This is a genomic window from Arthrobacter sp. RIT-PI-e (assembly GCF_001187915.1).
In the GTDB taxonomy this organism is placed as follows: domain Bacteria; phylum Actinomycetota; class Actinomycetes; order Actinomycetales; family Micrococcaceae; genus Arthrobacter_D.
This window is the reverse complement of sequence record NZ_LGIU01000033.1, coordinates 1-56,710: the sequence shown is the minus strand read 5'-3', so window position 1 is coordinate 56,710 and position 56,710 is coordinate 1. Positions and strand designations below refer to the sequence as shown.

The following is a 56,710-nucleotide window of genomic DNA, read 5'->3' as shown; positions in this document are numbered from 1 at the left end:
CTGCAGCGCGACGCCGTGGGAGCGGATGCGGCAGAGGTGCTGGACACGTTCGTCTACTACACCGGCGTCCAGAACGGTGACTGGAGCTACGGTGCGGCGGCCGGGCTCATCAAGGGTCTGGTGAGCCTGGCCCTGATCCTCGTCGCCAACAAGATCGCCCACATCTTCGGCGAGAGCGGGGTCTACTCCAAATGAGCATCATCGACAAGGTCCAGGCGTCCAAGAACACGACCGCCACCTTCCGGAAGCAGCGCACCGGAGCGGAGCGTCCCGCGTGGGAGGAGGAGCCGAGTGCCCTGGGCCGGGCGGGCAAGGTCATCATCCTCGTCATGGTGGTCCTCGCCGTCCTCGGCCCGCTGTACACGATCGTCCTCACGAGCATCTCCTCCCAGGCCACCATCACGCGGGCAGGGGGCCTGGTCCTGATCCCGGGGGAGATCTCCTTCGCGGCGTACCAGCAGATCCTCGACGGCGGGGTGGTCACCCGGGCGGTGCTGGTCAGCGTCGGCGTGACCGCGACGGGCACGTTCATCAGCATGGTCGTCTCCATCCTGTGCGCGTACGGGCTGTCCAGGCCCGGATCGTTCGCGCACACGCCCATCCTGTTCACGCTGCTCATCACCATGTTCTTCAGCGCGGGCATCATCCCCGCCTACCTGCTCGTGTCCGGTCTGGGCCTGATCAACTCCTACTGGGCGCTGATCCTGCCCGGGGCCGTCTCGGTGTTCAACATCATCATCCTCCGGGGCTTCTTCATGGGGATCGACAAGGGCATCCTGGAGAGCGCGAGGATCGACGGGGCGAGCGAGTGGCGCACCCTGTCCCAGATCGTCCTGCCCATGTCCAAGGCGGTCACGGCGGTCATCGCCCTGTTCTACGGGGTGGGGTACTGGAACGCGTTCTTCAACGCCGTCCTCTACATCAACGACAGCGCGAAGAACCCGCTCCAGGTGGTCCTGAGGTCCTACGTGCTCCAGGGGGTCTCGGTCCCCGGCCAGGTGGACGTCGGAACCGGGGCAGCGGCCGGGCCGGCACTCCAGATGGCGGTGATCGTGCTCGCCACGATCCCGATCCTCCTCGTGTACCCCTTCGTGCAGAAGCACTTCACGAAGGGCGTGATGATCGGTGCGGTCAAGGGATGATCAGGCTGTCCCCGGACCTGCGTTCACCCCTGCGGCGCCGCAACGCACGTGGTCTCACCCTCCGTCAGCACGGGGGCGATGAGCCGGAGCTCGGCGGGCTTGGCGAGATCCATCCGGTCCATCACCATCTCCACCGCGGCGCGGCCGACCTCCATGGCAGGAATGGCGATCACGGTCCAGGGCCGGACGGCGGACCCCGCGACCTCCAGGGGGGCGATGGTGACCACGGAGACGTCCTCCGGGAGGGACCTGCCGTGCTGCGAGAGGTTCTCGCCGAGGATGGGCAGCAGGCCCTCGTTGTGCACGATCAGTGCGGTCACGGCCTCGTGCTCGGAGAAGATCGAATCGAGTGCCTGGACGAGACTCCGGGAGTTGGCCTCGCAGGCCACCGAGATCGGGCTGATCCCGTGGCTGCTGCACGTCTCCAGGAACCCGTTCAGTGCACGGTCCGCGTACGTGGCATGGCGTTGCAGCGATGCCGGAGGGGACCCGAGGAACGCGATGCGGCGGTGACCGAGCGCGGCGAGGTGCTGGACGGCGAGCCGGGCCGCACCCGCGAAGTCGAAGTCCACGCAGCTGAGACCCCGTGGATCATCGGGCATCCCGATGAGCACGGCGGGCTTGTCCCGCGCCGCGAGCACCTCGACACGGGGATCGTTCGCCTCGATGTCCATCATCACGAGGCCGTCCACCATGGACTGGGAGGTGACCCGGCTGATCCCCCCCGCATCGTCCTGGGTGAGGAGCAGCACGTCCTTGTCGAACGTGCGGGCAGTGGTGACCACGGCCGTCACGAACTGCATCACCACACCGACGTTGACATCGGCACGTAGCGGGACCACGAGTCCGAGGACGTCGGAGCGGCTCGAGGCCAGGGCCCTGGCACTGGATCGCGGACTGTAGCGCAGACGCTGCATCGCCGACTCGACGACCTCGCGGGTCTCCTTCGAGATCGGGCGGTTCCCGCTCATCACGTAGGACACCGTGCTCGTCGAGACACCGGCTTCCCTGGCCACGTCGATGATCGTAGCGGCCGTCGAAGTCTTCCGATTCTTCATATCCACCACCTAACCAAGGATCCGCATGCACCTCCGAAGCCCCGGGCTGGGCGACGTCACCGAGCGAACCGGACTGCTCTTCGGAGCAGACTACAACCCCGAGCAGTGGCCGGAGGAGACCTGGCCCGAGGACATCCGGTCCATGCAGCGCGCCGGCATCAACATCGTGACCCTCGGGGTCTTCAGCTGGGCGCACCTGCAACCCTCCGAGGACGAGTGGGACTTCGGGTGGCTGGACCGGATCCTCACCCTCCCCCACGAGGCCGGTATCAGCGTCTGCCTCGCGACGCCCACCGCCTCCCCCCCGCCGTGGCTGGGACACCTGTACCCGGACACCCTCCCCGTCGACGCGGCGGGAACCACCCTCTGGTACGGATCACGCAACCAGTTCTCGCCGTCGTCCGCGGTGTACCGACGCGCCGCCCGGCGGATCACGACGGCGCTCGCGGAGCGCTACGGCGAGCACCCCGCGGTGATGATGTGGCACGTGGGGAACGAACTGGGACAGATCAGCTACGACGACGAGACCGCCGCCTGCTTCCGCACCTGGCTGACCGATCGTCACGGGTCGATCGAGGCCCTCAACACGGCGTGGGGCACCACGTTCTGGAGCCAGGGGTACGGCAGGTGGGAGGAGATCCTCCCGCCGAGGACGGCTCCCTACCTGCACAACCCCAGCCACGTCCTGAACTTCAGGCGCTTCGTCTCCGACTCGTTGCTCGAGCTCTTCGTCGCCGAGCGGGACATCATCCGGCGCCACGCCCCCGGGGTGCCGGTGACGACGAACCTCATGGGCTTCTTCCGGGGCGCGGACTACTTCGACTTCGCGGAGGAGACCGACCTGATCGGCAACAACTGGTACACCGATCCCGCGGACACGAGGACCTGGGAGTTCGGTGCCCTGACGCACGACCTCTGCCGAGGGCTGGCGCGGGGCAACCCCTGGCTGCTCATGGAATCCGCGACGTCCGCCGTGAACTGGCGCCCGCACAACAGCGCCAGGGACCCCGGGTCGCTGCTGGTGGACTCGATGTCCGCCCTCGCACGCGGTGCGGACGGGATCTGCTTCTTCCAGTTCCGGCAGTCCGCCTTCGGTGCCGAACGCTTCCACTCCGCGGTCCTCCCCCTGGCGGGGGAGGACACCCGGGTGTTCCGCGAGGTCGCGGATCTCGGTGCTCGTCTGCAGGAGCTGCGGTTCCTCGCGGGCACACCCGCATCCTCGCGCATCGCCGTCCTGTTCGACTGGGACAGCTGGTGGGCCGCCGAGTCGCCCGACCTCCCCAGTGACAGGGTGGGTGTGCTGGAGCAGCTGCAGGCGTACCACCGGGCCCTGTCCGGGCGCGGCCTGTCCGTGGAGGTCGTCCACCCCGGCACACCCCTCGATCGCTTCGACCTGGTCCTCGCGCCGAGCCTGTTCCTCCTGAGGAGCGAGCACGCCGCGGTACTGACCGCCTGGGGGCACGCCGGGGGGACGGCGGTCGTCGGGCCGTTCAGCGCGGTGGCGGACGAGCATGCGCACCTGCGCCAGGGCCGGTTCCCCTCGGTGCTGGCGGAGCTGCTGGGTGCCACCGGTGAGGAGTGGCGTCCGCTCCCCGCGGCGGTCGGGCTGGTCGTCCGGGGCCCCCCCCCCGGCCGCCGCCCCCCGCCGCTCCCGGAGCACCCGGTCGGTACGAGGCCTCCCTCTGGTCCGAGGACCTGCGCCTGCACGGCGGGACCTCCTCGGCCGTGGTCGTCTTCGCCGAGGGCCCCCTCGCCGGGCAACCGGCCGTGGTGCGCAACACCCACGGCACGGGCACGGCCTGGTACCTCGGGTGCGACGCACCTGCCGCGCTGCTGGGCCGGATCATCGGCACCGCGGTGTCGGAGGCCGGCCTGACCTCGCCGGTCGTGGGTGAGCTGCCCGACGACGTCGAGCTCGCCACCCGCGCCGGCCACCACTTCCTGCTCAACCACGGCGCGGAACCGCGCGTGGTGCGGCTCGCCGAGCAGACCGTCGATCTGTTCCACGGCGTGCTGCACGGCACCCGGATAGAACTGCGCCCCTTCGACGCCCTGGTCCTGAAGAGCGGCACCGACCACACCGAGAACGGAAACCCCCATCCATGAAATTCACCGACGGATACTGGCTGTACCGCGAGGGCTTCTCCGCCCTCCACCCCCGCGACGTCTCGGACGTGGTGGTCGAGGACGGGCGGATGACCGTCTACGCACCCACCAAGCGCATCGTCTCCCGCGGCGACGCCCTGAACCTCCCGCAGCTGACCATCACCTTCGACACCCCGATGCAGGACGTCATCGGTGTCACGATCGAGCACTTCCAGGGCGGGCTGGACAGCGGTCCGCACTTCGAGGTCGACCGGGCAGCCGTCGATCCCGTCGTCGAGCGCGGTGAGGGCACCGTCAGCATCACCTCCGGGGGACTGACCGCGCGCGTCAGCACCTCGGGCCCCTGGGGTGTCGACTTCCTCGGGAACGGTGAACTCCTGACCAGCTCCACCCCGCGCAGCGTGGGTGTCATCACGGACGACGCCGGGCGCACCTTCGTGCACGAGCAGCTGAGCCTCGGCGTGGGGACCAACGTGTACGGTCTCGGTGAACGCTTCGGCACGTTCGTGAAGAACGGGCAGTCGGTGGACATCTGGAACGAGGACGGCGGCACCTCCAGTGACCTCGCCTACAAGAACATCCCGTTCTTCATCACGAACGACGGCTACGGGGTGTTCGTGAACCATCCGGAGAAGGTGTCCTTCGAGGTGGGGTCCGAGGTGGTGTCCCGGAACCAGTTCAGCGTCGAGGGCCAGAAGCTGCAGTACTTCCTCATCCACGGCCCCTCGCCGAAGGACATCATCCGCCGCTACACGGAGCTGACGGGGAGGCCGTCACGGATCCCGGCGTGGTCCTACGGACTCTGGCTCTCCACCTCCTTCACCACGGACTACGACGAGGAGACCGTGAACTCCTTCATCGACGGCATGGAGGAGCGGAAGCTGCCGCTCTCGGTGTTCCACTTCGACTGCCACTGGATGAGGTCCTTCCACTGGAGCGACTTCGTCTGGGACCCCGCGACCTTCCCGGACCCGGAGGGTATGCTCTCGCGGCTCCACGACCGCGGGCTCAAGGTGTGTGCCTGGATCAACCCCTACATCGCGCAGCGCTCGCACCTGTTCCGCGAGGGCCTGGAGCAGGGTTTCCTGGTCAAGCGTGCGGACGGCTCCGTCTGGCAGTGGGACATGTGGCAGGCCGGCATGGGCCTGGTCGACTTCACCAACCCCGAGGCCGTGCTCTGGTACCAGGAGAAGCTGCGGGGGCTCCTGGCCCAGGGGGTCGACTCCTTCAAGACGGACTTCGGGGAGCGGATCCCCACCGACGTCGTCTGGCACGACGGCTCCGATCCGGTGAGGATGCACAACTACTACTCGCAGCTGTACAACAGGACGGTGTTCGACCTGCTGACCAAGGAGCTGGGGGAGGGGCAGGCGGTGGTCTTCGCCCGGTCCGCCACCGCGGGTGGACAGACCATGCCGGTGCACTGGGGCGGTGACTGCGAGTCGACGTTCTCCGCGATGGCCGAGTCGCTGCGCGGTGGTCTGTCCCTGGCCGCGTCGGGTTTCTCGTTCTGGAGCCACGACATCGGCGGATTCGAGGGCACGCCCGAACCGGACATCTTCAAACGCTGGATCGCCTTCGGGCTGCTGTCCTCGCACTCACGGCTGCACGGCTCCAACTCCTACCGTGTCCCCTGGCTCGTGGACGAGGAGTCCGTGGACGTCCTGCGCCACTTCACCGAGCTGAAGATGCGACTCATGCCCTACCTGCAGACGGCGGCCGAGGAGGCCTACGCGGAGGGCACCCCGCTCATGCGTCCCCTCTTCATGGAGTTCCCGGACGATCCGGGCTGTGCACACCTCGACCGCCAGTACATGCTGGGTCCGGATCTCCTCGTGGCGCCCGTCCTGGAATCCTCGGGCGCGGTCTCCTTCTACCTGCCGGAAGGGACCTGGACGCACCTCGAGACGGGCGAGCGCCTGGCCGGCCCGCGCTGGCACCGGAAGGTGTACTCGGTGATGCAGGCCGCCACCTGGGTCCGGGAGGGTGCCGTACTGCCGATCGGGACCGTGTCGGATCGTCCCTCCTACGACTGGGCGCAGGAGATGCGGTTCCACGCCTTCGAGGCCGCCGACGGCGTCCGTCGCGTCACGGTTCCCTCGCCGGACGGGCCCGGGACCACCTTCGACCTGACCATCCGGGACGGTGAGGTCTCCGCCGTCGTGGTCGGAACCACCCACGACACGGACAGCACACCATGATCTCGCCCGCATCGCGTGAAGGAGTTCGACCATGAGGCCCGAAGGCTGGCACCTCGTCATCATCATCGTCCTCGCCCTCGTGCTGTTCGGGGCGCCCAGACTGCCCGGTATCGCCCGGAGCGTCGGCCAGTCCCTACGGATCTTCAGGTCCGAGGTCCGACAGCTGAAGGAGGAGGGCGATCCCGGCCACGTCGCAGCGGATCCCGGCCGGGCGACGGTGATCGATGAACCGGTCCCGTCGGGACCTCTCTCCCCGGACGGGACACCGTCCCGGCGTCCCGTCGGGCCCACGCCCCAGTAGCATCGGGAGGATGAAGCCCTTCCTCCTCCTGGCCACGCGCGCCGAGAACTACGCAGCGGACGCCGAGTACCTCAGTTTCCTGCGCTTCGGCGGGTTGGAGGAGGAGCAGCTGCGCCGGGTGCGGCTCGAGGAGGGGCCGGTGCCGGAGCTGGATCTGCGCGACTACTCGGGCATCTTCCTCGGCGGCAGCCCGTTCACCTCCTCCGATCCCCAGGAGCTCAAGAGCGAGGTGCAGGTCCGGGTGGAGCAGGACCTGGGTGCCCTCCTCGATCGGGTGGTGGGGGAGGACCTCCCGTTCTTCGGGGCCTGCTACGGCGTGGGGACCCTCGGTCGGCACCAGGGGGCGGTGATCGATGCCACCTACGCCGAACCGATCAGTGCCGTGGAGGTGACCGTGACCGACGCCGGCGCGGCCGACCCGCTGCTGGCCGGCCTCCCGGCGTCGTTCGCGGCCTACGTGGGGCACAAGGAGGCCTGCGCCACGCTGCCCGGTACGGCGGTGCTGCTGGCGTCGTCGGCCACGTGCCCCGTCCAGATGTTCCGGGTGCGTGAGAACGTCTATGCCACCCAGTTCCACCCCGAGCTCGACGTCGATGCGCTGGTGGGACGGATCCGCACGTACCGCCACGCCGGCTACTTCCCGCCCGAGCAGGCGGAGGAGTACCTGGCGCGGGCACGGGAGTACGTGGTGGACCAGCCCGCCGCGATCCTCCGGAACTTCGTCACCCGGTACGCGCGGGACTGAGGTCTGCCCGGCACCGGCCCGTTCGGGGCCGTACGGCGCGGGCGTGGCTCAGAGGAGGGGGCGGAGGGGCACGAGGACGGTCTCGGCGAAGCGGGCGGCGGGGTGGCGTCGTCCCCATTCCTCGGCGTCCACCTCCACGCAGTTGTCCCTGTCGATCGCGAAGATCTTCTCCATGTCCGCGGCGAACCCCCTGTCCTGGACCTCGAGGTTGGTCTCGTAGTTGAAGGCCAGGCTCAGCCGGTCGATGTTCGCGGTGCCCACGATGGACCAGCGTCCGTCGATGGTGGCGGTCTTGGCGGGGGTCATCGCGTTGCGGAAGCGCAGGGTCTTGATGTTCTCCTGGAGCAGCGAGGAGTAGAGGCCGCGGGAGGGCCGGTCCGTGATGATGTGGTTCGATTCCTCGGGCACGATGATCTGCACGTCCACGCCCCGCCGCGAGGCCTCGATCAGGCCGGTGAGGATTCTCCGGTCGGGGATGAAGTAGGCGGTGGTGAGGTAGATGTGGTGCTGGGCGCGGCTGATCGCGTCCAGGTACACGCTGCGGATGGGGTACACCAGGTCTGCGGGGATGTTGTTCACGGCCAGGATCCGCGAGTCCCAGTGCACCTTGTTCTCGGGTGAGAGCGTGGGCTGGCGCGCGGCGAGGTGGTTCCACACCTGGGCGAAGGAATGGCCGAGCTCGAAGGCGGCCGGACCGACGAGCCGCACATGGGTGTCCCGCCACTCGGTGGCGTAGAGCGAACCGATGTTGTAGCCCCCGATGAAACCGGTCTCGTTGTCGACCAGCAGGATCTTGCGGTGGGTCAACCCCGTGGCGCTGACGAAGCCGAACTGCAGGGACGGCCCCAGGGCCGGGAAGCGGAAGACGTGGACGTCGGGGTGGAAGGTGTAGAACGACGGCGGCACCACCAGGTTCCCGAAGTGGTCGTAGATGACGTAGACGTCCACACCGCGTTCGGCGGCGTCGTTGAGGGCGTCGCGGAACGCGGTACCCACCTCGTCGTCCTTCCACAGGTACGTCTCGAGGAAGATCCGGTTCTCCGCCTTGCGGATCGCGTCGAGCATGTCCTCGAAGAGGTCCTCGCCGTAGGTGTAGGTGGTCGTGGACGTGTCCCCGACCTCCGTCCCGAAGGTCCCGGGCCGCGGGAAGCCCGATCGCGCGGACCGCCTCTTCTTCTTGACCAGGTCCGTGGTGATCAGGGCCGCGATCACGGCCCCCTGGACGGCGAGCCCGGCGGCAACCGTGCGAAGGGCCACCCGGCGCAGGGTGGGAAGAGAGACGATGGTGGAGATGGCGGTCATGGACACAGCGTAGCCGGGGCCGCACCCGGACCGACCCACCGGTGTCGGTGCGGAGCGGTACGGTCGGGGAACAGGTTCAGCGGGGTGAGCAGAAGAGGTGGCAGCCATCGGATCCAGCACGAGCACCAGAGCACCGCACCGCGCCGTCCCCGTGCTGCCCGCCCCCGGCGAGAACCGTCATCACCAGGTGCTGATCATCGGTGGCGGCAATGCCGGGGTGTCCCTGGCCGGGCGTCTGCAGCGGTACGGCATCAAGGACGTCGCGATCGTCGAGCCGCGGGGACGTCACCTCTACCAGCCCCTCTTCTCGCACATCGCGGGTGGGACGGCGGACGCCTTCGAGGCGGTGCGCCTGCAGTCCGCCGTGACACCGAGGGGAACCACCTGGATCCAGGACCGGGCCGAGGCCGTCAGCACGGACACCCGCACGGTGTCCCTGGCCTCGGGCTCGTCGGTGGGCTACGACCACCTGGTGGTCTGCCCCGGGATCCAGAACGACTGGACCTCCGTACCCGGTTTGAAGGAGGCCATGGACGGTCCCCACGGCGGCTCGAACTACGACTACGAACTGGCGCCGAAGGCATGGAGGCTCTTCCGCGACCTCACGCACGGCACCGTGGTGTTCACCCAGCCCCCGGGTCCGGCGTCCTGTGCCGGGGCCGCGCAGAAACCCATGTACCTGGCCTGCGACCACTGGCGCCGGCAGGGGGTGCTGCAGGACATCCGGGTGGTGCTCGTGGTCCCCACCCCCACCATCTTCGGCATGGACCTCATCGACGAGGAACTCGGCCGGAAGATCGAGGAGTACGGCATCGAGGTCCGCTACAGCACCGAGCTCGCCTCCGTGGACCCGGACGCGCGGACGGTCCGGCTCGAGCACACCCCCACCGGCGCTGTGGAGGAGCTCGGGTACAGCGTCCTGCACGCCGTACCACCCCAGTCGGCCCCCGACTGGTTGAAGACCACCGATCTCCCGGCGCCCGGTAATCCGGGAGGTTTCGTCGAGGTGGACCCGCTCCTGCTCCGCCACCCCCGGTTCCCGGAGATCTGGTCGCTCGGGGACGCGGCGTCCACGCTCAACTCGAAGTCGGGGGCGGCGCTGCGCCCGCAGGCCAAGGTGCTCGCCAAGAACCTCAGGGCCGTCATCAAGGGGCGGACGCCTACCGCCCGGTACAACTCCTACTCGGCGTGCCCGTTCGTGGTCAGCCGCAGCACGGTGGTGTTCTCGGAGTTCGACGACAGGTACTCGCCCATGCCCACCGTCCCCGGCTGGGACGGGCTCGCGCGTGAGCGCCGGCTGACCTTCGTCATCGAGCGGATCGTGCTGCCGAAGGTGTACTGGAACCTGATCCTCAAGGGGCGTGCCTGAGGCAGGCTTCACCGGCAGTTCACGCGTCGTTGACTGCCCGGTCGGGTGGGCCCTGTTCACTGGAGCGGGGAACGCTCCCGGCTCCCGCACCGTACGCCCCGAGAGGATCTGCCATGACCTTCCACGCCGGCCGCTTCGTCCACAGTGCCATCGCCGTCGCCGGGCTCTCGCTCCTCACGGTTCCCGCCTCCACCGCACCGGGGCGGAGGGCCGACCCGGAACCCTCCCGGCCGGGCGGGCCGGTGCTCGTGGGCCACCGCGGTGCAGCGGGGACGGCACCCGAGAACACGACGGCGGGCTTCCGGGACGCGCTCGCGGCCGGCGCGGAATTCTTCGAGATCGACGTCCAGCTGAGCGCCGACGGAGTGCCGTTCGTCTTCCACGACGACGTCCCCGCCCGCACCACGGACGTGGCGGAGGTCTTCCCCGATCGCGCCGATGATCCGATCACCTCCTTCACGTGGGCGGAACTGCAGCAGCTCGACGCCGGATCCTCCTTCGACGCCCGCTTCACCGGCGAACGCATACCGCACCTCGACGACGTCGCCGACGCCGCCGGGAACGGCATCGGCGTGTACATCGAGGGGAAGTCACCCGTGACCTCCCCCGGGATCGGCGACCTCCTGGCGGAGCAGCTCCGTACGGATCCGCGCTGGCAGCGGCTCGTGGCGGCGGGCAGGGTGCAGGTCATCTGCTTCGACGAGGAGTTCACCCGCGCGTTCGCGGCACTGGCCCCCGAGATCCCGCTGCAGCAGCTGACGTTCCTGGTCCCGACGCCGGACATCCTCGCCTCCTGGGCCGGTCACGTGGACTCCGTGGGCGCGTTCCACCGCGCGCTGACGCAGCAGGACGTGGATGCCGTCCATGCCGCCGGTCTGACGATGAGCGTGTACACGGCCAACTCGCCGGCGGCGGTCCGCCGGGTGGTGGAGCTCGGGGTGGACGCCGTCACCACGGACTTCCCGATCCAGAACGCCCTCGGGCTGCAGGGTGGCCCGGTGCCCGCGGTGCAGGAGCGCGAGATCAGTGGTGTCACCCCCGCGCCCGCGGCTGACGCCGGGTCGCCCGAGGAGGCCGCCGCCGCGGAGTGCGTGACCCTGCGGAACGTCTCGGAGGTCCCCCGCGATCTCGGCGGGTACTTCCTGCGGACCTCGCTCACCGCCGTCCTGACGATCGGGGAGGGGCAGGTGCTCCGCCCGGGGGCGGAGCTCCGGGTCCACACCGGCCGTGGGCCGGACTCCGCCGCGGACTGCTACAGCGGGCTCGACGCTCCCGTTCTCTCCCGCGCAGGCGGGTCGATCGCGCTGTGGTCGCCGCAGCTGCGTCTGCTGGACGTCTTTGCCGGCTAGCGTCGTCGGTTGCTGCCGGCCGGCGCGGTCCGTGCTCAGCCCAGGAGGTCCTGGTAGTCGGGGTGGTCGCCGATGAAGGCCGCCACGAACCGGCACTGCGGCACCACCGTGAGCTGCTGCTCGCGCGCCTCGTCCAGGGCGTGCCGGACGAGCGCCGTGCCTACTCCCCGGCCCTCGGACTCGTGGTCCACCACGGTGTGCGTGAACACGATGGTGTCGCCGGAGCGTTCGTACTCGGCCACCCCCACCGCCTGTCCGTCCACGGTGGCGGTGTACCGGCTGCCCGCGGTGTCGTCGGTGATCCGGATCCCGCTGTTCTCGCTGTCCTCGGTGCTCATGCTGCCACCCTGGCACTCGGGTGGAAGCCGGGTCAACGGCCGAGGGGTGGTCGCTCGTCCGGTCAGCCGTCCGACGCCGCCAGCCGTCCCGGTGGCCGCTGCCGAGGACGCCGCCGGCCAGCTCCGCGGGCAGCCCCGTGCCCGGCCCCTGCGCTGCCCCCCGACCCAGCCGGCCGGGGGCGGGGGCCGCCCGGCGCCGGCGGGCCCGCCGAGCCAGACCGAGGGGCCGGTGGTGCCGGCGCCGTCCACCCGGAGGGCGACGGCGCCCACGGCACCTCGCGCGCACTGCTGCAGGCAGGGTGCGGAGATGAGGACGCCGCCCGTGGAGCGCGAGACGGCGGCGCCGAGGCCGCCGTCCCCGCCCCGGCGCGTCAGCGCTGCGCAACGGTGCCCGGTGCACAGTGCCACGACGACCCCGCTCGGGCCCCGGGTCCCGCTGCCGGTCATCGGATCAGCCCTGGCGAGCTTTGATGCGCGGGTTCTTCTTGTTGATGACGAAGGTCCTGCCGCGGCGGCGGACCACCTGCGATCCCGGGATCTTCTTCAGTGCCCGGAGTGAGTTGCGTACTTTCATGGTGGTGCTCCTTCAGTGGTGGGATGCGGGGCGTCGGAACGTGGCGGGTGAGGTGCGTAGCTCGTCGTCGGTGAGGGCGCAGGCGTCGAGCAGGCGGGCGATGTCGGAGTCGTCCATATCGTCGCCGGTGAGCGCGATGTGGGTGCCTCGGTACCCTTCGCCGTGGGCGGTGCCGGCGCCCCAGGTGCCGCCGTCGCCCAGGGCGATCCGTGGCCCCGCGCCGTGCAGCGCCACGCGCGTGTCCAGGATCCCGGCGATCCAGACGCTGCCGCGTACGTAGCAGCACCCCTGGGCGATGGTGCCGAGGGCGGTCCGGAAGCGGTCGGGGTGCAGCGGGCGGTCGATGCGGTGCTCGATGGTCCGGAACGGCGTCGACGCCGTGGGTCGCACGGTCACCGTACCGGGGGAACTGCGCTCGCGGGCGGCCGCGTGGTCGTGGTGTCCGAGGGCAGGCGCGGCTGCGGACCCCGGGACGACGGGAGAGATCCGGGTGTGCGGTGCCAGTTCCCCGATCAGGGCGATCCCGCGGTCGGAGAGTGCCGGATCGCCGGGCAGGAGCTCACTGGTGGTGGTGAGCACGGTGTCGGAGAAGAGGAACTCGCCGATCAGGAATTCGCCGGGCGTAAGGGAGTCTCCGGGGACGGCGGTGTACCCGGAAGCGAACAGGGTGTGGTGGTCCCACAGCTGATCCTCGACGTCCTCCGCGCAGACCGACAACGCCACGGTGTCCACCACGAACGTCTCGGGGGCGATGGTGAACAGGCCGTCGACGGCGTTCTCGGCGGTGGTGCCCGGTGGGAGCCCCACGATGGCGTGGGTGGCGCCGGCGGCGGCCAGCCGCAGCAGGGTGGGGCCCAGCTCGAAGCGGACGGTGCAGCTCAGGCAACCGTGCTCCAGGACGCTCGATCCGCGTTCGGTCAGCTCGGAGTCGATGTGGACACGGCGGGTCACCAGGCCGTCGTCGAGCAGATCGTGCAGCACTACGGGAGTCCCGGGGCGGTGAGCGGAGAGCTCGAGGACGGCACTGTTGCGACTGAGCGCGTCGAGGGAGGTGACGATCACGAGGTGCATCCCAGGAGTATATGAGAATCATTCTCAAAATGAAAACCAGGGCGCATGACGTTCTGTGACGCCGGCGGATGGACGCGTCGCGGCAGCGGAACCTAGGCTCGGTCCCGGAATCACGAGCTCCGACGTCAAACCCTGGTTGGTCGGACGGCAACCCTCTCGCTGTAGCGGGGTGCCCCAGGTGATGATTCGGCCACGCACCGACGGTGCGGGCAAGTACGGCGCTTCCTCCAGGGCGGTGCCCCGAGGAGAGGATCCCCATGACCACCGCACCCCGCCGTATCCGGTTCAACGCGTTCGACATGAACTGCGTGGGACACCAGTCGCCCGGTCTCTGGCGTCATCCCGAGGACCGGTCCGAGCGGTACACGGATCTGCGCTACTGGGCAGATCTCGCGCGGACCCTGGAGCGGGGACTGTTCGACGGCCTGTTCATCGCGGACGTCCTCGGCACCTACGACGTCTACGGCGGCTCCAACGAGGCCACCCTCCGGCAGGGCACGCAGACCCCGGTCAACGACCCGTTCCTGCTGGTCTCGGCCATGGCGCTGGTGACCGAGCACCTCGGCTTCGGCGTCACGGCCGGTACGGCCTACGAGCACCCCTACCCGTTCGCGCGGCGGCTCTCCACCCTGGACCACCTCACGAACGGGCGCGTGGGCTGGAACGTGGTGACCGGCTACCTGCCCTCCGCCGCCCGGAACATGGGCAGCGCGGACCAGCTGGAGCACGATGCCCGCTACGACCACGCGGACGAGTACCTCGAGGTGCTCTACAAGCTGCTCGAGGGCTCCTGGGAGGACGACGCCGTCGTCCGGGACCGCGGGACCGGGGTGTTCACCGACCCGGCGAAGGTCCACGACATCGAGCACAGCGGCACGTATTTCACGGTGCCCGGCATCCATCTCAGCGAGCCGTCCCCGCAGCGCACGCCGGTGATCTTCCAGGCGGGTGCCGCCCCCCGCGGCGTGGCCCTCGCCGCCGGCAACGCCGAGGCGGGGTTCGTCGGGGCGCCCACGAAGGAGATCCTGAAGGACGTGGTCACACGGATCCGCGACGCCGTCGAGGCCGAGGGCCGCGACCGGTACTCGGTGCGCATCTATACGCTGCTGACCGTCATCACGGACGAGACCGAGGAGAAGGCCCGCGCCAAGCACGAGGACTACCAGCGGTACGTCAGCTACGAGGGCGCACTGGTGCTGGTGTCCGGCTGGTTCGGGGTGGACCTCTCCGCGTACGGCCCGGACGAGCCGCTCGGCAACGTGGAGTCCAACGCCATCCACTCGGCGGTGGCCAACTTCCAGAAGGTGAACGACGACGGCGAGCCCTGGACCGTGCGCGACATCGCCGAGTGGGCGGGTATCGGCGGTCTCGGCCCGCGGATCGTGGGTTCCGGTGCGCAGGTGGCCGACGAGCTCCAGGCCTGGGTCCAGGAGACCGACGTGGACGGCTTCAACCTCGCCTACGCGATCACGCCCGGCTCCTTCGAGGACGTCATCACGCACGTGGTCCCGGAACTGCAGCGGCGTGGCGCCTACCCGACCGTGTACGCGGAGGGGACGCTGCGGCAGAAACTGTTCGGCCGAGGCGACCGGCTGCCCGAGGAGCACCGCGGCGCGCACTACCGGCTCCAGGCCGTCCGGCCCTGAGACGAAGGTGTGACCCGTATCCCGGAATAGGGGTGCGCTCGCGGCTGAACCGGCGCGAACCGGTGGCGGGGGCCGGAGGTGAGGACTAGCGTCGGGGACAGGGCGTTCACCCGACGGAAGTCAACGAGAAGGAGTTCCCATGTCACGCGTAGCCATCATCGGTGGGCACGGAAAAGTAGCGCTGCACCTCACGAGGATCCTCACCGGCCAGGGCCACCACGTCAGCTCGATCTTCCGCAACGCCGACCACGCGGCCGACGTGGAGCAGGCCGGTGCCACCCCCGTGGTCGCCGACGTGTCCGACCTCTCGGTGGAGGACATGGCGGACGTGTTCCGCGGGCACGACGCCGTGGTGTGGTCCGCCGGGTCCGGCGGCAGCAGCCCCGAGGCCACCTACGCCGTGGACCGGGACGCCGCGATCCGCTCCATGGATGCCGCCGAGCAGGCCTCCGTGGGACGCTACGTCATGGTGTCCTACCTCGGTGCGGGCAAGGACCACGGGGTGCCCGAGGACAACGGCTTCTTCCACTACGCGGAGTCCAAGGCCGCGGCCGACGAGCACCTGCGCAACTCGAAGCTCGCCTGGACCATCCTCGGCCCCGGTTCGCTCACCACGGATCCCGGTACCGGGAAGATCGAGGTGTCGGACGAGCCGCAGCAGGACTCCGTGTCCCGTGAGGACGTGGCCCACGTGGCCGCCGTCGTGCTCGCCGATCTCGGCACCGTGGACAGGACCATCCAGTTCAACACCGGGGACACCCCGATCGCCGAGGCGATCGACGCCTCCCTGTAGTACACCCGGCACCACGGAAGGCGGCGCCCCCGCACCGGGGGCGCCGCCTTCTCCGTGCCGGGAGCCCTAGCCGATCGGCTCGGGCATGGGGACGACGTCGTACCGCACCTCGATCGAGAGGTCCGTGGTGGGATCGGCGATCTCGGCGCGCCAGGCCGGAGCGAACTGGTCCACGCCGTGGATCATGGCCACGGTGCCGGAGATCAGCACCGTCCCCGGCTCGTGCAGGCCCATCTCCTTCAGCACGTCCAGCCAGTAGTCGGGCGAGAGCAGTGCGCCGAGCGTGCTGTCCTGGATGAGCTGCTCCCCGGCGTCGGCCTGCACCCACCCCCGCAGTGTGATCTCGTCGAGGTGGTCGCGGACGTCCTCCAGCCGCCAGGCCTGCCGTCCCAGCACGTCGGGACTCGCGTTCTTGCTCCAGGCCACACCGTGGACCTCGAGGGCGCGGTCGGTGTGGTCGCACGCCACGGTGAGCAGGACGCCCTGCTCCGTGATGACGAGGGCCCATTCGGCCTCGCCCGAGGTCCGGCCGTGCTGGACGCTGACCTCGCCGGTCTGCTGCGCCAGGTAGGGCGAGACGGGGTAGAGCGCGGGGGTGGTGGACGGACCGGGGACACCGAGCTCTGCGAGCTCGGCGATGTGGGCCTGGACCTCGTCCTGCTCGCGGCCCGCGTAACCGGCATTGAGCAGTCGGATCACCTGCACGTCCTGTGATGAGCCATCGGGCAGGTCGAAAGTGAGGTTCGTCATGGTTCGTCCTTCTGTCGGGGCGAGGTTTTACATTCCGGAAACCGAAGTGGTCGCCAATCTACAATATGTATGCGTAATGTATACATCTAACGCCACTGTGGCGCGAATCACCTCTCGAGATCGGAGCTCACGATGGCGCACAGCCCGGGAACAGCAGGGACTCCTGCACCCCCCAGCGATACACCGGTCCGTCCTCCGGGCCTCTACAAGGCCTTCGCCGCCAGCCTCACCGGCACCGCACTCGAGTGGTACGACTTCGCCGTCTACTCCGTCGCCGCGGCGGTGATCTTCCCGATCATCTTCTTCCCGGCATCGGACCCGCTGACCGGCACCATCCTGGCGTTCTCCACCTACGCCGTCGGGTACCTCTCCCGCCCCGTCGGCGGGATCGTCTTCGGCCGGCTCGGGGACAGGATCGGCCGCAAGAAGATCCTCGTCATCACCCTGATGATCATCGGGGTCGCGACGGTGCTGATCGGTCTGCTCCCGGGCTACGCCACGATCGGCATCGCAGCGCCGATCATCCTCGTGGTCCTGCGCTTCGCCCAGGGCGTGGGCGTGGGCGGCGAGTGGGGAGGGGCCGTGCTGCTCTCCAGTGAGTACGGCGATCCCCAGAAGCGCGGCTTCTGGGCCTCGGCGGCCCAGGTGGGACCGCCGGCCGGCAACCTCCTCGCCAACGGCGCGCTCGCCGTCCTCACCGTGGTCCTCTCCGAGGACCAGTTCCTCGACTTCGGCTGGCGCATCGCCTTCCTGGCCTCCGCACTGCTCGTGGGCTTCGGTCTCTGGATCCGGCTGAAGCTGGAGGACACCCCGATCTTCAAGGCCATCGAGGCGCACGGCGACCGCCCGGAAGCGCCCATCAAGGAGATCCTCGCCACCGAGCTGCGCCCCTTGATCGCGGCCATCCTCTCGCGGGTGGGACCGGACGTGCTGTACGCGCTGTTCACGGTGTTCACCCTCACCTACGGCATCCAGGTACTGGGCTTCGAGCGCAGCGAGGTGCTCACCGCCGTGCTGATCGGCTCGGGGTTCCAGCTCTTCCTCATCCCGCTCGCCGGGGCGGTCTCGGACCGCATCAACCGGCGGCTCGTCTACGGGATCGCGGCGGTGTGCGGTGGCCTGTGGTCGTTCGTCTTCTTCGCCCTGCTCGACGGCGACAACCAGTTCCTGCTCATCCTCGGCATCGTGCTGGGGCTCGCCTGCCACTCGTTCATGTACGGACCGCAGGCCGCGTTCATCGTGGAGCAGTTCTCGCCGCGGCTGCGTGCCACCGGGAGTTCCCTGGCCTACACCTTCGCGGGGGTGATCGGCGGGGCGATCGCACCGCTGATGTTCACCGTGCTGCTGAGCAACTTCGACAGCTGGGTCCCCGTGGCCGTCTACGTCGCGGTGGCCGCCGTGGTGACCCTGATCGGCCTCTCCCTGGGGCGCGATCCGCACGCCACGGAGGACGACGACTACCGGCTGCTGCTCGAGGGTACGAAGGCCTGAGCCGTAGGTCCTGCTCCGCACCCGGGGAGCCGCGTCCGTACGCGGGCGTCAGGTGCGGAGCAGGATGTCCCGGGTCACGGCCAGGTGCTCGTGGATGGCGGCGTCGGCGTCACCGTCCGCCAGGGCGTCGATGATGCGTTGGTGCTCGGCGCACACCTGCTCACGCCGCCCCTCCACCTTGATCAGGGCCTCGACCCCCACCAGCACCTGGCGGACCTGCAGCTTCCGGTACGTCTGGGACATCAGCTCGTTCCGGGCGGCGTCCACCAGTTCCTGGTGGAAGAGGGCATCCAGCCGGATGAACTCCTTGACCGCGGAACCCGTGAGGGGATCGGGCAGCGCGGCCTGCTGGGCGAGGATGTGCTGCATCCCGGCCAGCGGGGGCTGGCCGGCCGCGATGCTGGCCCTCGCCGCGTGGCTCTCGATCACCCCGCGCAGATCCATCAGCTCCGAGATCTGCCTGGCCGACACCACGGGTATGTACGCTCCTCGCTGAGGGATCAGCTCCACCAGCCCGTCGGCCACCAGCAGCAGGAACGCCTCCCGGATCGGTGTGCGCGACACCCCGATCCGCTCGGCGAGTGCCTGCTCGTTCAGGAACCGCCCCTGCATCGACGCGTCCGTCAGCACGTTCTCGCGCAGATAGGCGTACGCCTTCTCGCGGCCGGAGAGTGCGGCGCCCGCTGTTTTTCCCATACTTCAGGTATACAACGAAAAAGGAGTGACCCCATGCGCGTCGCCATCGCACAACTGACCAGCGGTTCCGAGCCCGAGACGAATCTGCGTGCGGTCGAGGAACTGACCCGACGGGCGGCCGGGGGAGGTGCCGACGTCGTCGTGTTCCCGGAGGCGAGCATGTGCGCGTTCGGCAACGACCTCGGGGCCGTCGTCGAACCGCTGGACGGCCCGTGGGCCACCCGCGTCCGCGAGGTCGCCGGGGACCTCGGGATCGTCGTCGTCGTCGGGATGTTCACGCCGGGCAGTGGAGGGCGCGTGAAGAACACGCTGCTGGTCACCGGGCCCGGGGTGGACACGAGCTATGACAAGGTCCACCTGTTCGACGCTTTCGGCTACCGCGAATCGGACGGCGTGGAACCCGGCACGCAGCCGGTCACCTTCGAGGTGGACGGAGTGGGGATCGGCCTGGCCACCTGCTACGACATCCGCTTCCCCGCCCTGTTCGCCGCGAACGCGGCCCGGGGTGCGCAGCTCAACATCGTCTGCGCCTCCTGGGGCGCGGGGGAGGGCAAGATCGACCAGTGGTCGCTCCTGGCGCGGGCCCGGGCACTGGACAGCACCACCTTCCTCCTCGCCTGCGGTCAGGCGGACCCGGCGAGCAGCGGCATCCCCGCCGGAGGAACGGCACCCACGGGCGTGGGGCACAGCACCGTCGTCTCACCGCTCGGGCGCGTTCTCCTCGAACTCGGCCCGGAGCCGGCACTCGAGTTCGTGGAGATCGACCCGCGGGAGGTTGCCTCCGCCCGCTGCACACTGCCGGTGCTGGCCAACGCCAGGACCTTCTAGACGGCCCGGCCGGGCTCGGTCGCCGTCCCCACGGCGGTGCCCGAGCGCCATGCGAACTCCGGCACCGTCCCGTTGACCTCCCAGTCGCCCACGATCCGCGACTTGTAGATCACGGGGTTGTGGGAGGAGATGGTGCGGGCGTTCCGCCAGTGCCGGTCCAGCTGCAGGCCCCGCCGGGTGGAGGAGGCGCCGACCGCATCGAAGAGCAGGGACGCGGCGCGCTGCACCTGCTCCGTCACCACGATCTGCGCCTGCGAGGAGGCGAACTCCACGGCCACCGCGGCCTCGGCCGCCCCGGCCTCCGGTAGTGCGAGATGCGCCTCGTACGCCTCCTGCACCAGCTCGGCCACCCGCAGCGCAGCGGCCTCGGCGGAGAAGGCGAGCGCCGAGACCTCTCCCACCACCTGCTGCACCTGGACGTCGTCGGCCGGTCTGCTCCTGTTCGCGTGGCTGAAGGTGCGTGTGCGCCCGCGGACTTCGGCGGCCACGTCCCGGACGGCGGCGCGGGCTATGCCGGCGAGCGTCGCCACGTGGATCAGCTGGTACACGCCGGTGGTGTACGCGGGGCGGTCCGCCTTGACGAGGACGTCGGCCACCGGCACGGCGACGTCCCGGAACACCGTGGTGCCGCTGGCGGCGAGGCGCTGCCCGAACCCGTCCCAGTCGTCGACCACCTCGACGCCGGGGGCGTCCCGGCGCACGATGGCCAGTAGGTCCACGCCGTCCTCGGTGCGCGCGCCGGTCTGGATCCAGTCGGCGTAGAGGCTGCCCGTGGTGTAGTACTTGGTGCCGTTCACCCGGTAGTCCGCGCCGTCGCGCGTGATGGTGGTGCCCACGGAGCCGACCGTCCCCGGTCCGGTCTCCGTCCACGCGTTGCCCAGCACGCCGCCGGCGGCCACGCGGCCCAGCCACTCGGCGTCGTCCGCGTGGAGGCGGTCCTCCACGAAGGCCACGTGGCAGCGCAGGGCCTGCGCCAAGTTGGACTCCGCCGCGGCGAGCTCCACGAACAGGCGGAAGAACACCGGGGCGCTGACCCCGCCGCCGCCGTACTCCCGGGGGACGCGGAGGGCCGTGAACCCGGAGTCGGCCAGCTGCCGGACCGCGCGGTGCAGCAGCACCCGGTCGCTCTCGCGCTCCGCGGCGCCGGCGGGGATGTCCTCCAACAGGGGCCGGAAGCGCGCGGCGAGCTCGGTGTAGCTGGGGGCGGGCAGGGTCTCGACGGTCATGACGTAGGTCCTTCCGAGAGTCGGCGGGGGTGCGCGGAGCGGTTCATACGGTGGACTCCTGCCGGGAGAACGCCCCGCGGTACGCGGCACCGGGGTGGGTGTCCGGCAGGAGCGGGCCGGCGCCGGGGAAGAGCCGCTCGCGCAGGGTCCGCTCGGTGTAGGAGCGGCGGTAGCGTCCGCGCCGCTGCAGCTCGGGGACGAGGAGCTCGACGACGTCGGTGAAGGTCTCCGGCGAGGTGAACTGCACGATGTTGAAGCCGTCGAGGTCCGTGGCGTCCACGATCTCCTCGATGCGGTCGGCCACCTGCTCCGGCGTCCCGGCGACGAAGAACTCGCTGTTGCGCGGATCGGAGAGGGTGTCGATGATCTCGTGGGCCTTCTTGCGATTCGGTCCGCGGGTGAACTCGGCCTCCATGGACTCGGAGTGGTCCCGGCCCACGTACTGGAGGTACTCGTCCGTCTCCGCCGAGCGCAGATCGATCCCGGAGCTGCCCCCGAAGTGCACCAGGTGCCCCTCGACGTCGCGCAGCCGCACCACCTCCTGAACCTTGCGGGCCACCTCGGCCTCGGTCTCACCGAGCACCAGGTTCAGCCCTGCCAGGACCCGCACGGCATGCCGACCGCGGCCTGCGGCCTCGGTGCGCTCGCGGAGATCAGCGACGTCGGCGGCCACCTGTGCCACGGTCTGCGAGCGCACGAACACCGCTTCGGCGTGCTGCGCCGCGAAGTCCTTGCCGCGGCCCGAGGACCCGGCCTGGTAGATCACCGGGGTGCGCTGCAGGGACGGCTCGGACAGGTGCGGACCGTTTACGGTGAAGAACCGGCCGCGGTGCCCGATCTCGTGGACGCCGGACGCCTCCGTGTACACGCCGCGTCCGGCGTCGCGGACCACGGCGCCGGCGTCCCAGGAGCCCTCCCACAGCTTGTAGGAGACCTCGAGGAACTCCTCGGCGATGTCGTAGCGGTCGTCGTGCCGGACGTGCTCGCCGAGCCCGAAGTTCCGGGCGGCGTCGGGCAGGTACCCGGTGACCACGTTCCACGCGATCCGGCCCTTGGTGAGGTGGTCCAGGGTGCTGAGCCGGCGGGCGTTGCCGAAGGGAGGCTCGTAGGTGGTGGAGAACGTGACGGCGAACCCGAGGTGCTCGGTCACCGCGGCCATCGCCGGGACCAGGAGGTAGGGATCGTTGTTGGGCACCTGCAGACCGCGTTCGACGGCGTGGTCCCGGCTGCCGCCGTAGGTGTCGTAGGTGCCCACCACGTCGGCGAGGAAGACGGCGTCGAACAGGCCGCGCTCCAGGAGCTTCGCGGTGTCCGTCCAGTACTCGAGGTCCGTGTACTCGGTGCGCCGGTTCTGCGGGTGCCGCCACAGGCCGTGGTTGATGTGGCTCACGGTGTTCATCTCGAACCCGTTGAAGTGGATCTGCCTGCTCATGCTGCTCCTTCACTGGTGTGAGCGGTGCGGGTGCTGCCGGCCGCGGAGCTCGTGCGGACCGGCATCGCGGGCACGGCGTCGAGCAGGGCCCGGGTGTAGGCGGTGGTGGGGGCGACGAACAGGGTGGAGGCGTCGCCGGACTCCACCACGCGGCCGTCCTTGAGCACCAGGACGTGATCCGCCACGTGGTGGATCACGCCGAGGTCGTGGCTGATGAACAGGTAGCTCAGGTGCAGCTGCTCCTGCAGGTCCGCCAGGAGGTCCAGCACCTGCGCCTGGATGGAGACGTCCAGGGCGGAGACCGGCTCGTCCAGCAGCAGCACGCGCGGCTGCAGTGCCAGGGCGCGGGCGATGGCCACGCGCTGGCGCTGCCCGCCGGAGAGGGTCAGCGGACGGCGGTGGATCAGGTCGAGCGGGAGCCCCACCTGCCCCAGCAGCTCCGCCGCGCGGTCCTCCCGCTCGTGCGGGCTGCCCACGGCGCCGGCGTCGAGGGCGTCGGTGAGGACCCGCTGGACACTGAAGCGCGGGTCGAAGCTGCTCAGCGGGTCCTGGTTGACGAGCTGGATGTCCGGGCGGTGCGGCCGGCGGACGGCCTCGGTGACGATCCCGGGACCGTCCGGGTGACCCATCCACGACAGGCCGCCGAGCGTGACGGTCCCGGCGTCGGGCTCGGTCAGGCCGAGAGCGATGCGCGCGGTGGTGGACTTCCCCGACCCGGATTCCCCGACGATGCCGAGGGTGGTGCCCGGCTGCAGGGTGAAGGAGACGTGGTCCACCACGGTGCGGCGTGCACCGTCCGGTGCCGGGTACGTCTTGACGAGGGTCCGTGCCTCGAGCGCGGGGGCCTCGGCGGCGAACGCCGAGGTGCGCGAGGGCGCCGTGCCCACGGCGACGCGGGGTACGGAGGAGAGCCGCGTGCCCCTGCCCGCGGCGGAGGGCACGGCGTCGATGAGCTGGCGTGTGTACGCGTGCTGCGGGTTCCCCAGCACCTCGGCGGCGCGGCCGGACTCCACGATCCGCCCGTGCTGCATCACGGCGATCTCGTCGGCGAGGCGGCTCACCACGGCGAGGTCGTGGGAGATGAGGATCAGCCCGCGGCCCTGCTCCTTGAGACCTGCGAGCAGGTCGAGGATCTGCGCCTGCACGGTGGCGTCCAGGGCCGTGGTCGGTTCGTCGGCGATCACGAGCCGCGGATCCAGCACCGTGGCCTGGGCGATCAGCGCGCGCTGGCGCAGGCCCCCGGAGAGCTCGTTCGAGCGCTGCCGGGCACGCACCTCGGGGTCGGGGATCCCGGCGTCGCGCAGGGCCGCGTGGATGCGTTCCTGCCGCTCGGCGCGCCGCACACCGTGGGCGCGCAGGGCCTCGTCGATCTCCTGACCCACCGTCCTCAAGGGGTCGAGGGAGACGAGCGCGTCCTGCAGCACGTAGCCGATGTCCTTGCCGCGCAGCGCCCGCCACCGCCGCTCGGAGAGCCGGGTGGCGTCCTGCCCCAGCACGTCGAGGCGGTCCGCGGTCACCCGGGCGTTGGGGGCGTTGAGCCCCACGAGGGTGCGGGCCGTGACGGTCTTGCCGGAGCCCGATTCACCCACGAGGGCCAGGGCCTGCCCCGGTGCCAGGGCCAGGGAGAGGTCGCGGACCACGTGCACGGGGCCGCGGGGGGTGGAGAAGGAGACGTTCAGGTTGTCGATGGTGAGCAGCGGGTGCTGCACAGGCGTTGTCATGGATCAGACCTCTGCTTCGAGTCGGCGCTGCAGGTGGTGGCCCACCACCGTGGTGGTGAGGGCGGCGAGGGTGATGAAGATGCCGGGGAACGCCGCGATCCACCAGGCCACCTGGAGGTAGTTGCGGCCATCGGCGAGCATGGCACCCCACTCGGCGGCCGGCGGCTGGGCGCCCAGTCCGAGGAAGCTCAAGGACGACGCCCAGACGATCGCCTGCCCGATCCCGAGGGTCACCAGGACGAACAGCGGGCGGGCCACGTTGGGGACGATCGTGTGCCAGAGGATGTGGGACCGGGACCGGCCGAGCGACAGGGCTGTCTCCACGTAGGGTGCCGCCACCACCTGCAGGGTCTGGGTCCGGAGCATCCGGGCGTACCCGGGTGCGGTGCCCACCCCGACGGCGAGGGCCGCGGTGACCACGCCGGTGCCGGACACGGCGATCACGATCAGCGCGAGCAGCAGCCCGGGGAACGCGAAGAGGATCTCCACGAAACGGCAGATCGCCGAGTCCACCCACTTCCCGGAGATCCCGGCGGTGATCCCCAGCAGGCCGCCGAGGAGCAGGCCGATCGCGGTGGCGGCGAGCCCGAGGAGCAGGGACTGGCCCGTCCCGGCGATCACGCGGGAGAAGACGTCACGGCCGTTCTGGTCCGTACCGAACGGGTGACCGGCGCCGGGGGCCGCGAAGGCGTTGGCCGGGTCGATCTCGAACGGGTCCTGCTGCAGGAACACGGAGGGGAGGATCGCCGCCAGCACCAGGAAGGTGAGGACGGCCGCGGCGACCCACACACCGATCGGGGTGTTCCGGACGAACCGGACGGCACCGGTGCGCGTACGGCGGGGTGGTTCAGGTGTCCCCGGGGCGGAGGCCGTGGTGCCGGTGTCGGAGTTCGGATTCAGGGTGATGCTCATGCTGCGGATCCCTTCGAGGAGGTGCGCGGGTCCACCACGCGGTAGAGGACGTCCACCGCGAGGTTCACGAGGATGTAGACCGCGGCGATGACGACCACCACGGCGAGGGTGATGGGCAGGTCGCGGTTGGTGATGGCGTCCACGAGGGAGCGGCCGAGCCCGGGCCGGGCGAAGATGATCTCCGCGACGACGGCGGAGCTCATGAGGGAGCCCACGGCCCATGCGGAGAGCGTGATGCCGGGGAGGATCGCGTGGCGGAGGGCGTGGGTGATCCGGACGGCGGTGTCGCCGAGGCCGCGGGCCCTCGCGCTGAGCACGAAGGGCTGGGCCAGGGCGTCCTCGAAGGAGGACCGCGTGACCTGGGCGATGAACCCGGACAGCGGGATCGCCAGGGAGAGCGCCGGCAGCACCAGGGAGACGAAGCCGTCGTCGCCCGCCACCGGGAACCAGCCGAGGGTCACGGCGAACACCACCGCGAGCATGATGCCCACCCAGAACGCGGGGAGGGAGGCGAAGAGCACCTCCACCGAGCGGCCCACGCCGTCCAGCACCCGACCGCGGCCCACGGTGAGGAGGGTGAAGGTGAGGGCGAGGCCCCAGGCGAACACCAGGGCGAGGCCCGCGAGCTGCAGGGTGGGCAGGATCTGCGGGCCCACGATGTCCCAGACGGGGACCTGGAACACGTAGGAGGTCCCGAAGTCCCCGCGCAGGAGCCCGCCGAGATAGCCCAGGTACTGCACGATCACGGGCTGGTCGAGGCCGTACTCGGCCCGCAGTGCGGCCACCGTCTCCTCGGAGGGTGCGGAACCGGCCCCGCCGAGGATCGCGGTGATCGGATCGCCCGGGGTGAGGCGGAGCACGAAGAACGTGAGCGTCACCGACGCCCAGAGGACGAGGACGCTGCCGGCCACCCGCCGGGTGATCGCTCGTCCGGTGGCGCCCGCCGTCGTCGTGGTGCGGGGTGCGGCGCCGGCTGTCAGGGGTGCTGTACTCGCTGTCATCAGTTGTCGACCGCCGTCACGTCGTAGAGGTAGGGGAGGGAGAGGCTGGGCTCCAAGGTGAGGTTCGCGTGATCGTCCGTGCGGAACGCGAGCTGGCTGGCCTGGTTGTAGAGCCGCAACTGCAGGGCGTTGTCGCTGACGATCTGCTGCGCCCGGTAGTAGAGGTCTGCGCGGACCTCCGGGTCCTCGGAGGCGAGGGCGTCACCCAAGATGCCGTCGAGCTCCGGGTCCGTGAAACCGGACCCGTTCGGCACGCTGCCCGCGGACTTCGTGTACTCGGTGGAGAACACGATCCGCAGCACGTCCGCCGTGTTCGTGTTCCAGTAGTTCGCGCGGAGGTCGTAGTCCGAGGAGTTGCCGCGCTTGCTCACCGAGGCGAGATCGCCGTTCTCGATGAGCACCTCGAAGCCGGCCTTCTTCGCGGTGGCCTGGATCTGCGTCACCAGCGCCTGGTGCGCGGTGGGCCAGGAGTTCGGGGCGTACGGGAAGTGCAGGGTGAGGCGCTCACCGTCCTTCACGCGATAGCCTTCCTCGTCCCGCTCCGTCCACCCGGCGTCGTCCAGCAGGCGTGCGGCCTCCTCCGGGTCCGGGGCGTAGACGTCCTCGAAGTCGGGGGAGTAGTAGGTGGTCGCGGAACTCAGCGGGCCGGAGGCCGGTGTCACCGTGCCGAAGTACACGCTGTCAATCCCCGCCTCCACGTAGGCGCTGTGCAGGAAGGCCTTGCGCACGCGGAGGTCGTCGAACGGCGCCCGCGTGGTGTTGAGGTTCAGGTTGGTGGGGTTGCCGGGGCGGTCCTGGAGGATCAGCTCCACGTCCGGGTCCGCCTCCGCCTCGGCGAAGTGCACGGACGGCATGAGATCCAGGGCGTCCACCTGCCCGGCGCGGAGGAGCCCGTAGCGGGTGGAGTCCTCGGGGACGATCCGCCATTCCACCCGTTCGATGTGCGCGGGTCCCGTGTGCTGGGCGTAGGGAGGTGCGGAGTTGTAGTCCTCGTTGCGCTCCAGGCTGACCGTGGACTGCTGCACGTAGTCCACGATCTTGTACGGTCCCGTTCCCACGGGGCTGTTGCAGTTCTCGGCCAGCGGGCGTTTCAGCGCCTCGGGGGACTGGATGCCGAGGAACGGCTGCGCGAGCACCTCCAGGAACGCGGCGTAGGGACGGTTCAGGGTGACGACGGCGGTCCTCTCGTCCAGCACCTCGGTCCCCACGTAGGGCTTGAGGTAGCCGCCCGCGGTGCCGGACTGCGTGTCCGGATCCACCATGTGATCGAGGTTCGCCTTCACCGCCTCGGCCGTGAACGGGGTGCCGTCCGTGAAGAAGACGTCGTCGCGCACCGTGAACGTGTACCGGAGGCCGTCCTCGGACACCGACCACTCCGTGGCCAGCCACGGATGGATGGCGCCCTCGCGGTCCTGCGAGACGAGGGAGTCGAGGTAGTTCGCGGCCAGCGACGCCTGCGGCATGTCGCCGTTGACGTGCGGGTCCAGGCACGAGATGTCCTTGCCGGTGGCGAAGACGAAGGTGTCGTCCTCGCTGGCTGCGGCTGGTCCTCCGCAGCCCGATGTGGTGAGGAGAAGGCCTGCCGCTGCCGCGAGCAGTGCGAGGGTGCGGGGTGTACTGGGGCTTGCTGTCGTCACGCTGGGCTCCTGAATCATCGCCCGATGGAGGGCAGACAGGACAGCCAGCAGTCACCCGGGCGTGCGGAAGCACGGCAGGGGAGACCAACGAAAGCGTGTAGCTTCTCCATCGGTCCTGGCAGTAGCACCGTTCCCCGTTGCTACACGGGGAGGGTTGCTGCGGCGTCGTCGATCCAGGTCTCTCGGCCGCTCGGGATGGTTACAGGACCCAGTGAAGCGCACGGGACGCGGGGTGCGCCAGCACCCGGCGTCACAAACGGTCACGCGGCGTCGTCCGGGGACTCACCGGAGCCCCGTATCGCCCGGTCCTACGGGTGACTCGCTTCGCCCGGTCCTACAGGTGATCCGGCTCACCCGCTCCGGGGGTCCTCGGACCGTCGGCGGCGTGGAGCATGCGCAGAGCCTCGACCACGAGCCGGTGGTCCTCGAGCTGCGGCAGGCCGGAGACGGTCACCACCGCCACCACCCCCGCACCGTGGACGACGACGGGGACGGCGCCTCCGTGGGCCGAGTGGGTGGAGGAGTCGAACAGCGGGTTGTCCGCCATCTGCCCGCCGCCGCGCCGGGCCCGCAGGCCCACCAGCAGGGACGGAGCGAGGTACCGCGCCGCCGTCCGGGTCTTGGCCTCCAGCCAGAGGTCGTTGTCCGGGGTCGCACCGTCGAGGGCGGCCCGGAAGAGGAGGTGGTTCGGTCTGCTGATGCCGATGGCGATCGGCAGCTCGCGCTCCACACCGAGCTGCACCAGCAGCTCACCGAGGGCCACCGCGTCGTTCTGCGTGAAACGGGAGAAGTGGAGCTCCGTCATCTCCGCCTCGACCGAGGTGATCAGCGCCTCGAGGGCTTCGGCGGGCTGGTCGTCGCCGCCGTCGGGATCGAACAGGGGAACGGCTACGGGGTGGGCGTCATTGCTCATGGGGTCAATGTACGGCGTGGTGCGGCTACCGCGGAACGGCCCGCCGGGGGCTTTCCCGTGGAGTCTTGACAGGAGCTTATCGCCGTCATGGTGCCGTGCGCTGTTGCTCGGCTTTCAGCGGCCGGACGGCCGTTCCCCGGCGTGTCCGGGCACGACACGCACTTTTCCCGGGAAACGCGGACATCTCGGCACGGCCCGGGTCCGGATGCCCTCCTGCGGCGCCTACTTCTTGGTCCGGCGGCTCCCGCCGTGCCAGTCCTCCTGCTGCCCCGCCTCGTCCTCGGCCACCCCGAAGCTCCGCAGCTGCGGCCGTTCGCGGAGACTCCGCTTGAGCTCGGCGAAGCCCGGGAAGCGGGCCAGCCCTACCACGTGGTCCCACAGTGCGGCGGCGTCCTCCGGCGCGGGCAGGCGGCTGATCACAGGACCGAAGAACGCCACGCCCTCGGGCGGGTCGACGTGGATGATCGGCGTGCCCACGTCCTTCCCCGTGAGGGAGAGCGCCTCGTCGGTCTCGGCCTGGATGACGGCGTCCCGGCCGGTGTCCTCGAGTGCTTCGGCCAGGTCCGTGGGCAGGCCGAGCTCGGTGAGGATCGGCGTCAGGAACTCAGGCGTCCCGCGGTGGCCGCCGTCGGAATCGTCCTCGCGCGTGTCGAAGATGTGCGTGCCGAGGCGTTCGTACAGGCGCGCCACGGCGTCGGGCCCGTGCTCGTCGCGGACACGGGAGGCCACCCGCAGGAGGCGCAGGCCCGCGGTGTGCCCGGCCTCGTAGCCGGCCGGGAAGTGGGCGTCGTAGTCCACGGAGGCGTTGAGCAGCCGCAGTGAGATGAAGCGCCACTCCACCGTGTAGTCGCGCTGCTCGGTGACCATCCGCAGCCACTTGCTGGTCATCCAGGCGAAGGGGCACACGGGGTCGAAGTAGAACCTGATGTCGGGGGAGGTCATGACCTCACGCTAGGGACACCGCGGTCGAGGGGTCAAGGCTCCTCCGGGTTGCATCGTCGTGCACGGCTTTCCCCGGCCGGGCGGCCGTTTCCCGGCGTGTCCGTGCGCGACACGCCCTTTTCGCGGAGAACGCGTGCGTTTCGGGCGGCGGAACGCACGACGACGGCAGACCGGCCGCAGTGACGGGGCCGCGAGGACGACGACGGCCCCGCCGGCTGCCGGGGGTGGCAGCGGGCGGGGCCGGAGGATGCGGCGGGAACTAGGAGATGACGATGTCCGTGGTGCCGTAGTCGAAGCGGATGGTCACGGCGGTGTCCGAGAGCAGGTGCAGCTCGTGGTTGTCGCCGTTGCGCACACCGAAGCGGCCGTAGTTCTCGTCCCAGGAGCCGTTGACCACGATCTTGAACTGGTAGTTGCCGGCCGGCAGCTGCAGGGTCTGCGCCCACACGTTGTCGTTGGCGTCGTAGGTCAGCTGCAGTTCCCGGAGGTGCGTGGTCCAGTGGCCGTCCTCGCCGAAGAGCGGGTCGAGGTCGCCGGCGGGGGTGCCCGACTGCGGCTGGTCCTGCCAGGACTCGCCGATGGGCTCCGCGTCCTCGGGTGCCACGTCGGTGGGGGAGGGCGCGGCGGAGTCGACGTCGACGTCGAGGGTGGGCGTGACGTCCGGGGGAGTGGGGTCCTCGGCGGAACCGGCCTGTGCCTCCTCGCCCAGCTGCTCGGGGGCCTGCGGTGCGTGCTCGGCGGGAGCCGCGGGGGCGTCGGGCACGGGTGCGCCGCTGACCATGGCGTTCGCGAACGAGTCGGCGTCGGGGAAGGCGGCGACGGCGCGGGCACCCTCCTCCGTGGCGGTCCAGCCGCTACGGCCCTTGACCAGCCAACCGGCCTTCACGAGCTTGGCGGTGGCGGTGGTGAGCGCCTTGTAGCCGCGGGGTACACCGCCGGAGAGGAGCTCTGCCTCCTTCTCGTCGAACGGGACCTCAGCGACGGCCTGCGACAGCAGGTCCCCCGGGGCCATCGCGGTACCCGCGGAGGAGTGGTCGGCCAGGAGGGCGAGAGTGGTGCGCAGTCGTTCGTTGATGCGGTTCCGGGTGGCGATGACGATCTCCTTCGTGAGGTCCGGGCGGCTGCCTGCCGTCCGTCATGACCGAGCGGGGTGCTCACCCGGGATGATGATCTCATCCCGGACGTGCGCTGAGCTGCTGGGGTTACGGACGATCCACTGGGGATTTTATCGGATCGAAGCGCCGCAGGTCTCGCGATTTGCTCCGCGGTTTCCGGAGCAGGAGGAAGTCGGACACCGCGCTGCTGCTAGGCTCCGCGGGATGACGACGACGCCCCGTACCTCCCTGCCCCGGACCGCGGCCCGCATCGGTCTCGGGGCCGCCCTCCTGTTCGCGGGGACCGCGCATCTCACCGTGGCGCGCGAGGAGTTCACGGCGCAGGTGCCGTCCTGGTTCCCGTTGGACGCCGACTTCGTGGTGCTGGCCTCCGGGGTGGTGGAACTGCTTCTCGGTGCGGCCCTGGTGGTCCTCGGGAGGTACCGCGTGCCCGTGGGCTGGGTGGTGGCGGTGTTCTTCGTGGTGATCTTCCCCGGGAACATCGCCCAGTACGTGGAGGGAACCCCCGGGTTCGGTCTCGACACCGATGCCGCACGCCTGATCCGGCTGTTCTTCCAGCCGCTCCTCGTGCTCTGGGCGCTGTGGTCCACGGGGGCCTGGCGGGACCGGAGGATGCTCTTCCCCCGAAAGCAAGCACACACCTCCGCCTGAGCGGGCGAGTCCGTTCGGGGGTGATGATCAGTATGCTTCGGATCATGGCCGATGGCATCCGATGCCTGATCCGCGACCCCAGGAGCACCCATGAAGACCCTGCGTCCCCTGCAAACCATCGAGAAGCTCGAGAACGCCGAAGCACTGGATCCGATCGCCAACCGTGCACGTGACCTCGTGCAGGCCGTGATCAAGCCCGGTGCCCTCCGCGACATCCTGCACGGCGTGCCCATCGGCCACCCCCTGCACCCCCTCATGATCCTCGTCCCCATGGGCACCTGGCTCTCCGCCGCCGTGCTGGATGCGATCCCCGGCTCGCAGAAGGCGTCGGCGATCCTCATCGGTACCGGCGTGGTCAGCGCCGCGCCCACCGCCCTCAGCGGTTGGACCGACTGGTCCGAGGGCCACGAGCAGCAGCTGCGCGTCGGCATCGTCCACGCGGCGGCCAACGGGATCGCCGTCGGCCTCTACTCCCTCTCCCTCCTCCAGCGGCTGCGCGGCAAGTCCGGCAAGGCGCTGTCCTACGCCGGCCTCGGCGTCGTCTCCGCCGGCGGGTTCCTCGGCGGCCACATGTCCTACCGGCAGGCGCTCGGCGCCAACCACGTGGAGGACGTCCCGCACCGCGTGGAGCCGGGGTGGCACGGGATCGGCGCGCTCGCCGATCTGCCCGAGGGGAAGCTGGAGAAGAAGCTGCTCGGCGAGGTGCCGCTCGTCGTCCTCCGGCGCGGGAGCGAGGTCTCCGTGCTGGCCAACGCCTGCAGCCACCTCTCCGGTCCGCTGAACGAGGGGGAGCTGAAGGACGACGGTGGCGACCCCTGCGTGGTCTGCCCCTGGCACGACAGCGCCTTCTCGCTGCGGACCGGTGAGGTGACGCAGGGTCCGGCCACGTCGCCGCAGCCCGTCTTCGAGACGCGCGTGGTAGGCGGCACCGTCGAGGTCCTGCTGCCGCACGCGGGCTGATCCCGACCGGGCGGGCCCCTTCGGCCCGCCCGGAGCCCGTCACCCAGGGTCCGCCCGGAGTTCACCTGCATTCAACGTCGGCTCCGTAGACAGGAGGGGTTGCCACTCAGCCTCGTCCAGCCCGGGAGAAGAATGCATCCGTCCAGCCCGTTCCACCGCACCGTCCGGAGAGGGGTCGCGGTCCTCGCCGCGTGCACCCTCACCGGGGCCGGTCTCCTCGCCCTGCCGGCGAGCGCCGCCGTCGTCCCGGCTCCCATCGCCTACTCGGCGGCGGACGCCGCCCTGGACCTCACGCCGATCGGCAGCTATGAGAGCGGTGTGTTCGACGCCTCTGCGGCCGAGATCGTGGCGCACCATGCCGCCACCCAGCGCCTGTTCGTGGTCAACGCGCAGCTCGGGGCCATCGACGTGCTGGACGTCGAGGACCCCACCGACCCGGTCTTCCTGTTCTCCATCGAGGTGGACGGCGTCTCCAACTCCGTGTCCGTGCGGCCGGACGGGCTCGGCGTGATCGCGGTGGAGGCCGTGCCCAAGACCGATCCGGGCTCGCTCGTCTTCTTCGACGCCTCCGGTGCCGGGGGGACGCTCGGTGCGGTGCAGGTGGGTGCGCAGCCCGACATGGTGGCCGTCTCGGCGGACGGCACCTACGCCGTCGTCGCCGACGAGGGCGAGCCGAACGACGACTACACCGTTGACCCCGAAGGGTCCGTGAGCATCGTGACGCTGCCCGAGGGCGTCGCCGCCCCGGACCAGGGCGCAGTGCGCACCGCCGGGTTCGCGGAGTTCGAGGAAGGCGGCACGAAGGAACTGCGCGGGGATGTCAGGATCTTCGCGGGCATCGACGGCGCACCGAACCCCGTGGCCGCGGGGCTGGAGCCGGAGTACGTCACGATCGACGGCGGCACCGCCTACGTGACGCTGCAGGAGAACAACGCGATTGCGATGGTGGATCTCGCCACCGCCGAGGTCACGGACGTCTGGTCCCTGGGCTACAAGGACCACGGTGTGCCCGGGAACGGGATCTCCCCCTCGGACCGCGCCCGGACCGCGGACCCGAGTGCCAACATCCGCACCTTCCCAGGGCTTCGCGGCATCTACCAGCCGGACTCCATCGACTCCTACACCGCGGGCGGTCGGACGTACCTGGTCACCGCCAACGAGGGCGACGCCCGCGAGTGGGGCGACTACGTCGAGGGTGTGCGGGTGAAGAACCTCGGCAGCGGCGGGGTCGCCCCGCTCTGCGCGGACAGCCCGCTCGCGGGTCTCACGGGCGACGCCGACCTCGGCCGCCTCAACGTCAGCACGGCCAGCGGCCTCACCGAGGCCGGCTGCTACGGCGAGCTGTACGCGTTCGGGGCGCGCTCCTTCTCCATCTGGACCCCGGACGGCACGCAGGTGTTCGATTCCGGCGACGACTTCGAGCAGATCACCGCCGCCGCGAATCCCGGGTACTTCAACTCGAACCACTCCGAGTCCAATCTCGAGGGCCGTAGCGACGACAAGGGCCCCGAACCCGAGGGCGTGGTGATCGGCGAGGTGGACGGCCGCACCTACGCATTCATCGGCTTCGAGCGGGTGGGCGGCATCGCGGTGTACGACATCACCGATCCGGCGGACAGCACCTTCGTCACCTACGTGAACAACCGGAACTTAGCGCAGTCCGGGAACGACGGCGGCAACGCCGCGGCGGCGGGCGACCTCGGCCCCGAGGGCCTCACCTTCATTCCGGCGGAGGACTCACCCACGGGGGAGCCGCTGCTCGCCGTCGGCAACGAGGTGTCCGGCACCACCACGCTGTTCGCCATCGGCTCCGCCGTCGACGCCGCCACCACCACCGTGCAGGTCCTCGGGATCAACGACTTCCACGGGCGCCTCGAGGCCAACGGTGCCGAGGCCGGTGCCGCCGTGCTGGCCGGTGCCGTCGGCCGGCTCCGCGCCGAGAACCCGAACACCCTGTTCGTCTCCGCGGGTGACAACATCGGCGCCTCCACCTTCACCTCCTTCTCGCAGGACGACACCCCTACCATCGACGCCCTCCGCGTAGCCGGGCTCGACGCCTCCGTGGTGGGCAATCACGAGTTCGACCGCGGGTTCGCCGATCTCACCGAGCGCGTGCTGCCCGGCTACGGCGGCACGCAGTTCGGACTCGGCGCCAACGTGTACAGCGCCGCCACGGGAGAACCCGCCCTGGACGAGTACTACATCCAGGAGGTCGACGGCGTCCGCGTGGGCTTCATCGGCACCGTCACCGAGTCCACGCCGTCGGGCGTCACCCCCACCGGGATCGCCGGGCTGACGTTCGGCGACCAGCTGGAGGCCGCCAACCGGGTGGCCGCACAGCTCAAGGACGGCGACCCCGCCAACGGTGAGGCCGACGTCCTGGTGCTCCTGACCCACGAGGGTTCCGCGTCCACGGACTGCGACGCCATCGGTGCGGAGACCACCGACTTCGGTGAGCTGATTCGCGGCGCGGACGCCGGGATCGACGCGATCCTCTCCGGCCACACCCACCAGCAGTACAACTGCTCCTTCCCCGTGGAGGGGTGGGACGGCGAGCGCGAGCGGCCCGTGCTGCAGACCGGGCAGTACGGCACCACCCTGGACCAGCTGGAGATCGAGGTGGACCGCGAGGACCGCTCGGTCGTGTCCGTCACCTCGGCGCTCCTGCCGCTCACCGAGACCGTGGGCGAGGGCGACGACGAGGAGACCCGCCCGCTGTACCCGGCCGATCCCGCCGTCGCGGCGATCGTCGCCGCAGCCGTGGACTCCGCCGAGGTGGAGGGCGCCAAGGAGGTAGGCTCCATCACCGCGGACATCCTGCGGGGCGGGACCAACGGCTCCGACCGCGGCGTCGAGTCCTCGCTCGGCAACCTGGTGGCCGACATGCAACTCTGGGCCACGTCGAACGAGAACCTCGGCGGCGAGCCGGCGCAGATCGCGCTGATGAACCCCGGGGGTCTCCGCGCCGACCTGCTGTTCGGCGAGGACGGCACCACCACGTACCGCGACGTCGCCAGTGTGCAGCCGTTCGCGAACACCCTGTTCCTCATGGACCTCACCGGCGCGCAGCTGAAGCAGGTGCTCGAGGAGCAGTGGCAGCCCGAGGGTTCCACACGGCCCAAGCTCCACCTCGGCGTCTCCGAGGGCTTCGGCTACGCGTACGATCCCGGGGCGGCCCGCGGCGAGCACATCCTCTCGATGACGTTCGAGGGCGAGACCATCGCCGACGACGACGTCCTCCGGGTCACCGCGAACTCCTTCCTGGCCGCCGGTGGGGACAACTTCACCACCTTCGCCGAGGGCACCGATCGTGCGGACAGCGGGCAGATCGACCTGATCGCCTCGGTGGAGTACTTCGAGGAGTTCGGCACCGTGGAGCCTGCTCCGCTGGGCCGTGCGGCGCTCGCCGGGGACACTGCACCGACGCCTGACCCTGAGCCGACGGACGGCTCGACGCCGGACCCTGAGCCGACGGACGGCTCGACGCCGGAGCCGACGCCGACCGACGGGTCCACACCGGACCCCACCTCGACGCCGATCCCGGAAGCGACGGACGGGCTCACCTCGGAGCCCACCCTGTCCCCGGGCACCGGTGGCGGTCCCGGGGCCGGGGACGGCTCGGGCGTAGGTGGTGGAACCGACGACGGCGCCAACACCGATACGGGCAGCAACACCGGGACGGACAACGGCTCCGACAGCGGGACCGACCGGGACGACGCCGCCTCCTTCCCGCCGGGCGGCTACCTCGCGAACACCGGTGCCGATGTGCTGCTGATTGCTGGCACCGGTCTGGCTCTGGCCCTGCTCGGCGGGCTGGTGCTCCTCCTCCGCCGTCGTCGGCACGATGTGGAGGACGAGCTGCCCACCAGCTGACGCAGGAACATAATCAGGAAGGCCCGGCTCTTCGAGTGCCGGGCCTTCCTGGTCGGGGACCCGGTGCACGTCCGCTGCACCGGGTCCCCGCCCTCGGCCGAACGGCCGCGGAGTCGCTCCGTGGGACCGGTTCGCCGGGTCTCGCGGACAGATACGGGAGCTCAGCCCCTGTACTGCGCCAGCTGCAGGAGATTGCCCACGGTGTCGCCGAACACCGCCAGTACCACGGTGCCCAGGTCGGTGGGCGGCTGGGTGAAGGACACGCCCAGTGAGATCAGCCGCTCGTACTCCGCCTGCACGTCGTCGACCCCGAGCACGCAGTAGGGCAGCCCATCAGCCAGGAGCGCATCCGTGAACGGCACCACGGCGGGGTGAGCCTTAGGCTCGAGCGAGATCTGCGTCCCGTCGGGTCGCTCGGGGTCCGCGACGGTCAGCCAGCGGTACTCACCCAGGGGCACGTCCGCAGCGACCACGAAGCCGAGTTTCCCGGTGTAGAAGTCCAGCGCCCGCTGCTGGTCGTCCACGAAGATGCTCATGGTCTGGAGTTTCATCGTCGGTCCTCTCACTCGGTGTCACGTGTCGGTCGGATGCCCGCCTGGACACGAACCATAACGCCGTCGCCTCCGCGAGGGAATCGGATCAGCGCCTGGGCCGGGTCTGGTCAGGCGCCGGGTGCCTGCCGGCTGAGCGCCGGTTCGGGTCGAGCGCCGTCGTCATCCGCCGAGGGTGAGCGGCGCGTGAGCAGGCTGACCACCACGCGCATCGCCGTGGCCGGGAAGCACGATGATGACAGTGGCATCGACGTCGTACTTTCGGCTGATTGCTGAAATCATCGGGACAAACTCGTGCCGCACCAGCCTCTGAGGAGCACCATGCCCGAGATCCACCACTTACACATCTCGAACGCCACCGTCCTGGACATCGCCGCGGGGACCACGTCCCCGGGGCAGAGCATCCTCGTCGCGGACGGCGTGATCACCTGGGTGGGCCCTGCATCCGAGGTTTCCGTCCCCGCAGATGCGCGGACCATCGACGCCGCGGGCAGGTACGTGATGCCCGGGCTGATCGACGGCCACGTCCACGTGACGGCGGCGACTGCGGATCTCGGCGCCATGGCGGAGTGGTCGCCCACCTACGTGGCCGCCCACACCGCCCGCACCATGAAGGCCATGCTGCACCGCGGCTTCACCACGGTGCGCGACGTCGCCGGAGCCGACTTCGGTGTGGCCGCGGCCGTGGAGGAGGGGCTCTTCGAGGGCCCGCGCGTGATCTTCGGAGGCAAGGCACTCTCGCAGTCCGGCGGCCACGGGGACATGCGCTCCCGCGGCGGCAGCATGCTGGACCCGCACCAGTGCTGCCCGTCCATCGGCGTGGTGTGCGACGGCGTCGACGCCGTCCGGAAGGCCGCGCGCGACCAGCTGCGCACCGGCGCCCACCACATCAAGATCATGCTCTCCGGCGGGGTGGCGTCCCCCACGGACCGCGTGGACTCCACCCAGTTCTCCGAGAGCGAGATCCTCGCCGTCGTCGAGGAGGCCGAGGGCTCCAACCGCTACGTCTGCGGCCACGCGTACACCGCGAGGGCCGTGAACCGCGGTCTCCGCCTCGGCGTGAAGTGCATCGAGCACGGAAACCTGATCGACGACGAGAGCGTGCGCCTCTTCGTGGAGAAGGACGCCTACCTGGTGCCCACGCTCATCACCTACGAGCGCCTGAAGGCCGACGGCGAGGCCGCCGGGCTGCCCGCGGCCAGCCGCGAGAAGGTGGACACCGTGCTGCACGCCGGGCTCGAGGCCCTGGACCGCGCCAACAAGGGCGGGGTGAAGATCGTGTTCGGCTCGGACCTGCTCGGGTCCATGCAGGTGCACCAGAGCTCCGAGTTCCGCATCCGGGCGCAGGTGCAGACCGCCCAGGAGGTGCTGCGCTCGGCCACCCTCACGGCCGCGGAGCTGATCGGCATGGAGGGGAAACTCGGCGTCGTCGCTCCCGGGGCGCTCGCCGACCTGCTGATCGTGAACCGGAACCCGCTCGACGACGTCACGGTGCTCGCCGATCCGGAGTCCTCGATCAACGCCGTCATCCAGGGCGGGCGGATCGTCAGTTCGAAGGGCTGACCCGACGTCGCGCCACGTATGCGCCGCCGAGGGCTGCTTGAACCCGGCCACCGCCGGGTTCAAGGGTTCCGGTGTCGTTGTGCCCTGCGGTTTCACGGCCACAACGGCACCCACGCCATCTGCAGGCATCTGGCCCGACCGGCATCATGGGCCCGAGCAAGTGCTCTCCGGACCAGCCTCATGGAACACGCAACTACCCGAGAACTACCGCACTTCCGCGATCGGGTGCAGGTCCGTGGCCTCCAGGAACACCGATTCGATGCTCGCCGTCAGGGGGCCGTCCACCTCCGAGGCCTCCTTCGCCGTGGTCCAGCGCGGGTCGGACGCGAAGGCCGTCCAGTTGTCCTTGGGATCGCCGTCGTGCTGCAGCAGGTACACGAGCACCTCGGGGCGGTCCACGGGGATCCAGTAGCCGAGGCTCCTCATGTCGTGCTCGGTGAACAGGGCGATGGTGTTGCTGCGGAACCGCTCCATCAGGGCGTCCATCCTGCCCGGCGTGGCGGTGTACGTGCGCAGTTCGTAGGTCATGGTGCTCCCGGGGTGTCGAGGGTGAGGGCTCACCCACCAGCATAGGACGGCGGCTCCACAGGGATCGCCGGGCCCTGTCCCGCTCCTACTGAACCGGTTAGGCTGGCGGGAGTTCCGCATTCCCCGCTGAAGGAGACACCGTGACCAGCACCGAACCCCTGCGCGTCCTCGTCTGGGGCGAGAACCGCCACGAGCAGGTGGAACCGAAGGTCGCGAAGATCTACCCGCACGGCATGCACGCCACCATCCGCGCCGGCATCGAGGAGAACCTGGGGGAGCGGGCGAGCGTCAACACGGTCACCCTGGACGATCCCGAGCACGGCCTCACCGAGGACGTCCTGCAGAACACCGACGTCCTGGTGTGGTGGGGGCACGCGGCCCATGCGGAGGTGGAGGACCACGTCGTCGAGCGCGTCCACCGCCACGTCCTCGCCGGCATGGGCCTGGTGGTGCTGCACTCCGGGCACTGGTCCAAGATCTTCGGGAAGCTGATGGGCACCTCGTGCACCCTGCGGTGGCGCTCGGAGGCGGACCGCGAGATCGTGTGGACCGTGGATCCCACCCACCCGATCGCGCAGGGTGTACCGCACCCGTTCATCATCCCGGAGCAGGAGATGTACGGGGAGTTCTTCGACATCCCTGCGCCGGACGAGCTGATCTTCCTCAGCACCTTCAGCGGCGGTGAGGGGGTCCGCAGCGGCTGCACCTTCAAGCGGGGCTTCGGGAAGATATTCTTCTTCAGCCCCGGCGACCAGGACTACCCGGTGTACCACCACCCGGACGTGCGCCGCGTGATCGCCAACGGCGTGGAGTGGGCTCGAACCCTGCGCCCTGAGCGCACCGACCCGGTGCTGCTGCGCTACGAGACCGGGGACTTCCGCACCGGTCACGGCTACCAGGGGGCGATCCCGGGATGAGGACCTTCCGGACGCTCGATACCGGCGTACCCCTGCGCGTGGTCCAGGTGGGTGCGGGCGGCATGGGCAAGGCGTGGATCCGGACCCTGCAGGCCAACGACGACGTCGACCTGGTGGGTCTCGTGGACCTGGACCTCGACACCGCGCGGGCCGCCGTGGAGGAGTTCGGGCTCGACGGCGTGGAGCTCGGCACGAGTGTGGCGGAGGTGGCGCGCGCCACGGGTGCCACCGCCGTCGTCAACGTCACGGTCCCCGCCGCGCACCATCCCGTGAACGTGGAGGCCCTGTTCGCCGGGCTGCCGGTATTGTGCGAGAAGCCGGTGGCGCCCACGGTGGCGGAGGGGCTGCAGCTCGCCGCGGCGGCCGAGGTCAGCGGGGAGCTGCTGATGATCAGCCAGTCGCGCCGGTACGTCCGCGGGCTCACGCGGCTGAAGGCGCTCGCCGGGGAGCTCGGGGACGTCGGCGTGGTGACCACCGAGTTCTTCAAGGCCCCGCACTTCGGCGGCTTCCGTGAGGAGATGGCGCACGTGCTGCTGGTGGACATGGCCATCCACCCGTTCGACGCCGTGCGCTTCCTCCTCGACCAGGACCCGGTGTCCGTGTACTGCGAGGAGTTCAACCCCTCCTGGAGCTGGTACCGCGGGAACGCCGCAGCGACCGCCGTGTTCACCATGAGCGGCGGTACCCGCCACGTGTACACGGGGAGCTGGTGCGCGGGCGGCCTGGAGACGTCGTGGAACGGGGCCGGGCGGGGGGACGGGGCCGGCGGGTCGGCCGTGTGGGACGGCGAGGGGGGGCCGGTGGCGGAGCTGCTCGCGAGCGCTGCCACTGCGGAGCCGGCCACGCCCGAGGGGGAGATCGCCGGCGCGCTGGTGGACTTCGTCGCGGCGCTGCGGACCGGGGAGACGCCGTCGGGGGAGGTGCACTCGAACGTGCTGAGCCTCGCGATGGTGGAGGCCGCCGTGCGGTCGGCGTCCACCGGGCGGCGGGTACTGATCGACGACGTCGTTGAGGACGCGTACCGGGGAGCCGTCGGCACGGGGCGGCGGGCGGGCGTGGGCGCGGTGCTGGAGAGCTGGGGTGCAGCGGGGCCGCACGTGGGCGGGCCGGGCTCGTAGGCGCCTGCGGACGTCGTCGTCCAGCCCCTGCCAAAGCAAGGAGACCCACCGCGGACCGTGCTGCGGTGGGCCTCCTCGGTCCCATCGGTGAGCCGGCTGCGTTCAGTAGGTGGGAGGGGTCGGCGGGTAGCTGGGAGGGGTCACCCCACCCGGTGCCGTGCCACCGGAGCGGCGGACCAACTCGCCGGTGTTCTCCGCGGTGCGGATGGTGGCGATCAGCGACTCCAGCCCCACGCGCGCGAGCACGAGGTAGAAGAGGGCGAACAGTGGCCCGACCACCAGGAGCACCACGACGCCGAACGCCGTGCTCGCCTGGAACGCGGTGACCACGAAGAGGAGGTAGGACACCGCGATCACCGCCATGACGAGCAGGTAGACGATCTTCGCGATGCTGGGTGCTACGAACGTGGTGAAGGAGAAATCGAACAGTGCTTTCATGGTCCCCGTACTCCTGGTGTGGTTGGTGAGCACGACTGTAGTGCTCCGAACCGCGTGACGAAACGGGTGCCACACCGGGTGAACGGGGTTCCTACCGGTCGCTGCCGCCGACCGCCCAGGCCTTCCCGTAGAACCGCGGTGAGAGCGATCTGACCAGGTCGCCGTAGTGCTCGGACCCCAGCGCCTGCGCCGAGTGCCCCGGGATCTCCTGCGCGAAGGCGGAGACGCCAACGCCCGCCTGCCGCTCCTCCGGATCGAGACCCACCGCCTCCAGGATGGTGGGGAGCATGTTCAGCTGGTCCACGCCCGGCCGGAGGGGAGCCGTCCCGTCCGCGCCCGGGACCCGGATACGGTTGAACACGGTGCGGTTCGGGTGGTCGCCGAGCTGCTCGTGGAAGGCATCGCCCGCGGACATGTGCTTGAGGTGGTCGCCCATGATCACCACGGCGGTGTCCTCCAGGTACCCCTCGACCTCGAGGTGGTCCACGAACTCCGCCACCAGGTCCATCGAGCAGGCGAACACGGAGGTGACCACCTGCTCCGTGTCCACGCTGCAGTAGTCGTAGACGGTCACCGGTTCGTGGGTGTCCAGGGTCAGCACGGACAGGTTGAACGGGTCCCCGGTGCGCTCCGACTCCGCCCGCAGCTCCCTGAGCCGGGTCTTGGCCTGCTCCAAGAGACGCTCGTCGCTCAGTCCCCAGTCGCTGCGGAAACTGCTCTCGGGCTCCCCGGCCGCGCGCCAGTCTGCGAGCCCCCTCACCTCGGAGTACCCGTGGGTCTCCAGGAAGGTGCTCTTCCCCGCGAAGGAGGAGTTCGCGCCGCCGAGGAACACGTTCGTGTAGTCGTGCTCGGCCAGCACGTCCCCGAGGCAGGTGAGCCCGTCGAGGTAGGTGTCGCCGTCGTCCTCCACCGGAGCTGCCGAGCCGCTGTCCGTGGATGAGCTCGCGCCCTTCAACGGGACACCGCACTGGGTGGAGACGAGGCCGGCCATGGTCCAGTTGCCGCCCTCGTACTGCTGGAAGTCCTCCACGCTCCGCCAGCCGTCGGCCTCGCGGGTGGCGTCCTTCAGGGTGGCGAAGGCGTCCTTCTCGAACAACTCGTCATCGGCGAGGGTGGCCTCACCGGATTCGAGGTAGATGAGCACCAGGTTGCGCTTCTGCGGTCCGGCGGTGACGGCGGGCTCCACGTAGTAGTCGTCGAGGTCCTGATCTGACTGGGCCGCGCGGATGTACTCCCGCACGCCCACCGTGGTGGAGAAGGCCGTGGCGCCGGTGACCACCAGCGTGGCCACCAGGGCGGTGGAGACGGTGCGGCGGATCCAGGGGCGGCCCGGTGCGGCGCGATCCTCGCGGCGGGAGGTACGACGACGTCGGATGTCCCAGAAGGCTATCGCCGCGGTGACCAGGAGGGGTGCCACGCCGACGCCGAGGATGCCGATCCACACGATCGGCCCGCCCCCGCCGTCGGTCTCCACGGAGACGAGGTTCAGGCGCATCTGGTTCACGGAGATGGTGCCCCAGAAGTGGCGGATCCCCACTGCCGCGACGAGGAGGGTGAGCCCTGCCCAGATCAGCACGTAGGTCAGGATCCCGGCCACGACGACGCCGGTTCGGCGGGCGGCATGGAGTACCGGACCGGACATGGCAGCACCTCGCGTTTCGGGATCCGGAGGCCGGTCAGTATGCAGGCCTGGGATCGGGCCCGTCCTCGGGCGTGGAAAGATCAGAGCTTTAACGGTACCCGTTCATGTCCAGTACACCTGAAATTCATGCCTGCTCGAGCTGCGGGAGGAGGTTCCGCACTGGAGAGCAGCGCTCATTGTGGTCGCCGACGTTCCCAGGAGTGGGTTCCGACTCAGGCGTTGAAAGTGCAGGGTGCCGTGGATCTTCCCGTCAGGTTCGCAAGGGCTCGCGAAATAGCGAAAGCCTTCCAGCACGTTCCCTCGCTGTACCTAATGGACATCGGCGGATTCTGGCGGTCATTGCAACAGGAGGTTTTCGATCAGTTCGATCGGCTTCTGAAACCCTAGTCTTTTCCGTGGCCGGTCATTGAGCTCAGCCGCGATCCAGTCGAGGTCGGTTTCGCTGTGGACGCTCAGGTCGGTGCCTTTCGGCATGTACTGCCTGAGCAAACCGTTCGTGTTCTCGTTGATACCTCGCTGCCAAGGCGAGTGCGGATCACAGAAGTAGATCTCAATTCCGGTATCCATCTTCACGGACTTCCACTCCCGCATCTCCGTGCCCTGGTCCCAGGTCAGGGAGTGCCGCAACGCCTCCGGCAACGTCTTGATCTTCGCGGTCAACGCGTCCCGCATCTGCTCAGCCTTATACCCATCGGGCAGGTGGACGAGCATCGTGTAATTGGTGCTGCGCTCCACCAGGTCCCAACCGCGGACAGGTTCCCTTTCCCGATGATCAGATCGCCCTCCCACGCACCGGGCACCGCACGGTCCTCGACGTCCTTGGGTCGCTCGGAAATGTTGATCATGTCCGGCACCCGATTCTTACGCTGCCCGGCCTTCCGGCACGGCCGTCTCACCGCCCTGCCGGTGCGTAAACACGCGCTCAGATCACGTTTCAACGCCCCCCGGGATTGCACGTAGAGGGACTGGTAAATGGTCTCCGGGGACACACGCATCTCCGTTTGCTCGGGGAACTGGCGTCGTAGTCGCCCGCTGATCTGCTCGGGTGAGTACTTCTTCCTCAGGTCAGCTTCCACCCTCGCACGCAGACCTACGTTGGTATTCAGCTTCGCCGGCTTCGGCCGAGACGCCCGCTCGTACGCCATGACGTGCGCGGTCGTCGCCCGATACGGCACCCCGGGCCGACTGTTCCGGGCCAACTCTCTCGAGACCGTCGAGGCTGATACCCCGATGACCACCGCGATCTGCCGCAAGGACAGGCCCTGAGCGCGTAGGACCGCGATCTCCTCCCGCTGCGCGAACGACAAGCACCGTCCCTTCAGATCCCTGCCCCTGCGGGGTCGGACACCGCCGGCCTCGGCCAGTACCCGGCGCCCGGTACGCCTGCTCGTCCCGAGCGGAACGACAGCGTCCGTGATGAACTCACCAGCCTGCATGCCCGCCCAAAACACCTGCAGCAGATCCGGTCTCAGATAGATCGAGTAGCCCGCCATATCAACACCCATTCGCTAAGTGTTGCAATCACCGCAAGAACCCAAGCATCGTGTTGTGGGTGGACGGGATCGAACGTAGTTGAGCGCCTACTCGAAGAAGTCCTCGTCGACTTCCACAACGGTGTACACCTTTGCGGTCTGTACCCCGACCGAGTGACGGATCATCAGGTTCGTGAGCTGTTTGCCGTCGATCAGGATGATGCGTGTCGGGATAGCGTGGGCGTAATCGAGGGCTTGAGTGGAGAACTTACTCGTGGTGATGAAAACACCACGGGTGGCGCCGCGTCCGGCAAGCGCTCCGACGAAGGCTTGGATCGCCTCTCGCCCCACGGTGGATTCCGGCGCATAGCGCTTAGCTTGGATGTAGATCTGGTCAAGTCCAAGGGCATCCTGATCGATGACCCCGTCCACACCGCCATCGCCGCTTCCTCCGATGCGCCGACCGCGGTTGTCCGCGCCGCCGTATCCCATGGCGAGGAGTAGCTTCACCACGGCTTCCTCGAAGAAGTCAGGATGACGCTGGTGGAGCCGCTTTAGGAGGTCCGTGGCCACGTCGGCTCGCAGGAGTTCGATGCCACTCTCGATCTGCTCTGTGGGATCCAGTTCAGAGCTCTCATCGATCTGTCCGCGAGGGGTGGTGCTCACCGAGACGTTCTGGCGACGTGGTTCGTAATCGTTGTATGCCGGTATGGCTCGGAGGATTTCCTTGGTGATGTGTCCCGTATGAGTAGCAAGTAGACGTTGACCGACCTCGGTGATCGTGAAGCGTCCCCGTTCAGGTTTTGCCACCGCTGTTGCCCGTGTCAGGTCCGACATCGCCCAGCCGACACGGTTCTCCACGCTCGACTGTCCTGATGCGAGGAGGATCTCGCGCTGGCCCATCGGAACGGCTTGCTCATCCAGCACATTGGCAATCAGCTCACGCCTCGTCCTCGTCCTCCCGTCAGAGAGAACTTCGAGCACAGGTCGCATGAACTCGTACCACTTCGGCATCGCTGTGCTGGCGGTGGTTTCGACGTCGGACATGATGGGTCACCTTGCTCGCGATGGAAGGCTGCTACTGATCAGGGGCGAAGTATCAGCACCGTTTTCTTCGACCCTAGTAGACGCCGCTCCGATCGGACATTGGTACCTTATTAGCCAAGTTCAGTAGGTCACCATTGAGCCGGCGAGCTATCTCTGCCACCGATTCGATCTTCTCAATGCACGATGTTAGTGATCGCATGCTGATGGACGCCGTCGCTTCCAGCTCGATGTTGATGTCGCACACCACATGGTCTGGGTGGTGGTACGTCGAGAAAACTTCTACCGAAGTACCGTCTTGGTGGTAACTCATCCCCTCGAGCAGGAGCGTGAGAGAGCCGATATTCAGCCGGTACAGCTGCAGGCTGTTGCTGTTGCACCGGCACCATTCTGATCTACCGCTTCCCGGAGGTGATCTGCACGCCGTACTTCTCATTGAGCACGGCGTGCCATGAAGCGTCGGTGAGGACCTCGGTTGTCAGAACGGAGAAGGCAGGCACAGGGAGTGAGGTGTGAATAATGGCGATAGGTACACCATCGGCCGAGTATAAACACTAGAGAAATAGAACCCACCGGTAATGAGGGCCGCGGGGGCGGAGTCAGCGTTCCGCACCGTTATAGACAGCACCTCGGTCGGGACATGCGCTCCGGTGCTACCGAGTTACGTGGACAACCCGGAGGGGTGCTTCCGCCGAGGGGCCACGGTGCTGCCGCGTCCGCGCTCGATCAATCCCTCATCGGCCAGCACCCCGAGTGCCTGCTGCACTATGGAACGGGAAACGCTGCACGTCGTCTACAGCTGGGTTTCGCAGGGTAGCGATATATGCGACTGGAGTGAGTGGTTCAAAATCTGGGTAGATAGGTATCCGCCGAGCTAGAGATGCAGAGGTCCGCCGGTGTCGAGCGCCCGTTCCGGACTATCGGGTACTGGCATGATGATCTGCTCAGATTCACGAGCGGTGGTTGAGAATTCCCCGAAAGACATTGACGCGCAATGATCGGAGTCAGTCCGACGACGATGCCCGGGTATTAGGGCATTAGATATCCTTGCTGTCATCCGCTGCCGAGTCGTCATCGTCCTCGGTCACCTTGCCGTCGTGGACCTGTTTGAGCTTGATGCCTTCGAGGAAGCTGGGAATAGGCGGGTCCTTCTCTTCACGGTTCGTCATGGGTTCGATCCTAGGTGTGGTGTGTCCTGCGGGCGCGTAACGACGACGGCGGGGCGGGCAACATGTTGTCCACCCGGCGCACCGCTACTTCTGCGCGGTCCGGCTAGATATGGTTTTACCCCGGCGCCAGGGCAGCAGCTCGCTACACGGACAGCACGAGGCTGGCCTGGTGGGAGACGCCCTGGTCAGCGATATCGAACGCTGTGCCGTGGTCTATCAAGACGTAGATGACGGGCAGGTCGACGGTAAGGTTAACGCCGTTGTCGCCGTAGACCGCCTTCAGATTGCGTGTCCATGGTCGTGATGGCGGGCGATAACCATATTCAATGTGCCCTTAGCCGCGGTGGAAATGAGTGCGTCCGCGGAGTTGAGCTCGTGAACATTGACGCCTTTGCACGGGCAGCGGCCACGGAGGGTCAAGGATGCCGGCGTTCTCTTTTTCAAACAGGCGGTTCGCACCTGCGTGCGCGTTGAGGCCAGCAAAACCAGTTGGGTCATCCGGGTTATCTGGGGTCCTCATAAATGCGCCGATAAGTTTGATCACGTTCGTGGTGCGCTACGGCGTTACGTCCTTAATGGGCAGCTGCAGGGAGACACGCGTGGTCGGGTGCAAAAAGTAGAGGTCAGATGTAGACAGGACGAGGTTGAAGTTTTTCACCCAGAACTCGTGCGCGAGCAGCTCCATGTGTCCGGGCCACTTGTGCCCATGGGCGTTCGTAACAGGCTTGTTAGGTGACGCGGTAATGATGCCCTGGACCTTGCCCTCGCCGGTCAGTTGATAGACCTGTATGACGAAGCGGTAGGAGCCGTAACCCGCGGTAGGGCTGAGTAAGCCGAGTTTCGCATCCGCTAACGACAAGCCGGTCTACAGGAGTTCAATGACGCCAAGCTCGTCGGTCGCGTCCTCGAACGAGGACAGCACGTGGACCATTTCTAGGTCGCCACCCATGTTGCTGCCGCTCTGGTCCAAAGTAGCCTCGTTGCCAATACTGATGAGCCCGCGCCCCTGTCGGGCGTCGTGCCCAGCGGCGACTTCGTAGTGACTTTCACAACGACGTTACCGAAGCTTCCACTAGGTCGCTGTCGAAGCGACCCAGCTCGCTCGGCTGACCGTGATACGAACGTGACCGAGAGTTGTCTCCGAACCTACCCCGCTGTCATAACTTCGACCATTCACTTATGAAGCATGGTAGTGAGACGCCAACTGACTTGTGACGGCGGGGGAGAGGTAGTGTCTCGACGTAGTGTGTCACATCCCATTGGCGGTTTCAGAGGGTCGTCGCAACAGACGGTTCCGGTGAGTTCAAGAGTAGCTTTTCGAGTGATGCGGCCGGTGTGATTCCGCTGAGGGTCTTACGGGGTCGTTGGTTGAGCTCGGTGGCCACCTCGAGAAGGTGTTCAGCGCTGTGAGCGTTGAGGTTGGTCCCCTTGGGAAAATACTGACGCAGCAGCCCGTTTGTATTCTCATTCGACCCCCGCTGCCATGGCGAGTGGGGATCGCAGAAAAAGATTGCCATATCGGTGGCGAGCGTAACCTCGCGGTGGCGGGCCATTTCGGTGCCCTGGTCCCAGGTCAGTGATCTGCGCAGGTGGGCCGGCAGTGTGCTGATCGTGGCCACGAGGCCGTCACGGACATTCTCCGCGCTGTGCCCATCCGGTAGATGCACCAGCATCAGATAGCGGGTGGTTCGTTCGACAAGGGTGCCGATCGCAGAACCTGATGCGGAGCCGACGATGAGATCACCTTCCCAATGCCCTGGCACTGCCCTGTCGGATGCTTCGGCGGGGCGTTCACTGATCATAATTTTGTCGCGGATACGTCCTTTCGAGGTGAAATGCAGGCCGCGGGGCTGGCGGACAGCCCGCCCGGTTCGCAGGTGTCGGTGCAGGTCAGCGCGCAGGTGTCCGCGGCCTTGGACGAACAGGGACTGGTAGATCGTCTCGTGGGACACCTGCATTTCCCTCCGCCCGGCGAACACCCGTTTCAAATCATCACTGATTTGTTGTGGTGACCAGTTCTTCCGTAGCCGTTCCTCAACTACGGCAACCAACCGAGGGTCGGTGAGCTTGCCCGGTTTGGGCCTAAGGGCTCGCAGATCACATCGTTTCTGCGCTGCGTAGGGGCGGTAAGCGCCGCTGTTCTGCCTGCTGTTGCGGTGCAGCTCCCGGGAAATTGTCGATGGTGCCCGGCCGAGTTCTTTGGCAATACGCCGAACGCCCGCACCGGCCAGGCGCAGGTCCGCGATCTTCAGCCGGTCGTCCTGGCTCAGATACCTCCCCGATTGCGGTCGCTCCCCGACGGGGAACCGGCCTCCCGCTGCTTTGATCCACCGATAGCCCTGGCTTCTATGCACCTTCACAGCTTCACATGCCGCTCCGGCCGTGTAACCCTGCCGAAGGAGCTGCCAAAACCGATCATGTCGATCCCTCGAAGCCTGATTTCCACCCACAACAACACCTCATCGAATAGGTGTTGCAACGACCCCTTGAAGCCAACCTTGGATGTAAGACGTTTACGTATGTTAGGGAGGGTGTCTCGACGAAGTTATAGGTTACGGAAGAGGATGAACAGCTCGGGGAGACGTAGCACTCGAAGTGCCTTCACGGCTTTTGTGGAGGGTGGAGTTAATACAGGACTTCGCCCTCTAGATCAATATCCTTTACTGGTGAGATCCCGAAATCTCACAATTCCCAGGCTTTAATCAGCATCCACATTATAATTTCCCTTGTGTTGTGCATAATGAGATTAGATCACTTTTGGTCACCATTCATACCTTCAGGGCACGAAGTGCGCAATCTGCTTGACAAGGAGCTGACGGATAAACAGATTGCCGCGCGCGCCGAGATCTTTGCTAGAACAATCAGTAGATGGGCACAATGCCGCGGAAGAGCGAAATCCAGAATTGTGTTACGTCGGTCGGGCTGCGGTAATAGCACCGGGCGACGGCGAAATCCATCTAGGTGTAAGTGCCCGCACTCAGCTTCTGTACTGAGGTGTCATCAGCACGCAGGCCAGGTGTGTGGCTCAAAGGATAATTACTACGACCCAGCAGCGGTGGCGTCGAGAATGAACCGGGCCGTCTCCTGCGGCTGGTCCCAGTGCGGGAAGTGCCCGCAGTCCTCGAAGACGTGCAGGGTGGCGTCCGGGTAGAGCGACATGGCGACGGCGGCCTCACTGAGCGGGGTGACCCTGTCCGACCGGCCCCAGCCGAATGTCAGCGTGCCCTTGATCATCCCCTGTGGCGCGCCTGCCTGGCGCGGTCCGTGCGCGAGCGACTTACGCGCTTCGTCGAGACTGGGCGAGGAGGCGAATCCGCGGAGCTCTGTCAGGACGAGGTCCGGGTCGAGCTTCCACGGGGCCGCGGAGAACTGGGCGAGCAGCATCGTCCGGCCCGCAGCCTGCTGGACCAGTGACGGCAGGACGGACTGGAGGCGCCGTACCAGCGCGATGGACGCGGTAATGCTGCCGTTGAAGATGCGCACCTGAGTGTCGTTCCAGAATCCTCCGGGATCGAGGGCGACAGCGTTCCCGGCATGACCCCGCCGCGCCAGTTCGACCACCATCCGTGCGCCCATCGAGCTTCCGACGATATCGGCATCGCGCAGGTTCTCCTGCTCGAGGAACTGGTCGAGGGCGTCCGTGAGGGTCGTGATGGTCACCTCGCCCGCGAGCGGCTCGCTGCCCCCGAACCCGGGGACATCGACGGCGATGACCTCACGCTGACCCTGTAGGAGGGGGAGGATGGGATCCCAGTTGCGGAGGCTCGAGCCGAGCCCGTGCACGAGGACGAGTGGTTTTCCGGTGCCGGTCCGTTCGGTGTTCAACATTGTGGGTCCTTCCGTAGCCAGCGAGGAGACTCAGTCTATGCCGATCGGTTCCCGGGACCTTCTGCCGGGCAATATCGTCTTCTTCGAGGAGGGGTCCGGTTCCGGCGGGAGCTTGATGGCATTACAACGATGCTCGTTACCATCGACCGGACCGTCGAGTGGGACGCGCCAGGTGGAGACGGTCGAGTCCGGCAGGCCGCCCCGTGCCCAGCCGTCGACCACGGTGACGAGTGGTTGGCAGCTTTATCGGGAGGACGTCGAATCGAACCGCCAGCTATCCTGAAGGCCCGGATGCAGTGTCGCGCCGGGTTGCCGGAGACAGGTGTCGTCCATGCCGCAGCTTCCCCCACCGAACCAAATCCCACCGAGCGATGCTTCGCTCTCCGAACTCGACCGCATCACCGAGCTCGCCGGTGACCTAGCCGGTCGGTTCGAGCTGGTCCCGCTCCTCGAACGCGTGCTCGGACACGCCGTCGCGCTGCTCGACTGCGAGAGCGGCTCCATCTCGATCGTCTACGAGACTGAGGGGTACTACCGTAAGGAGGTGGACCGCGGTGTCGGCTGCCACCAGGGCCGCACGTTCCCGCTGACCGAGGGCCTCACCGGGCAGATCGTGGCCACCCGCGGCACGGTCATCCTTGACCGCTATGCCTCGGTGGCCGTCGGGCACATCGACCCCGCGGACCCGCGCTGGGGAAGCGCTGTCATTGGGGTCCCCATCCTGTGGGACGGCACCATCATCGGTACCTTCGCCATCTTCAGCAACGGGCCCGGCCGGGTCTTCAGCACAGCCGACGCCTCCCTGGTGGAACTGTTCGCCAATCATGCCGCCATCGCGATCATGAACGCCCGGCTCCACCAGGCAGCCGCCGACCGTCAGCGCGAAGTGGCTGTCGCCGCTGAACGCGAACGGGCGGTACAGGCCGTCCATGAAACCATCGGGCGGTCCCTCGGCTCGGTCCTGCTGCACCTCGACCGTGCGGACAAGGCGACGCCGGGTGGCTCGCCCGCTATCGAGTACATCGACTCCGCCCGCGTGCTCGCCCACGAGGCACTCTTCGAGACCCGGCGCACCGTGCTGGGCCTCGCGCCGTCGAGCCTCGTGGGCAGCACGCTCGAGGAAGCGGTCAGAGCAGAACTCGACCGCGTGGGCAGCAGCTACCCCATCGACCTGACACTGCTCGTCACGGGGCAGCGGCACGAGCCGGCGCCCGTCGTCGCCCATCAGCTGTTCATGGTGATCCAGGAGGCCGTGACCAATGTGGTGGCCCATGCCCACGCGACCACCTGCCGGGTCGGGATCTTCTACGACACCACCGGCATGACCGTGGTGGTCGAGGACAACGGCCGGGGATTCGAACGCCCGGGTGCAGGGGAAAGGATCGGAACTGCACAGAGCAGCCGCTTCGGTCTCCACGGGATGGCGGCACGTGCCCATTACCTGAGGGGTGAACTCCTCGTGGAGTCGACGCCGGGCTGGGGCACCAGCATCCGCGCGCAGGTGCCGTACTCATCCAACGGCGATACTTCCTGGGAACGCTGGAAGGTGGTCGTCGCCTGTGCCCAGCCTCTTATCCGCGCCGGGCTCGTGCGGCTGCTGGTAACCTCCGAGCCGTCCGTCCAGGTGCTCGGCGAGCTCGCCACCCTCAGGGACCTCACCGAAGCGGTGTCCCTACTGCAGCCGGACATGATCGTCCTCGACGAGGCACTGCTCGGCCAGTACGCCGAGACTCAAATGTCCAGCGGGGACACCGTTGAGCGGCCCATCGTGGCCGTCGTCGACCATCCGACCGACGAGCAACTGGCGACGGCGGCATCGTCGGGAGTGCGAGGGTTCATCTCGCTGTCCTCGACGCCCGCGGAGGTGGCGCGCGTCGTCGTCGCCGCTGCCCGCGGCGACGCCCTGCTGGACGGGGCGATGTTCACCCGCCTCGCCGAGACACGGCAGACGGCCGAGCCGGTGTCGACCGCAGCCCACCTCACCGCACGCGAGTTGGAGGTACGAGAATTACTGGCCGAGGGGCTGGCGGACAAGCAGATCGCCATTCGCCTCGGGATCTCCGTCAAGACCGTTGAGAAGCACGTGGGCGCGATGCTCCGGAAGACCGGCGCACGTAACCGCACCATGCTGGTGCCCCTGCAGCAGGATTCGTATCAGTAAGCGGCGACACCCGCCTCGGCCACTTCCTGGTCCTGCTCGATGGTCCCGGTGGAGACACCGATGGCGCCCATGATGCTGCCGTCGCGTACCAGTGGGATGCCGCCGGGGAACACCGCGAGGCGTCCGCCATGCGCGTCGCTCAGTCCGTAGATGGGGCCGTCCTGCCGGGTGATGCCCTGCAGATTGCCGGTCTCGCACTGGAAGGCGATGGAGGTGTAGGCCTTGTTGATCGAGATGGTGATGCTGCCGATGTTCGCGCCGTCCATCCGCACGTGGGCCTTCAGGTTGCCGCCGGCGTCCACGACGGCGATGTCCATCGGCTGGCCGATCTCCGTGGCCTTCGCCGCGGCGGCGTCGATCACGCGGCGGGCTTCCTCGGAGGTGATGGTCTCGAGCACTGATCCCTGGGGCATGAGGGTGTCCTTCGTCGTCGAAGTGGGTGGCCGGGTAGCCGCGGCCCCCTCAGCCACGCGCGTCCGCCGCTGACGAGGTGGTGATTACCCCCAGGGGGGAGGGCGGGAGAACCCCCATACCCAGCACGGCCCCGCCCACCTAGCGTGGGGGTCAGCCCGACCAGGAGGAATCATCATGGCCGTTGTACCGCTGAAAGACATCGTCGACCCCGCATTCGAGGCACGCTACGGGGTGCCCGCCATCAACATCTTCAACGACCTCACCATGGAGGGCGTGCTCGCCGGCGCCGTGGAGGCGAACTCCCCGGTGATCCTGCAGACCTCCGTGAAGACCGTGCGCAGCATCGGCTCCCGCGTGCTCTTCGACATGTGGCAGTCGATGACGCGCGGCATCGAGGTGCCCGTCACCCTGCACCTGGACCACTGCCCGGACCGCGACGTCGTCACCGAATGCCTGAAGGCCGGCTGGAACTCGGTGCTGTTCGACGCCTCCAACCTGCCCGTCGAGGAGAACCAGCGCCAGACCGTCGAGGTCGTGGCCGAGGCCCGCAGTTACGGCGCCCAGGTGGAGGGCGAGATCGAGGCGATCACCGGCGTCGAGGACGACCACGGCTCTGACGAGGTCTCGAAGCAGCAGAGCCTCGAGGTGGCGCTCGCCTTCATCGACGCCACAGGGATCGACGTCTTCGCACCCTCGATCGGCAACGCCCACGGCAGCTACAAGGCGGCCCCCGTGCTCGACGTCGACCGCGTCACGCAGATCGTCGAGGCGCGGAACGTGCCCATCGCCCTGCACGGCGGCAGCGGGCTCAGCGCCGAGCAGTTCGCCGACCTCATCGCCCGTGGCTGCGCGAAGGTCAACATCTCCACGGCTCTCAAGGAGCAGTACATGCAGTCCAGCCTGACGTTCCTGAAGCAGGCGGAGCAGAACAGCAAGTGGGATCCGCCGTCGCTGTTCAAGCACACCCGCTCCGACGTCGTCGCGATGGTCACCGACCTCTGCGAACAGTTCGGCAGCGCGGGCAAGGGCGGCCGCTGACCATGCCGGCCCTGATCTTCGACTGCGACGGCGTGCTCGCCGACACCGAGCAGTACGGCCACCTCCCCGCCTTCAACCGGACCTTCGCCGACTTCGACGTCCCCGTGCAGTGGAGCGTCGAGGAGTACGCGGAGAAGGTGAAGATCGGCGGCGGCAAGGAGCGGATGCGGAGCATCCTCACCCCCGATCTGACCGACTCCCTCGGACTGCAGGACGACGATGCCGTCGACGCCGCGATCCTCTCCTGGCACAAGCGGAAGACCGAGGTCTACAAAGGCCTCGTCGAGAGCGGTGTCATGCCGGCCCGTCCCGGCATCGCGCGCATCGTCCAGGAGGCGCACGACGCCGGCTGGACGCTCGCCGTCGCCTCCACCTCCGCGGAACCCGCCGTCCGCGCCGTCCTCACGCACGCCGTCGGGGAATCGCTCGCCGAGCACTTCGCAGTGTTCGCCGGGGACGTGGTGCCCGCGAAGAAGCCCGCACCGGACATCTACCTGCTGGCCCTGCAGGAACTTGGGGTGTCCGCCGACGACGCGATCGTCGTCGAGGACAGCAGCAACGGGTTGCGCGCCGCCCTCGGAGCGGGCCTCCGGACCGTGGTCACGGTCAGCGGTTTCACTCGCGAGGAGGACTTTACGGGCGCATCGCTGGTGGTCGGCTCCCTCGGGGATCCCGACGGCGAGCAGGCGGAGGTCCTCGCCGACCCGCACGACGCCCACCCCTCCGGCGTCGTCACCCTCGCAACCCTGCAGGCGCTGCTCGCAGCCCCAGCCCCTTCCCCTCAGACCACTGAAACGGAGACCCCATGAGCGCCACCGATCTCGCCGACGTCGAATACGCAGTGCGCTCCCTGGCGCAGACGGCCGTGGAGAAGGAGAAGGAGTTCGGCGACCTCGACGCCGTGGTGGGCGACGGCGATCTCGGCTACTCGCTCGCGCGCGGCTTCGAGAAGGTCCTGGCGGACTGGGACTCCTTCAAGCGCGACGACGTCGCCACCTTCCTGCAGCAGATCGCCCTGGCCATCTCCAGCAGGATCGGCGGGACCTCCGGGCCGCTGTGGGGTACGGCCTTCCTGCGGGCCTCCGCCGCGGCGAAGGCGACGGAGACGATCGACGGTGCCGCCGTCGTCGCCATGCTCCGCGGCGCCACCGACGGCATCAAGGCCCGCGGCAACGCCGACCTCGGCGACAAAACCCTGCTGGACGCCCTGATCCCGGCGACCGACGAACTCGAGCGGCAGCTCGCTGCGGGGGCGTCACCGGAGGACTGCCGGTCGGCATTCGCCACGATGACCCGCGAGTGCGCCGATGCGACGTCGAAGCTGGAGGCCAAGCGCGGCCGCGCCAGCTACAGCGGAGAGCGCAGTATCGGCTCGCCCGACGCCGGGGCGGTGGCCGTGGCGATCATCGTCGAACGCATCGTGGCCGACTGGCCCTGACCTTCCCAACACCCCTACTCACAACGACGTGGAGACCTCATGAAGAAGTTCGTCAACGATCCGCAGCAGTTCGTCCCGGAGATGCTCGAGGGCCTCGCGCTCGCGAACCCGGACACCCTGAAGTACGTGCCCGAGTACAACCTGATCATGCGTGCCGACGGCCCGGACCAGAACAAGGTGTCGATCGTGCAGGGCTCCGGCTCTGGGCACGAGCCGGCGCACGTGATGATCGTGGGCAAGGGCATGCTCGACGCCGCCTGCCCGGGCGACGTGTTCGCCGCGCCGCCGTTCGACTACGTGTACGAGACCATGAAGCTCATGGCCTCACCCAAGGGCGTGCTGCTGCTGGTCAACAACTACACGGGCGACAAGATGGTGTTCGAGATGGCACAGGAGATGAGCTCCGCCGAGGGCATCGAGGTGAGGACGCTGTTCATCAACGACGACGTCTCCGTGGAGGACTCCACCTACACGATCGGCCGCCGCGGCGTGGCAGGCAACTTCTTCGTCATCAAGGCCGTCGCCGCGGCTGCCGAGCGCGGAGCCGACCTCGACGAGGTCATCCGCATCGGCGAGAAGGTGAACTCGGTGACCCGCACCATGGGCGTCGCGCTCACCGCGTGCACCCCGCCGGCCAAGGGCAGCCCCCTGTTCGAGCTCGGCGAGGACGAGATCGAGATGGGCGTCGGGATCCACGGCGAGCCGGGACGCCGCCGGGCGAAGATGATGCCCGCCAACGAGATCGTCGAGGAACTCCTGGCGCCGGTGGTCAAGGACCTGCCGTACGGCGACGGCGACCGCGTGGCCCTCATGGTCAACGGCCTGGGCGGTACCCCGATCAGCGAGCTGTACGTGCTGTACGGGCAGGCGCACAAGCGCCTCGCGGAGCAGGGCATCAGCGTGGGCCGCAGCTACGTGGGGGAGTACTGCACGTCCCTGGACATGGCGGGTGCCTCCATCACCCTGGTGAAGCTCGACGACGAGATCGAGTCGCTGCTGCTGGACCCGGCAGAGATCCCGATCCGCACGTTCTAGGTTCCGGTGCACGACGGCGGGGGGGGGCCCATGGGGGCCGGGCCCCGCCGCTCTTCGGGGGTCGGGCGGACCGGGGGGGCTCCCTCCGCGGCCGCGGGGGCGGGGGGGGTGGGCGCCCGGGCGGGGGGGGCCGGGGGGGGGGGGGGGGGGGGGTGGGGGCCGGGTCGCGGTCACATCTCCCGCCGCAGGCGCCGACCCGGGGGAGGTGGCC

General features: G+C 68.7%; 51 protein-coding genes, 4 pseudogenes and 2 riboswitches (1 of these 57 cut by a window edge). Of the genes and pseudogenes, 25 read left to right on the top strand and 30 right to left on the bottom strand.

The genetic code is table 11. The features are described from left to right. Both AC792_RS01690 and AC792_RS01685 read left to right on the top strand, forming a co-directional pair. On the top strand, positions 1-195 hold the 3' end of the coding sequence (locus tag AC792_RS01690) for an ABC transporter permease (protein ID WP_082177256.1). Its footprint begins 879 nt before the window's first position; 195 of the gene's 1,074 nt are visible here — the last part of the coding sequence; the start codon falls outside the window, past its left edge; its stop codon occupies positions 193-195. Continuing rightward, positions 192-1,142, top strand: coding sequence for a carbohydrate ABC transporter permease (locus AC792_RS01685; protein WP_049828856.1), 951 nt, complete (start codon positions 192-194; stop codon positions 1,140-1,142). Before AC792_RS01690 ends, AC792_RS01685 begins: the two co-directional genes overlap by 4 nt. 23 nt (positions 1,143-1,165) lie before the next feature. Here the strand turns inward: AC792_RS01685 and AC792_RS01680 are convergent, their stop codons facing one another. Next, positions 1,166-2,200 carry a LacI family DNA-binding transcriptional regulator gene (locus AC792_RS01680; protein ID WP_049828855.1) on the bottom strand — a complete coding sequence of 345 codons (1,035 nt, stop codon included), beginning with the start codon at positions 2,198-2,200 and terminating at the stop codon, positions 1,166-1,168. Positions 2,201-2,225: 25 nt separating this feature from the next. Between AC792_RS01680 and AC792_RS01675 the strand changes: the two are divergent. The 6 genes and pseudogenes from AC792_RS01675 to AC792_RS01655 all read left to right on the top strand — a co-directional run. Next, a pseudogene (locus AC792_RS01675) lies at positions 2,226-3,737 on the top strand (beta-galactosidase); the annotation flags it as partial. 41 nt (positions 3,738-3,778) lie between these two features. Further along, positions 3,779-4,015 (top strand): annotated as a pseudogene (locus AC792_RS18115) (beta-galactosidase trimerization domain-containing protein); the annotation flags it as partial. Between the two features lie 42 nt (positions 4,016-4,057). After that, a complete protein-coding gene (locus AC792_RS17455; RefSeq protein WP_049828853.1) occupies positions 4,058-4,306 on the top strand; it encodes a Beta-galactosidase C-terminal domain in 249 nt (82 codons plus the stop codon). Next, complete coding sequence (yicI, locus tag AC792_RS01665; protein ID WP_049828852.1) at positions 4,303-6,507, top strand: alpha-xylosidase; 2,205 nt, start codon at positions 4,303-4,305, stop codon at positions 6,505-6,507. The genes AC792_RS17455 and yicI overlap by 4 nt, the downstream gene beginning before the upstream one ends. A 31-nt stretch (positions 6,508-6,538) precedes the next feature. Then, positions 6,539-6,808, top strand: a complete 270-nt coding sequence (locus AC792_RS01660) for a twin-arginine translocase TatA/TatE family subunit (protein ID WP_049828851.1) — start codon at positions 6,539-6,541, stop codon at positions 6,806-6,808. A 10-nt stretch (positions 6,809-6,818) separates the two neighbouring features. Further along, complete coding sequence (locus AC792_RS01655; protein ID WP_049828850.1) at positions 6,819-7,553, top strand: glutamine amidotransferase; 735 nt, start codon at positions 6,819-6,821, stop codon at positions 7,551-7,553. Positions 7,554-7,601: 48 nt separating this feature from the next. On the opposite strand, the gene AC792_RS01650 is transcribed toward AC792_RS01655, so the two are convergent. After that, entirely contained in the window at positions 7,602-8,855 is a 1,254-nt protein-coding gene (locus AC792_RS01650) for a phospholipase D-like domain-containing protein (protein ID WP_082177283.1), read from the bottom strand. 151 nt (positions 8,856-9,006) lie between these two features. Between AC792_RS01650 and AC792_RS01645 the strand changes: the two genes are divergently transcribed. After that, positions 9,007-10,224 (top strand): NAD(P)/FAD-dependent oxidoreductase, encoded by a 1,218-nt coding sequence (locus tag AC792_RS01645; protein WP_442853592.1) that lies wholly within the window; start codon positions 9,007-9,009, stop codon positions 10,222-10,224. Positions 10,225-10,337: 113 nt separating this feature from the next. Next, positions 10,338-11,573, top strand: coding sequence for a glycerophosphodiester phosphodiesterase family protein (locus AC792_RS01640; RefSeq protein ID WP_049828849.1), 1,236 nt, complete (start codon positions 10,338-10,340; stop codon positions 11,571-11,573). A 35-nt stretch (positions 11,574-11,608) separates the two neighbouring features. Here AC792_RS01640 and AC792_RS17605 read toward each other — a convergent pair whose 3' ends face one another. From AC792_RS17605 to AC792_RS01625, 3 genes are read right to left on the bottom strand one after another with little or no spacing between them, the layout of a single operon-like run. Beyond that, positions 11,609-12,358 carry a GNAT family N-acetyltransferase gene (locus AC792_RS17605; protein ID WP_235436299.1) on the bottom strand — a complete coding sequence of 250 codons (750 nt, stop codon included), beginning with the start codon at positions 12,356-12,358 and terminating at the stop codon, positions 11,609-11,611. A 4-nt stretch (positions 12,359-12,362) separates the two neighbouring features. Further along, positions 12,363-12,485, bottom strand: coding sequence for a type B 50S ribosomal protein L36 (gene ykgO, locus AC792_RS01630; RefSeq protein ID WP_049828848.1), 123 nt, complete (start codon positions 12,483-12,485; stop codon positions 12,363-12,365). Between the two features lie 12 nt (positions 12,486-12,497). Continuing rightward, complete coding sequence (locus AC792_RS01625; protein ID WP_049828847.1) at positions 12,498-13,556, bottom strand: GTP-binding protein; 1,059 nt, start codon at positions 13,554-13,556, stop codon at positions 12,498-12,500. 108 nt (positions 13,557-13,664) lie between these two features. Beyond that, positions 13,665-13,778: riboswitch (SAM riboswitch) on the top strand. A 35-nt stretch (positions 13,779-13,813) separates the two neighbouring features. Here AC792_RS01625 and AC792_RS01620 point away from each other — a divergent pair. Both AC792_RS01620 and AC792_RS01615 read left to right on the top strand, forming a co-directional pair. Then, a complete protein-coding gene (locus AC792_RS01620; RefSeq protein ID WP_049828846.1) occupies positions 13,814-15,202 on the top strand; it encodes an LLM class flavin-dependent oxidoreductase in 1,389 nt (462 codons plus the stop codon). Positions 15,203-15,341: 139 nt separating this feature from the next. Further along, a complete protein-coding gene (locus AC792_RS01615) occupies positions 15,342-15,995 on the top strand; it encodes an SDR family oxidoreductase (protein WP_049828845.1) in 654 nt (217 codons plus the stop codon). A 66-nt stretch (positions 15,996-16,061) separates the two neighbouring features. On the opposite strand, the gene AC792_RS01610 is transcribed toward AC792_RS01615, so the two are convergent. Next, positions 16,062-16,745 (bottom strand): DUF2848 domain-containing protein, encoded by a 684-nt coding sequence (locus tag AC792_RS01610; protein WP_049828844.1) that lies wholly within the window; start codon positions 16,743-16,745, stop codon positions 16,062-16,064. 132 nt (positions 16,746-16,877) lie between these two features. On the opposite strand from AC792_RS01610, the gene AC792_RS01605 reads away from it, so the two are divergent. Then, on the top strand, positions 16,878-18,236 hold the full coding sequence (locus AC792_RS01605) for an MFS transporter (protein WP_049828843.1): 1,359 nt from the start codon (positions 16,878-16,880) through the stop codon (positions 18,234-18,236). A gap of 48 nt (positions 18,237-18,284) precedes the next feature. Here the strand turns inward: AC792_RS01605 and AC792_RS01600 are convergent, their stop codons facing one another. Next, positions 18,285-18,932 (bottom strand): GntR family transcriptional regulator, encoded by a 648-nt coding sequence (locus AC792_RS01600; RefSeq protein WP_049828842.1) that lies wholly within the window; start codon positions 18,930-18,932, stop codon positions 18,285-18,287. A gap of 33 nt (positions 18,933-18,965) precedes the next feature. Here AC792_RS01600 and AC792_RS01595 point away from each other — a divergent pair, with 33 nt between their 5' ends. Beyond that, positions 18,966-19,760 (top strand): carbon-nitrogen hydrolase family protein, encoded by a 795-nt coding sequence (locus AC792_RS01595; RefSeq protein ID WP_049828841.1) that lies wholly within the window; start codon positions 18,966-18,968, stop codon positions 19,758-19,760. Here the strand turns inward: AC792_RS01595 and AC792_RS01590 are convergent. From AC792_RS01590 to AC792_RS01550, 9 genes are all read right to left on the bottom strand, one after another. After that, positions 19,757-20,986, bottom strand: a complete 1,230-nt coding sequence (locus tag AC792_RS01590; protein WP_049828840.1) for an acyl-CoA dehydrogenase family protein — start codon at positions 20,984-20,986, stop codon at positions 19,757-19,759. The genes AC792_RS01595 and AC792_RS01590 overlap by 4 nt on opposite strands. A gap of 43 nt (positions 20,987-21,029) precedes the next feature. Beyond that, positions 21,030-22,418: an LLM class flavin-dependent oxidoreductase gene (locus tag AC792_RS01585; protein WP_049828839.1), complete on the bottom strand. Its 1,389-nt coding sequence runs from the start codon at positions 22,416-22,418 to the stop codon at positions 21,030-21,032. Then, positions 22,415-24,139: a dipeptide ABC transporter ATP-binding protein gene (locus AC792_RS01580; RefSeq protein ID WP_049828838.1), complete on the bottom strand. Its 1,725-nt coding sequence runs from the start codon at positions 24,137-24,139 to the stop codon at positions 22,415-22,417. The genes AC792_RS01585 and AC792_RS01580 overlap by 4 nt, the downstream gene beginning before the upstream one ends. Positions 24,140-24,142: 3 nt before the next feature. Further along, the gene (locus AC792_RS01575; RefSeq protein WP_049828837.1) at positions 24,143-25,051 is read right to left on the bottom strand and encodes an ABC transporter permease; all 909 of its coding nucleotides are present in this window, start codon (positions 25,049-25,051) and stop codon (positions 24,143-24,145) included. After that, positions 25,048-26,052 (bottom strand): ABC transporter permease, encoded by a 1,005-nt coding sequence (locus AC792_RS01570; protein ID WP_049828836.1) that lies wholly within the window; start codon positions 26,050-26,052, stop codon positions 25,048-25,050. The genes AC792_RS01575 and AC792_RS01570 overlap by 4 nt, the downstream gene beginning before the upstream one ends. Then, a complete protein-coding gene (locus AC792_RS01565) occupies positions 26,052-27,689 on the bottom strand; it encodes an ABC transporter substrate-binding protein (protein WP_235436298.1) in 1,638 nt (545 codons plus the stop codon). The genes AC792_RS01570 and AC792_RS01565 overlap by 1 nt, the downstream gene beginning before the upstream one ends. A 103-nt stretch (positions 27,690-27,792) precedes the next feature. Then, a riboswitch (SAM riboswitch) is annotated at positions 27,793-27,891 on the bottom strand. A 132-nt stretch (positions 27,892-28,023) separates the two neighbouring features. After that, positions 28,024-28,602, bottom strand: coding sequence for a heme-degrading domain-containing protein (locus AC792_RS01560; protein WP_049828835.1), 579 nt, complete (start codon positions 28,600-28,602; stop codon positions 28,024-28,026). A 222-nt stretch (positions 28,603-28,824) separates the two neighbouring features. Further along, positions 28,825-29,544: a mycothiol-dependent nitroreductase Rv2466c family protein gene (locus AC792_RS01555; protein ID WP_049828834.1), complete on the bottom strand. Its 720-nt coding sequence runs from the start codon at positions 29,542-29,544 to the stop codon at positions 28,825-28,827. 259 nt (positions 29,545-29,803) lie between these two features. Then, positions 29,804-30,556, bottom strand: coding sequence for a pullulanase X25 domain-containing protein (locus AC792_RS01550; RefSeq protein WP_049828833.1), 753 nt, complete (start codon positions 30,554-30,556; stop codon positions 29,804-29,806). A gap of 307 nt (positions 30,557-30,863) precedes the next feature. Between AC792_RS01550 and AC792_RS01545 the strand changes: the two genes are divergently transcribed. The 3 genes from AC792_RS01545 to AC792_RS01535 all read left to right on the top strand — a co-directional run bounded on the left by AC792_RS01545 (position 30,864) and on the right by AC792_RS01535 (position 36,143). Beyond that, entirely contained in the window at positions 30,864-31,310 is a 447-nt protein-coding gene (locus tag AC792_RS01545; RefSeq protein WP_049828832.1) for a DoxX family protein, read from the top strand. A gap of 90 nt (positions 31,311-31,400) precedes the next feature. Then, complete coding sequence (locus AC792_RS01540) at positions 31,401-32,270, top strand: Rieske 2Fe-2S domain-containing protein (protein ID WP_049828831.1); 870 nt, start codon at positions 31,401-31,403, stop codon at positions 32,268-32,270. A 132-nt stretch (positions 32,271-32,402) separates the two neighbouring features. After that, positions 32,403-36,143: a choice-of-anchor I family protein gene (locus AC792_RS01535; protein WP_049828830.1), complete on the top strand. Its 3,741-nt coding sequence runs from the start codon at positions 32,403-32,405 to the stop codon at positions 36,141-36,143. A 161-nt stretch (positions 36,144-36,304) separates the two neighbouring features. Here AC792_RS01535 and AC792_RS01530 read toward each other — a convergent pair whose 3' ends face one another. After that, complete coding sequence (locus AC792_RS01530; RefSeq protein ID WP_049828829.1) at positions 36,305-36,694, bottom strand: VOC family protein; 390 nt, start codon at positions 36,692-36,694, stop codon at positions 36,305-36,307. Positions 36,695-36,804: 110 nt separating this feature from the next. Continuing rightward, positions 36,805-36,942, bottom strand: a complete 138-nt coding sequence (locus tag AC792_RS17180; RefSeq protein ID WP_160317590.1) for a hypothetical protein — start codon at positions 36,940-36,942, stop codon at positions 36,805-36,807. Positions 36,943-37,015: 73 nt separating this feature from the next. Between AC792_RS17180 and AC792_RS01525 the strand changes: the two genes are divergently transcribed. Further along, the gene (locus AC792_RS01525; protein ID WP_049828828.1) at positions 37,016-38,257 is read left to right on the top strand and encodes a metal-dependent hydrolase family protein; all 1,242 of its coding nucleotides are present in this window, start codon (positions 37,016-37,018) and stop codon (positions 38,255-38,257) included. A 204-nt stretch (positions 38,258-38,461) separates the two neighbouring features. Here the strand turns inward: AC792_RS01525 and AC792_RS01520 are convergent, their stop codons facing one another. Beyond that, positions 38,462-38,785, bottom strand: a complete 324-nt coding sequence (locus AC792_RS01520; RefSeq protein WP_049828827.1) for an NIPSNAP family protein — start codon at positions 38,783-38,785, stop codon at positions 38,462-38,464. A gap of 140 nt (positions 38,786-38,925) precedes the next feature. Between AC792_RS01520 and AC792_RS01515 the strand changes: the two genes are divergently transcribed. Further along, positions 38,926-39,702: a ThuA domain-containing protein gene (locus AC792_RS01515; protein WP_049828826.1), complete on the top strand. Its 777-nt coding sequence runs from the start codon at positions 38,926-38,928 to the stop codon at positions 39,700-39,702. Continuing rightward, complete coding sequence (locus AC792_RS01510) at positions 39,699-40,820, top strand: Gfo/Idh/MocA family protein (protein WP_049828825.1); 1,122 nt, start codon at positions 39,699-39,701, stop codon at positions 40,818-40,820. Before AC792_RS01515 ends, AC792_RS01510 begins: the two co-directional genes overlap by 4 nt. A 102-nt stretch (positions 40,821-40,922) precedes the next feature. Here AC792_RS01510 and AC792_RS01505 read toward each other — a convergent pair whose 3' ends face one another. From AC792_RS01505 to AC792_RS01485, 10 genes and pseudogenes are all read right to left on the bottom strand, one after another. Continuing rightward, on the bottom strand, positions 40,923-41,258 hold the full coding sequence (locus AC792_RS01505) for a DUF4282 domain-containing protein (protein ID WP_082177282.1): 336 nt from the start codon (positions 41,256-41,258) through the stop codon (positions 40,923-40,925). 91 nt (positions 41,259-41,349) lie between these two features. After that, positions 41,350-42,900 (bottom strand): sulfatase-like hydrolase/transferase, encoded by a 1,551-nt coding sequence (locus tag AC792_RS01500; RefSeq protein ID WP_049828823.1) that lies wholly within the window; start codon positions 42,898-42,900, stop codon positions 41,350-41,352. 336 nt (positions 42,901-43,236) lie between these two features. Then, positions 43,237-44,405, bottom strand: a pseudogene (locus AC792_RS01495) (IS30 family transposase). Positions 44,406-44,480: 75 nt separating this feature from the next. Next, positions 44,481-45,419, bottom strand: a complete 939-nt coding sequence (locus AC792_RS01490) for a restriction endonuclease (protein WP_200903342.1) — start codon at positions 45,417-45,419, stop codon at positions 44,481-44,483. Positions 45,420-45,811: 392 nt separating this feature from the next. Continuing rightward, positions 45,812-45,958: pseudogene (locus AC792_RS18110) on the bottom strand (UTRA domain-containing protein); the annotation flags it as partial. Between the two features lie 495 nt (positions 45,959-46,453). After that, positions 46,454-46,585, bottom strand: a complete 132-nt coding sequence (locus AC792_RS17870; protein ID WP_268753329.1) for a hypothetical protein — start codon at positions 46,583-46,585, stop codon at positions 46,454-46,456. Between the two features lie 142 nt (positions 46,586-46,727). Beyond that, positions 46,728-46,868 (bottom strand): 4-hydroxythreonine-4-phosphate dehydrogenase PdxA, encoded by a 141-nt coding sequence (locus AC792_RS18105; RefSeq protein ID WP_442853591.1) that lies wholly within the window; start codon positions 46,866-46,868, stop codon positions 46,728-46,730. Positions 46,869-47,141: 273 nt separating this feature from the next. After that, complete coding sequence (locus tag AC792_RS18100) at positions 47,142-47,444, bottom strand: 4-hydroxythreonine-4-phosphate dehydrogenase PdxA (protein ID WP_082177251.1); 303 nt, start codon at positions 47,442-47,444, stop codon at positions 47,142-47,144. Between the two features lie 409 nt (positions 47,445-47,853). Continuing rightward, the gene (locus AC792_RS15970) at positions 47,854-49,035 is read right to left on the bottom strand and encodes an IS30 family transposase (RefSeq protein WP_082177250.1); all 1,182 of its coding nucleotides are present in this window, start codon (positions 49,033-49,035) and stop codon (positions 47,854-47,856) included. A gap of 589 nt (positions 49,036-49,624) precedes the next feature. Further along, positions 49,625-50,413, bottom strand: coding sequence for an alpha/beta fold hydrolase (locus tag AC792_RS01485; RefSeq protein ID WP_049828822.1), 789 nt, complete (start codon positions 50,411-50,413; stop codon positions 49,625-49,627). Positions 50,414-50,744: 331 nt separating this feature from the next. Between AC792_RS01485 and AC792_RS01480 the strand changes: the two genes are divergently transcribed. Next, entirely contained in the window at positions 50,745-52,574 is a 1,830-nt protein-coding gene (locus AC792_RS01480; RefSeq protein ID WP_049828821.1) for a hybrid sensor histidine kinase/response regulator, read from the top strand. On the opposite strand, the gene AC792_RS01475 is transcribed toward AC792_RS01480, so the two are convergent. Next, positions 52,568-52,987 (bottom strand): GlcG/HbpS family heme-binding protein, encoded by a 420-nt coding sequence (locus AC792_RS01475; RefSeq protein ID WP_049828820.1) that lies wholly within the window; start codon positions 52,985-52,987, stop codon positions 52,568-52,570. The two genes, AC792_RS01480 and AC792_RS01475, sit on opposite strands and share 7 nt — an antisense overlap. Before the next feature lie 175 nt (positions 52,988-53,162). Between AC792_RS01475 and AC792_RS01470 the strand changes: the two genes are divergently transcribed. Genes AC792_RS01470 through dhaK form a run of 4 tightly spaced genes read left to right on the top strand, consistent with a single transcriptional unit; the run spans position 53,163 to position 56,499 of the window. Then, positions 53,163-54,026, top strand: coding sequence for a class II fructose-bisphosphate aldolase (locus AC792_RS01470; RefSeq protein WP_049828819.1), 864 nt, complete (start codon positions 53,163-53,165; stop codon positions 54,024-54,026). A 2-nt stretch (positions 54,027-54,028) separates the two neighbouring features. Beyond that, positions 54,029-54,835 (top strand): HAD-IA family hydrolase, encoded by an 807-nt coding sequence (locus AC792_RS01465; RefSeq protein WP_049828818.1) that lies wholly within the window; start codon positions 54,029-54,031, stop codon positions 54,833-54,835. Then, positions 54,832-55,464 (top strand): dihydroxyacetone kinase subunit DhaL, encoded by a 633-nt coding sequence (gene dhaL, locus AC792_RS01460; protein ID WP_049828817.1) that lies wholly within the window; start codon positions 54,832-54,834, stop codon positions 55,462-55,464. The genes AC792_RS01465 and dhaL overlap by 4 nt, the downstream gene beginning before the upstream one ends. 39 nt (positions 55,465-55,503) lie before the next feature. After that, positions 55,504-56,499: a dihydroxyacetone kinase subunit DhaK gene (gene dhaK / locus AC792_RS01455; protein WP_049828816.1), complete on the top strand. Its 996-nt coding sequence runs from the start codon at positions 55,504-55,506 to the stop codon at positions 56,497-56,499. Positions 56,500-56,710 lie beyond the last annotated feature (211 nt).

Coding starts and splice junctions, on each gene's coding strand:
- AC792_RS01545 (WP_049828832.1), top strand. CDS start 30,864: ATGACGACGACGCCCCGTACCTCCCTGCCCCGGACCGCGGCCCGCATC.
- AC792_RS01510 (WP_049828825.1), top strand. CDS start 39,699: ATGAGGACCTTCCGGACGCTCGATACCGGCGTACCCCTGCGCGTGGTC.
- AC792_RS01560 (WP_049828835.1), bottom strand. CDS start 28,602: ATGAGCAATGACGCCCACCCCGTAGCCGTTCCCCTGTTCGATCCCGAC.
- AC792_RS01575 (WP_049828837.1), bottom strand. CDS start 25,051: ATGAGCATCACCCTGAATCCGAACTCCGACACCGGCACCACGGCCTCC.
- AC792_RS01615 (WP_049828845.1), top strand. CDS start 15,342: ATGTCACGCGTAGCCATCATCGGTGGGCACGGAAAAGTAGCGCTGCAC.
- AC792_RS17870 (WP_268753329.1), bottom strand. CDS start 46,585: ATGACGAACCGTGAAGAGAAGGACCCGCCTATTCCCAGCTTCCTCGAA.
- AC792_RS01685 (WP_049828856.1), top strand. CDS start 192: ATGAGCATCATCGACAAGGTCCAGGCGTCCAAGAACACGACCGCCACC.
- AC792_RS01490 (WP_200903342.1), bottom strand. CDS start 45,419: ATGTCCGACGTCGAAACCACCGCCAGCACAGCGATGCCGAAGTGGTAC.
- AC792_RS01590 (WP_049828840.1), bottom strand. CDS start 20,986: ATGACCGTCGAGACCCTGCCCGCCCCCAGCTACACCGAGCTCGCCGCG.
- AC792_RS01520 (WP_049828827.1), bottom strand. CDS start 38,785: ATGACCTACGAACTGCGCACGTACACCGCCACGCCGGGCAGGATGGAC.
- AC792_RS01605 (WP_049828843.1), top strand. CDS start 16,878: ATGGCGCACAGCCCGGGAACAGCAGGGACTCCTGCACCCCCCAGCGAT.
- AC792_RS01600 (WP_049828842.1), bottom strand. CDS start 18,932: ATGGGAAAAACAGCGGGCGCCGCACTCTCCGGCCGCGAGAAGGCGTAC.
- AC792_RS01660 (WP_049828851.1), top strand. CDS start 6,539: ATGAGGCCCGAAGGCTGGCACCTCGTCATCATCATCGTCCTCGCCCTC.
- AC792_RS01585 (WP_049828839.1), bottom strand. CDS start 22,418: ATGAGCAGGCAGATCCACTTCAACGGGTTCGAGATGAACACCGTGAGC.
- AC792_RS01505 (WP_082177282.1), bottom strand. CDS start 41,258: ATGAAAGCACTGTTCGATTTCTCCTTCACCACGTTCGTAGCACCCAGC.
- AC792_RS17180 (WP_160317590.1), bottom strand. CDS start 36,942: ATGCCACTGTCATCATCGTGCTTCCCGGCCACGGCGATGCGCGTGGTG.
- AC792_RS01680 (WP_049828855.1), bottom strand. CDS start 2,200: ATGAAGAATCGGAAGACTTCGACGGCCGCTACGATCATCGACGTGGCC.
- AC792_RS01555 (WP_049828834.1), bottom strand. CDS start 29,544: ATGACCTCCCCCGACATCAGGTTCTACTTCGACCCCGTGTGCCCCTTC.
- AC792_RS01535 (WP_049828830.1), top strand. CDS start 32,403: ATGCATCCGTCCAGCCCGTTCCACCGCACCGTCCGGAGAGGGGTCGCG.
- AC792_RS01540 (WP_049828831.1), top strand. CDS start 31,401: ATGAAGACCCTGCGTCCCCTGCAAACCATCGAGAAGCTCGAGAACGCC.
- AC792_RS01655 (WP_049828850.1), top strand. CDS start 6,819: ATGAAGCCCTTCCTCCTCCTGGCCACGCGCGCCGAGAACTACGCAGCG.
- AC792_RS01570 (WP_049828836.1), bottom strand. CDS start 26,052: ATGACAGCGAGTACAGCACCCCTGACAGCCGGCGCCGCACCCCGCACC.
- AC792_RS01465 (WP_049828818.1), top strand. CDS start 54,029: ATGCCGGCCCTGATCTTCGACTGCGACGGCGTGCTCGCCGACACCGAG.
- AC792_RS01580 (WP_049828838.1), bottom strand. CDS start 24,139: ATGACAACGCCTGTGCAGCACCCGCTGCTCACCATCGACAACCTGAAC.
- AC792_RS01525 (WP_049828828.1), top strand. CDS start 37,016: ATGCCCGAGATCCACCACTTACACATCTCGAACGCCACCGTCCTGGAC.
- yicI (WP_049828852.1), top strand. CDS start 4,303: ATGAAATTCACCGACGGATACTGGCTGTACCGCGAGGGCTTCTCCGCC.
- AC792_RS01625 (WP_049828847.1), bottom strand. CDS start 13,556: ATGCACCTCGTGATCGTCACCTCCCTCGACGCGCTCAGTCGCAACAGT.
- ykgO (WP_049828848.1), bottom strand. CDS start 12,485: ATGAAAGTACGCAACTCACTCCGGGCACTGAAGAAGATCCCGGGATCG.
- AC792_RS01530 (WP_049828829.1), bottom strand. CDS start 36,694: ATGAAACTCCAGACCATGAGCATCTTCGTGGACGACCAGCAGCGGGCG.
- AC792_RS01470 (WP_049828819.1), top strand. CDS start 53,163: ATGGCCGTTGTACCGCTGAAAGACATCGTCGACCCCGCATTCGAGGCA.
- AC792_RS01550 (WP_049828833.1), bottom strand. CDS start 30,556: ATGGCCCCGGGGGACCTGCTGTCGCAGGCCGTCGCTGAGGTCCCGTTC.
- AC792_RS01650 (WP_082177283.1), bottom strand. CDS start 8,855: ATGACCGCCATCTCCACCATCGTCTCTCTTCCCACCCTGCGCCGGGTG.
- AC792_RS01475 (WP_049828820.1), bottom strand. CDS start 52,987: ATGCCCCAGGGATCAGTGCTCGAGACCATCACCTCCGAGGAAGCCCGC.
- AC792_RS01500 (WP_049828823.1), bottom strand. CDS start 42,900: ATGTCCGGTCCGGTACTCCATGCCGCCCGCCGAACCGGCGTCGTCGTG.
- AC792_RS17605 (WP_235436299.1), bottom strand. CDS start 12,358: ATGACCGGCAGCGGGACCCGGGGCCCGAGCGGGGTCGTCGTGGCACTG.
- AC792_RS01480 (WP_049828821.1), top strand. CDS start 50,745: ATGCCGCAGCTTCCCCCACCGAACCAAATCCCACCGAGCGATGCTTCG.
- AC792_RS01610 (WP_049828844.1), bottom strand. CDS start 16,745: ATGACGAACCTCACTTTCGACCTGCCCGATGGCTCATCACAGGACGTG.
- dhaL (WP_049828817.1), top strand. CDS start 54,832: ATGAGCGCCACCGATCTCGCCGACGTCGAATACGCAGTGCGCTCCCTG.
- dhaK (WP_049828816.1), top strand. CDS start 55,504: ATGAAGAAGTTCGTCAACGATCCGCAGCAGTTCGTCCCGGAGATGCTC.
- AC792_RS01485 (WP_049828822.1), bottom strand. CDS start 50,413: ATGTTGAACACCGAACGGACCGGCACCGGAAAACCACTCGTCCTCGTG.
- AC792_RS01640 (WP_049828849.1), top strand. CDS start 10,338: ATGACCTTCCACGCCGGCCGCTTCGTCCACAGTGCCATCGCCGTCGCC.
- AC792_RS01620 (WP_049828846.1), top strand. CDS start 13,814: ATGACCACCGCACCCCGCCGTATCCGGTTCAACGCGTTCGACATGAAC.
- AC792_RS01595 (WP_049828841.1), top strand. CDS start 18,966: ATGCGCGTCGCCATCGCACAACTGACCAGCGGTTCCGAGCCCGAGACG.